The 57,671-nt window shown below is 72.0% G+C and carries 50 protein-coding genes and 1 other RNA gene (1 of these 51 only partly in view); 35 read left to right on the forward strand and 16 right to left on the reverse strand.

Annotated features, from left to right (window positions below; translation table 11 throughout):
* Positions 1-62 precede the first annotated feature (62 nt).
* The 3 genes from AB0N03_RS23960 (at position 63) to AB0N03_RS23970 (ending at position 5,216) form a co-directional block, all read left to right on the forward strand.
* On the forward strand, positions 63-3,305 hold the full coding sequence (locus AB0N03_RS23960) for an ATP-dependent DNA helicase (RefSeq protein WP_364375663.1): 3,243 nt from the start codon (positions 63-65) through the stop codon (positions 3,303-3,305).
* A 298-nt stretch (positions 3,306-3,603) separates the two neighbouring features.
* Positions 3,604-4,683 (forward strand): potassium channel family protein, encoded by a 1,080-nt coding sequence (locus AB0N03_RS23965; RefSeq protein ID WP_364375666.1) that lies wholly within the window; start codon positions 3,604-3,606, stop codon positions 4,681-4,683.
* Between the two features lie 104 nt (positions 4,684-4,787).
* Complete coding sequence (locus AB0N03_RS23970; RefSeq protein ID WP_364375834.1) at positions 4,788-5,216, forward strand: hypothetical protein; 429 nt, start codon at positions 4,788-4,790, stop codon at positions 5,214-5,216.
* On the opposite strand, the gene AB0N03_RS23975 is transcribed toward AB0N03_RS23970, so the two are convergent.
* Positions 5,209-6,231 (reverse strand): neutral zinc metallopeptidase, encoded by a 1,023-nt coding sequence (locus AB0N03_RS23975; protein WP_364375669.1) that lies wholly within the window; start codon positions 6,229-6,231, stop codon positions 5,209-5,211. The genes AB0N03_RS23970 and AB0N03_RS23975 overlap by 8 nt on opposite strands.
* Positions 6,232-6,481: 250 nt before the next feature.
* Here AB0N03_RS23975 and AB0N03_RS23980 point away from each other — a divergent pair, with 250 nt between their 5' ends.
* The 5 genes from AB0N03_RS23980 to AB0N03_RS24000 are packed head-to-tail and all read left to right on the forward strand — an operon-like array spanning position 6,482 to position 11,708.
* Positions 6,482-7,681 carry a glycerophosphoryl diester phosphodiesterase membrane domain-containing protein gene (locus AB0N03_RS23980; protein ID WP_364375672.1) on the forward strand — a complete coding sequence of 400 codons (1,200 nt, stop codon included), beginning with the start codon at positions 6,482-6,484 and terminating at the stop codon, positions 7,679-7,681.
* Positions 7,675-8,316, forward strand: a complete 642-nt coding sequence (locus AB0N03_RS23985; protein WP_364375674.1) for a DUF4129 domain-containing protein — start codon at positions 7,675-7,677, stop codon at positions 8,314-8,316. The genes AB0N03_RS23980 and AB0N03_RS23985 overlap by 7 nt, the downstream gene beginning before the upstream one ends.
* Positions 8,313-9,452 carry a DUF4350 domain-containing protein gene (locus AB0N03_RS23990; RefSeq protein ID WP_364375676.1) on the forward strand — a complete coding sequence of 380 codons (1,140 nt, stop codon included), beginning with the start codon at positions 8,313-8,315 and terminating at the stop codon, positions 9,450-9,452. The genes AB0N03_RS23985 and AB0N03_RS23990 overlap by 4 nt, the downstream gene beginning before the upstream one ends.
* On the forward strand, positions 9,449-10,414 hold the full coding sequence (locus AB0N03_RS23995) for a MoxR family ATPase (RefSeq protein WP_364375678.1): 966 nt from the start codon (positions 9,449-9,451) through the stop codon (positions 10,412-10,414). Before AB0N03_RS23990 ends, AB0N03_RS23995 begins: the two co-directional genes overlap by 4 nt.
* A 1-nt stretch (position 10,415) precedes the next feature.
* On the forward strand, positions 10,416-11,708 hold the full coding sequence (locus AB0N03_RS24000; RefSeq protein WP_364375680.1) for a DUF58 domain-containing protein: 1,293 nt from the start codon (positions 10,416-10,418) through the stop codon (positions 11,706-11,708).
* Here the strand turns inward: AB0N03_RS24000 and AB0N03_RS24005 are convergent.
* Positions 11,705-12,712 carry a stage II sporulation protein M gene (locus tag AB0N03_RS24005; RefSeq protein ID WP_364375682.1) on the reverse strand — a complete coding sequence of 336 codons (1,008 nt, stop codon included), beginning with the start codon at positions 12,710-12,712 and terminating at the stop codon, positions 11,705-11,707. The genes AB0N03_RS24000 and AB0N03_RS24005 overlap by 4 nt on opposite strands.
* Positions 12,713-12,745: 33 nt before the next feature.
* Between AB0N03_RS24005 and AB0N03_RS24010 the strand changes: the two genes are divergently transcribed.
* Positions 12,746-13,789: an RDD family protein gene (locus AB0N03_RS24010; protein ID WP_364375683.1), complete on the forward strand. Its 1,044-nt coding sequence runs from the start codon at positions 12,746-12,748 to the stop codon at positions 13,787-13,789.
* Between the two features lie 97 nt (positions 13,790-13,886).
* On the opposite strand, the gene AB0N03_RS24015 is transcribed toward AB0N03_RS24010, so the two are convergent.
* Together AB0N03_RS24015 and AB0N03_RS24020 are read right to left on the reverse strand one after the other, a co-directional pair.
* Entirely contained in the window at positions 13,887-14,588 is a 702-nt protein-coding gene (locus AB0N03_RS24015; RefSeq protein ID WP_364375685.1) for a neutral zinc metallopeptidase, read from the reverse strand.
* A 66-nt stretch (positions 14,589-14,654) separates the two neighbouring features.
* The gene (locus tag AB0N03_RS24020) at positions 14,655-15,344 is read right to left on the reverse strand and encodes a hypothetical protein (RefSeq protein ID WP_364375688.1); all 690 of its coding nucleotides are present in this window, start codon (positions 15,342-15,344) and stop codon (positions 14,655-14,657) included.
* 105 nt (positions 15,345-15,449) lie between these two features.
* On the opposite strand from AB0N03_RS24020, the gene AB0N03_RS24025 reads away from it, so the two are divergent.
* The 11 genes from AB0N03_RS24025 (at position 15,450) to AB0N03_RS24075 (ending at position 29,549) form a co-directional block, all read left to right on the forward strand.
* The gene (locus AB0N03_RS24025) at positions 15,450-17,171 is read left to right on the forward strand and encodes a DUF2207 domain-containing protein (protein WP_364375691.1); all 1,722 of its coding nucleotides are present in this window, start codon (positions 15,450-15,452) and stop codon (positions 17,169-17,171) included.
* Positions 17,172-17,188: 17 nt separating this feature from the next.
* On the forward strand, positions 17,189-18,769 hold the full coding sequence (locus AB0N03_RS24030; RefSeq protein ID WP_364375694.1) for a DUF2207 domain-containing protein: 1,581 nt from the start codon (positions 17,189-17,191) through the stop codon (positions 18,767-18,769).
* Between the two features lie 9 nt (positions 18,770-18,778).
* Positions 18,779-20,071, forward strand: a complete 1,293-nt coding sequence (locus AB0N03_RS24035) for a pitrilysin family protein (protein ID WP_364375697.1) — start codon at positions 18,779-18,781, stop codon at positions 20,069-20,071.
* Positions 20,068-21,447, forward strand: coding sequence for a pitrilysin family protein (locus tag AB0N03_RS24040; RefSeq protein ID WP_364375700.1), 1,380 nt, complete (start codon positions 20,068-20,070; stop codon positions 21,445-21,447). Before AB0N03_RS24035 ends, AB0N03_RS24040 begins: the two co-directional genes overlap by 4 nt.
* Positions 21,447-22,466: an NAD(+) diphosphatase gene (nudC, locus tag AB0N03_RS24045; RefSeq protein ID WP_364375703.1), complete on the forward strand. Its 1,020-nt coding sequence runs from the start codon at positions 21,447-21,449 to the stop codon at positions 22,464-22,466. The genes AB0N03_RS24040 and nudC overlap by 1 nt, the downstream gene beginning before the upstream one ends.
* Before the next feature lie 352 nt (positions 22,467-22,818).
* Complete coding sequence (locus AB0N03_RS24050) at positions 22,819-24,060, forward strand: ROK family transcriptional regulator (RefSeq protein ID WP_364375837.1); 1,242 nt, start codon at positions 22,819-22,821, stop codon at positions 24,058-24,060.
* Positions 24,061-24,084: 24 nt separating this feature from the next.
* Positions 24,085-25,446, forward strand: a complete 1,362-nt coding sequence (locus AB0N03_RS24055) for an extracellular solute-binding protein (RefSeq protein ID WP_364375706.1) — start codon at positions 24,085-24,087, stop codon at positions 25,444-25,446.
* Positions 25,443-26,435: a sugar ABC transporter permease gene (locus AB0N03_RS24060; RefSeq protein ID WP_364375709.1), complete on the forward strand. Its 993-nt coding sequence runs from the start codon at positions 25,443-25,445 to the stop codon at positions 26,433-26,435. Before AB0N03_RS24055 ends, AB0N03_RS24060 begins: the two co-directional genes overlap by 4 nt.
* Entirely contained in the window at positions 26,432-27,322 is an 891-nt protein-coding gene (locus tag AB0N03_RS24065) for a carbohydrate ABC transporter permease (protein ID WP_364375712.1), read from the forward strand. Before AB0N03_RS24060 ends, AB0N03_RS24065 begins: the two co-directional genes overlap by 4 nt.
* A complete protein-coding gene (locus AB0N03_RS24070; RefSeq protein ID WP_364375715.1) occupies positions 27,319-28,584 on the forward strand; it encodes a 6-phospho-beta-glucosidase in 1,266 nt (421 codons plus the stop codon). The genes AB0N03_RS24065 and AB0N03_RS24070 overlap by 4 nt, the downstream gene beginning before the upstream one ends.
* Positions 28,581-29,549 (forward strand): BadF/BadG/BcrA/BcrD ATPase family protein, encoded by a 969-nt coding sequence (locus AB0N03_RS24075; protein WP_364375717.1) that lies wholly within the window; start codon positions 28,581-28,583, stop codon positions 29,547-29,549. The genes AB0N03_RS24070 and AB0N03_RS24075 overlap by 4 nt, the downstream gene beginning before the upstream one ends.
* 49 nt (positions 29,550-29,598) lie before the next feature.
* Here the strand turns inward: AB0N03_RS24075 and AB0N03_RS24080 are convergent, their stop codons facing one another.
* The 4 genes from AB0N03_RS24080 to AB0N03_RS24095 all read right to left on the reverse strand — a co-directional run bounded on the left by AB0N03_RS24080 (position 29,599) and on the right by AB0N03_RS24095 (position 32,396).
* Entirely contained in the window at positions 29,599-30,111 is a 513-nt protein-coding gene (locus AB0N03_RS24080; RefSeq protein WP_364375720.1) for an SRPBCC domain-containing protein, read from the reverse strand.
* On the reverse strand, positions 30,108-30,431 hold the full coding sequence (locus AB0N03_RS24085) for a metalloregulator ArsR/SmtB family transcription factor (RefSeq protein WP_285482766.1): 324 nt from the start codon (positions 30,429-30,431) through the stop codon (positions 30,108-30,110). The genes AB0N03_RS24080 and AB0N03_RS24085 overlap by 4 nt, the downstream gene beginning before the upstream one ends.
* A 106-nt stretch (positions 30,432-30,537) precedes the next feature.
* Complete coding sequence (locus tag AB0N03_RS24090) at positions 30,538-31,905, reverse strand: gluconate:H+ symporter (protein WP_364375723.1); 1,368 nt, start codon at positions 31,903-31,905, stop codon at positions 30,538-30,540.
* Positions 31,902-32,396, reverse strand: a complete 495-nt coding sequence (locus AB0N03_RS24095; protein ID WP_364375726.1) for a gluconokinase — start codon at positions 32,394-32,396, stop codon at positions 31,902-31,904. The genes AB0N03_RS24090 and AB0N03_RS24095 overlap by 4 nt, the downstream gene beginning before the upstream one ends.
* Positions 32,397-32,490: 94 nt before the next feature.
* Between AB0N03_RS24095 and AB0N03_RS24100 the strand changes: the two genes are divergently transcribed.
* Positions 32,491-33,183, forward strand: a complete 693-nt coding sequence (locus AB0N03_RS24100) for an FCD domain-containing protein (protein ID WP_364375729.1) — start codon at positions 32,491-32,493, stop codon at positions 33,181-33,183.
* Between the two features lie 63 nt (positions 33,184-33,246).
* Positions 33,247-34,137, forward strand: a complete 891-nt coding sequence (locus AB0N03_RS24105) for a cobalamin biosynthesis protein (protein WP_364375732.1) — start codon at positions 33,247-33,249, stop codon at positions 34,135-34,137.
* Positions 34,138-34,333: 196 nt separating this feature from the next.
* Here AB0N03_RS24105 and AB0N03_RS24110 read toward each other — a convergent pair whose 3' ends face one another.
* The 4 genes from AB0N03_RS24110 to AB0N03_RS24125 all read right to left on the reverse strand — a co-directional run bounded on the left by AB0N03_RS24110 (position 34,334) and on the right by AB0N03_RS24125 (position 37,123).
* Positions 34,334-35,173 (reverse strand): SURF1 family cytochrome oxidase biogenesis protein, encoded by an 840-nt coding sequence (locus AB0N03_RS24110; protein ID WP_364375735.1) that lies wholly within the window; start codon positions 35,171-35,173, stop codon positions 34,334-34,336.
* Between the two features lie 97 nt (positions 35,174-35,270).
* Entirely contained in the window at positions 35,271-35,789 is a 519-nt protein-coding gene (locus AB0N03_RS24115) for a ricin-type beta-trefoil lectin domain protein (RefSeq protein ID WP_364375738.1), read from the reverse strand.
* A gap of 82 nt (positions 35,790-35,871) precedes the next feature.
* Complete coding sequence (locus tag AB0N03_RS24120) at positions 35,872-36,333, reverse strand: low molecular weight protein-tyrosine-phosphatase (RefSeq protein WP_364375741.1); 462 nt, start codon at positions 36,331-36,333, stop codon at positions 35,872-35,874.
* 232 nt (positions 36,334-36,565) lie between these two features.
* Positions 36,566-37,123, reverse strand: coding sequence for a chorismate mutase (locus AB0N03_RS24125; protein ID WP_364375744.1), 558 nt, complete (start codon positions 37,121-37,123; stop codon positions 36,566-36,568).
* 31 nt (positions 37,124-37,154) lie between these two features.
* Here AB0N03_RS24125 and AB0N03_RS24130 point away from each other — a divergent pair, with 31 nt between their 5' ends.
* The 4 genes from AB0N03_RS24130 (at position 37,155) to AB0N03_RS24145 (ending at position 41,834) form a co-directional block, all read left to right on the forward strand.
* Positions 37,155-37,976 carry a Nif3-like dinuclear metal center hexameric protein gene (locus AB0N03_RS24130; protein ID WP_364375747.1) on the forward strand — a complete coding sequence of 274 codons (822 nt, stop codon included), beginning with the start codon at positions 37,155-37,157 and terminating at the stop codon, positions 37,974-37,976.
* 9 nt (positions 37,977-37,985) lie between these two features.
* Positions 37,986-38,723 (forward strand): C4-type zinc ribbon domain-containing protein, encoded by a 738-nt coding sequence (locus AB0N03_RS24135; RefSeq protein WP_364375750.1) that lies wholly within the window; start codon positions 37,986-37,988, stop codon positions 38,721-38,723.
* Positions 38,720-39,907 carry a bifunctional RNase H/acid phosphatase gene (locus AB0N03_RS24140; RefSeq protein ID WP_364375753.1) on the forward strand — a complete coding sequence of 396 codons (1,188 nt, stop codon included), beginning with the start codon at positions 38,720-38,722 and terminating at the stop codon, positions 39,905-39,907. Before AB0N03_RS24135 ends, AB0N03_RS24140 begins: the two co-directional genes overlap by 4 nt.
* Positions 39,908-40,091: 184 nt before the next feature.
* Entirely contained in the window at positions 40,092-41,834 is a 1,743-nt protein-coding gene (locus AB0N03_RS24145) for a hypothetical protein (RefSeq protein ID WP_364375756.1), read from the forward strand.
* A 46-nt stretch (positions 41,835-41,880) separates the two neighbouring features.
* Here AB0N03_RS24145 and AB0N03_RS24150 read toward each other — a convergent pair whose 3' ends face one another.
* The 4 genes from AB0N03_RS24150 to AB0N03_RS24165 all read right to left on the reverse strand — a co-directional run bounded on the left by AB0N03_RS24150 (position 41,881) and on the right by AB0N03_RS24165 (position 47,355).
* On the reverse strand, positions 41,881-43,125 hold the full coding sequence (locus tag AB0N03_RS24150) for an SLC13 family permease (RefSeq protein WP_364375757.1): 1,245 nt from the start codon (positions 43,123-43,125) through the stop codon (positions 41,881-41,883).
* A 120-nt stretch (positions 43,126-43,245) separates the two neighbouring features.
* Positions 43,246-46,062 carry an AAA family ATPase gene (locus AB0N03_RS24155; protein ID WP_364375759.1) on the reverse strand — a complete coding sequence of 939 codons (2,817 nt, stop codon included), beginning with the start codon at positions 46,060-46,062 and terminating at the stop codon, positions 43,246-43,248.
* Between the two features lie 31 nt (positions 46,063-46,093).
* The gene (locus AB0N03_RS24160) at positions 46,094-46,780 is read right to left on the reverse strand and encodes a hypothetical protein (RefSeq protein WP_364375761.1); all 687 of its coding nucleotides are present in this window, start codon (positions 46,778-46,780) and stop codon (positions 46,094-46,096) included.
* On the reverse strand, positions 46,777-47,355 hold the full coding sequence (locus AB0N03_RS24165; RefSeq protein ID WP_364375764.1) for a sigma-70 family RNA polymerase sigma factor: 579 nt from the start codon (positions 47,353-47,355) through the stop codon (positions 46,777-46,779). Before AB0N03_RS24165 ends, AB0N03_RS24160 begins: the two co-directional genes overlap by 4 nt.
* A 237-nt stretch (positions 47,356-47,592) precedes the next feature.
* Here AB0N03_RS24165 and AB0N03_RS24170 point away from each other — a divergent pair, with 237 nt between their 5' ends.
* From AB0N03_RS24170 to AB0N03_RS24210, 9 genes are all read left to right on the forward strand, one after another.
* Positions 47,593-48,261 carry a DUF4142 domain-containing protein gene (locus AB0N03_RS24170; protein WP_364375767.1) on the forward strand — a complete coding sequence of 223 codons (669 nt, stop codon included), beginning with the start codon at positions 47,593-47,595 and terminating at the stop codon, positions 48,259-48,261.
* A gap of 8 nt (positions 48,262-48,269) precedes the next feature.
* Positions 48,270-49,076 (forward strand): ferredoxin, encoded by an 807-nt coding sequence (locus tag AB0N03_RS24175; protein ID WP_364375770.1) that lies wholly within the window; start codon positions 48,270-48,272, stop codon positions 49,074-49,076.
* Positions 49,073-50,323 carry an FAD-dependent oxidoreductase gene (locus AB0N03_RS24180; protein ID WP_364375773.1) on the forward strand — a complete coding sequence of 417 codons (1,251 nt, stop codon included), beginning with the start codon at positions 49,073-49,075 and terminating at the stop codon, positions 50,321-50,323. Before AB0N03_RS24175 ends, AB0N03_RS24180 begins: the two co-directional genes overlap by 4 nt.
* Positions 50,324-50,519: 196 nt before the next feature.
* Positions 50,520-50,915, forward strand: an RNA gene (gene rnpB, locus AB0N03_RS24185) — RNase P RNA component class A.
* A 182-nt stretch (positions 50,916-51,097) separates the two neighbouring features.
* Complete coding sequence (locus AB0N03_RS24190) at positions 51,098-51,955, forward strand: hypothetical protein (protein ID WP_364375776.1); 858 nt, start codon at positions 51,098-51,100, stop codon at positions 51,953-51,955.
* 452 nt (positions 51,956-52,407) lie between these two features.
* The gene (locus AB0N03_RS24195) at positions 52,408-52,674 is read left to right on the forward strand and encodes a hypothetical protein (RefSeq protein ID WP_004562703.1); all 267 of its coding nucleotides are present in this window, start codon (positions 52,408-52,410) and stop codon (positions 52,672-52,674) included.
* Between the two features lie 13 nt (positions 52,675-52,687).
* Positions 52,688-53,221, forward strand: a complete 534-nt coding sequence (locus AB0N03_RS24200) for a hypothetical protein (RefSeq protein WP_364375779.1) — start codon at positions 52,688-52,690, stop codon at positions 53,219-53,221.
* 3 nt (positions 53,222-53,224) lie between these two features.
* Entirely contained in the window at positions 53,225-56,212 is a 2,988-nt protein-coding gene (locus tag AB0N03_RS24205) for an ATP-binding protein (RefSeq protein WP_364375782.1), read from the forward strand.
* Positions 56,209-57,671: the 5' portion of a magnesium transporter gene (locus AB0N03_RS24210; RefSeq protein WP_364375785.1), read on the forward strand. 616 nt of this gene lie beyond the right edge of the window; 1,463 of the gene's 2,079 nt are visible here — the first part of the coding sequence; it begins with the start codon at positions 56,209-56,211; its stop codon lies beyond the right edge, outside the window. Before AB0N03_RS24205 ends, AB0N03_RS24210 begins: the two co-directional genes overlap by 4 nt.

Consider the following 57,671-nt stretch of genomic DNA (forward strand, 5'->3'; position numbering starts at 1 on the left):
GTGATCAGAGAAACATACACCCCCCCCCGGCCCCCCCCCCCCCCCCCGGCCGGGAGGCATCGGTGAGCCCGCTCGTCGTCGCCAACCCCGTCGAGCCCGCGGAACTCGCCGACGCGCTCGGCCTGCACCGGCCGACCCCCGAACAGGCCACCGTCATCGCCGCGCCGGTCGAACCTTCCCTCGTCGTCGCCGGCGCCGGCGCCGGCAAGACCGAAACCATGGCCGCGCGCGTGGTTTGGCTCGTCGCCAACGGGATCGTCAGCCCCGACCGCGTCCTCGGCCTCACCTTCACCCGCAAGGCCGCGCGCCAGCTCGGCGAACGCGTCCGCGCGCGGCTGCGCCGGCTCGCGGGGTCCGGGCTCCTCGACCGGCTCGACCCCTCCGGCGGCCTGCGGTCCACTGTGGTCGCCGGCGAACCGACCGTCCTCACCTACCACGCCTACGCCGGGCGCCTGCTCTCCGAACACGGCCTGCGCCTGCCGGTCCAGCCCGGCGTCCGCCTGCTCTCCGAGACGTCGTCGTGGCAGATCGCGCACCGCGTGGTGTCCACGTGGGACAACGAGCTGGACACCGACCGCGTCCCGCCGACCGTCACCGCGGACGTCCTGCAGCTGGCCGGTGAGCTGGGCGAGCACCTGATCTCGGTCGAGGAGCTCGCCGAGTACACGACATGGATGTGCCGCGTCATCGAGAACGCGCCGCGTGCCAAGGGACAGCGGGCCGCGCTGCCGCAGAAGCTCACCGAAATCATGGCGGCGCAGCACTTCCGGCTCGCGTTGCTGCCGCTGGTCGAGGAGTACCACCGGCGCAAGCGCAACGAAGGCGCCCTCGACTTCGCCGACCAGATGTCGCTGGCCGCGCAGCTGGCGAGCAACTACCCGTCGGTCGTCCGCGGTGAGCGCGAGCGCTTCGGTGCCGTGCTGCTCGACGAGTACCAGGACACCGGGCACGCCCAGCGCGTCCTGCTGCGCGCGTTGTTCGGCGGCGTCGAGAACCAGCCGATGCCGGTCACCGCGGTCGGCGACCCGGCCCAGGCGATCTACGGCTGGCGCGGCGCCAGCGCGGCCAACCTGCCCCGCTTCACCACGGACTTCCCCCGACATGACGGCGAAAATCTCGTCCCCGCGCACGACTTCGGCCTGCTGACGAGCTTCCGCAACCCGCCGGAGATCCTCGACCTCGCCAACGCCATCGCCGAACCGCTGCGGGCACGCGGCCTCGGCGTCGAACGGCTGCGGGCGCGCGAAGGTGCCGGGCCCGCGGACATCGCGTGCGCGCTGCTGCCGGACATCCGCGCCGAACGCGACTGGGTGGCCGACGCCCTCGCCCGGCGCTGGCACGCCACCCAGGAACAGACCGGCAAGCCGCCGACCGCCGCCGTGCTCGTCCGGCGCCGCGCCGACATGGCCCCGATCGCCGCCGAACTGCGGGCGCGCGGGCTGCCGGTCGAGGTCGTCGGGCTCGGCGGGCTCCTGGACGAACCCGAGGTCGCGGACCTCGTCTCGACGCTGAAGGTGCTCGCCGATCCGCTCTCGGGCAGCGCGGCGGCCCGGCTCCTGACCGGCGCGCGCTGGCGGCTCGCGGCCGCCGACGTCGCCGCGTTGTGGCGGCGCGCGGGCGAGCTGTCGAGCCCCGAGAAGCCGGACGCGCCCGAACTGGTCGTGGAGCGCGTCGAGCAGGCCGGGCTGATCGACGCCATCGACGAGCCGGGCTCGCCGGAGCGGTATTCCGAAGAGGGTTACAAGCGCATCCGCCGGGTCGGCTGGGAGCTGGCCGCGTTGCGGCGGCGGCTCGACCAGTCGCTGCCGGAGCTGGTCGCCGACGTCGAACGCACGATGCTCCTGGACGTGGAGTCGTTGGCACGACCGGGATCCGCGGGGCGCGCGCACCTGGACGCGTTCGCCGAAGTCGTCACCGACTACGCCGAGACAGCGCCGACGGCGACCCTATTGTCTTTTGTGGACTACCTGAACACCGCCGCGCATGCGGAGGACGGGCTCACCCCCGGCGAGGTCGAGGTGGTGCCGGACCGCGTGCAGGTGCTCACCGTGCACTCGGCGAAGGGCCTCGAATGGGAGGTCGTCGCCGTCCCGCACCTGGTGCAGGACGTCTTCCCGGGCCGGCGGCGCTCGTCGTCGTGGCTGCGGACCGCGACGTCGCTGCCCGCCGCGTTGCGCGGTGACTCGCAGGACCTGCCGGAGCTGCGGATCGCCGACGGCTACGACCGCAAGGAAGTCCAAGAAGGACTGGAACTGCACGAAGCCGGGTTCGTCGAGCGGGAGCAGTCGGAAGAACGGCGGCTCTGCTACGTCGCGCTGACGCGGTCCGAGCACGCGCTGATCGTCTCCGGGCACTGGTGGAACGAGAGCAGCAGCCGGTACAAGGGGCCGTCGGAGTTCCTGACCGAGATCGGCGACGTCGTGCGCGAGACCGGCGCCGGGCGGCTCGCCGAGTGGGCGCCGGAGCCGTCCGAGGACGACGAGAACCCGCTGGTGTCGGACTCGCGGAAGGGGCGCTGGCCGGTCGATCCCCTGGCTGATCGCCGCACCGGCGTGCAGACCGGGGTGGAGCTGGTGTCCGAGGCACTGTCCGCTGTGGACTCGACGGAGTCGCCGGACGAAGAAGACGACCCGGACGGCTGGCTGACCGACACCGACGTCCTGCTCGAAGAGTGGGCGCGCAAGGACGACCGGGTCCGGCGAGTCCCGCTGCCGGCACGGCTTTCGGTGAGCCAGCTGGTCGCACTGGCCGACGACGCCGGCAAGCTGGCCGCGGACCTGAGCCGTCCGCTTCCGATGGAGCCCAACAGCTTCGCCCGCCGCGGCACGGAGTTCCACGGCTGGCTGGAGCGCCGGTTCGGGGGTGACCAGCTCATCGAGATCGACGACCTCCCGGGCGCGGCCGACTTCGACGAAGCGCCGGACGCGGACTTCGAAGAGCTGCGAACGGAGTTCGAGAAGAGCGAGTGGGCCTCGCGCGTGCCGCACGCGGTGGAGGTCTCGTTCACGGCCGACGTCGAAGGCATCACGTTGCGCGGCCGCATGGACGCGGTCTTCCGGCACCCCGACGGTTATTGGGAGGTCGTGGACTGGAAGACGGGCGCGGTCCCGCCGGAATCCCGGCAGCCGACGCTGGCGGTCCAGCTGGCGGCGTACCGGATGGCGTGGGCGGCGCTGAAGAACGTCCCGGTGGAGGAGGTCCGCGCGGCGTTCCACTACGTCCGCGCGAACCGCACGATCCGCCCGGTGGACCTCCTGGACCCGGAAGGCCTGCGCCGCCTCCTCCGCGACATCCCCGAGGCGTGATCGAAGGGTCGACACGCGTGATTGGGGAGTCGACACGCGTGATTAGAGGGTCAACACGGCCTCGGCTCACAAACCCGCCGTGTCGGCCCTTCAATCACACGAGTCGACCCTTCAATCACGCGTGATGCCGGGTCAGGCGCGGTCGCGGACCTTCAGGGCCCAGGCGATCAACGGCCACTGCAGCGGCAGCCCTCCCCAGGCGATCGCGTCGAACGGCGTCGGCGCGGCGGCCCCGCACCCGGTTCGGCTATCCTCCGGGCGTGAGTGACGCTCGACACCTGCCGCTGGGAGCCGGTGCATGAAGGCCCTGAGGCGGTTGCCACTGGGCAGTCTCACCGATCGGCCGGACCACGAGCTCGTCGGCGTCCTGCGGATGCCCGAGCTGACGGTCAGTCCCCTCCGCTCCATCATGAAGCGGGTCATCGGCGCGGCCCTCGCGCTGCTGCTGACCGTGATCATCGTGTACCTCGACCGCGACGGCTACCGCGACGCCAACGGTGACGGCCTGTCCCTGCTCGACAGCCTCTACTACGCGACCGTCTCGCTCTCGACCACCGGCTACGGCGACATCGCGCCGGCCACCTCGTCCGCCCGGCTGGTGAACGTGCTGGTGATCACCCCGCTGCGGGTGCTCTTCCTCATCGTCCTGGTCGGGACCACCCTGGAGGTGCTCACCGAGCGCTCCCGGCAGGCGTTCAAGATCCAGAAGTGGAGGACGAAGGTGCGCGACCACACGGTCGTCGTCGGGTTCGGCACCAAGGGCCGGTCCGCCGTCAACGCGCTGCTCGGCGACGAGAACATCGCGCCGGGGCAGATCGTCGTCGTGGACACCGACCAGCAGGCCCTCGACGCGGCCAGCGCGCTCGGCCTCGTCGCCGTGCACGGCTCGGCCACCCGCTCCGACGTCCTGCGCGTCGCCGCGGTGCAGCACGCGCGCGCGGTCGTCGTCGCCCCGAACCGCGACGACACGGCCGTGCTCGTCACGCTCACCGCCCGCGAGCTGGCGCCCAAGGCGCATATCGTCGCGTCGGTGCGGGAGGCGGAAAACGTCCACCTGCTCAAGCAGTCGGGCGCCAACCAGGTCGTCGTCTCCAGCGAGACGGCCGGGCGGCTGCTCGGCATGGCGACGTCGACGCCGCTGGTCGTGGACATCATGGAGGACCTGCTCACCCCGGAATCCGGTCTGGCGATCGCCGAGCGGCCGGTCGAGCCGGCCGAGGAGGGCGGGTCGCCGCGGCACCTGTCCGACCTCGTCCTCGGCCTGGTCCGCGACGGCGTCCTGTACCGCGTGGACGCTCCGCAGGCCGACGCCATCGAGCCCGGCGACAAGCTGCTCTACGTCAAGAAGGTGACGCAGGCGGAGAAGATCGAGCGGTAGGTCCGGTTCGCCGGTGAGCGGGACCGGGCCGCCTGGGTTTTGCCCGCCGGATCTGGAACCATGGCGAAGTGCCCCCGCGATCCCTCGATCCGAAGTGGCCCACGGTGGCGATCCCCGTCGCGGCGGGCGTGCTCGTGGTGCTGCTGGTGTGGCTCGCCGGGCCGGGGCTGCTGGGCATCTCCAACGACGACCTCGGCGCCCCGGTGACGGCCGAGATCACCAAGCCCGCGCCGTGCGACCGGCCGGACGCCGTCGAGACCGTGAAGTTCACCGTCGCCGGGAAAACCCACGTGGGCACGCTCAATGGCTGCGGGCACGGCCAGGGCGAGCGCGTCGACGTCGGTGTGCCGGCGGAGTTGCCCGATCAGGGCACGGTCACCGTCCGGGCCGCGGACACGTCGGCGGGGGCGTCGGACGCGCGGCGGCCGCTGGGCCTCGCGCTGCTCGTGTTCGCGTGCTTCTCCGGCGGGATGTACGTCCGCCTCGTGCTGCGGACCCCGGCCCGGCCGAAGCCGGCCGCGAACGTCAGCTGACCTCGGACGACGGCGCCGCGAAGGTGTTGCAGTCGGCGATCCGGTTGCTCGTCGCGCCCGCCCGCCACCAGGACGCGTAGTGCGCGTTGGTCCCGTGGTCGTGGCTGCGGGACGTGTTGTCGCCGCGGGTCTCCTGGTCGTTCCAGGCTTTGTTGTACATGTCCCGGCTGATCGTGCCGCCCTGGTCGACGTGCGCGCCGAGGAACATGCCCGAGAAGCACTGGGCCTGCAGTTCCTTGCGCCGCGACATCTCGAGCCCGGCCGGGCTGTTCTGGCCAGCCTCGTAGATCTTCTGCCAGGCCGCGTCCATCAGCCCGGCGACCTCCTGGACGTGGTGGCCGTACTCGTGGGCGAACAGGGCCAGGTAGACGCCGGGGTTGGTGCCGTACTGGTCGGTCTGCAGCCCGCGGAACGGGACGTACAGGTTGTTTTCGCAGTAGTACGCGGCGGTCGCGATGCCGACCTGGATGGTGCCGCACTCGGTCTCGAAGCTCGCCCCGGTCGGGAAGTGCAGGGCCGGCGGCGTGAACGGCAGGCCGTAGGCGGTGAGGAACGGGCCCCACGCCGCGTCCAGGCACTTGCTGGCCGCGGTGAAGAACGCTTCCGCGCCCGCCTGCGTGCTCTGCCACGTCGGCAGCGTGCAGACGCGGTTCTGCAGGCCGGCGTTCGGGTCCTGCAGGATCGGGTGGTCGGCGAGCTTGAGGATCTTCTGCGGGCCGGTCGCGCTGGGCGCCGACGACTCGGTCGGGGGACCGGGCGACACCGAGGCCGGGGCGCCCGCGCCGCCGGGCTGCAGCTGCGAGGGGAGGTCCTGGGACGACGGCGTGTCGCGGAAGTTCGCGTTGGCCAGCGGCGTCTCGTCGCGGTTGAGGGCGACGATCGCGACCAGCCCGAGCACCAGCACGGCCACCGCTCCGAGGCAGACCCCGATCACCGCCGCCGGCGACCGTCGTCGCGGCGCGGACACGGTGTGCGGGCGGCCCAGCCAGGGAAGATCCGGTTGCGCATCCGGCACCGGCGGCGGCTGGACGGTTCCGCGAGGCGGTACCCGGCCGTGGGGCGGTTGCGTCACTGGGCAGTCCCGAAGGGTCTCGGTACGGACCGGGGGTACCCGATCCCGCCGTTCAGCATATCGGGGGAACGGGGCCTCTCGCACCCGTCCGTGCGCACGGCGTCACCGCGCACGGACGTCACCCCAGGTCTGGCCGGGTGCGACCGGCTCTGAAAGAGTGTCGGCAAGCAGGCACTGCAGGCGAGGGGCTTCGATGACAGACACCGGTGGCGCGCCCGGCGGCCAGGGCGACGACACGCCGACACCCAGCCAGGGCATCCCCCAGATTCCGGCCCCCGGAACGGGTGATTCGAAGCCGGCTCAAGACCACTCCGCGTCACCGGCGACGCCGCCGCGCGGGTGGCAGCCGCCGGACGCCCAGGCGACCCCGGGACCGGCGACACCGCCCCCGGGCTGGCAGCACGCGCCCGGCTCGCAGCCGGGCCCGCTCCCGCCGTACTCCGGGCAGCAGCCGTACCAGCAGCCGTACCAGCAGCCACGGGGCTGGAGCCCGCACGGGCTCGGCAAGCCCGGCGTGATCGCGCTGCGGCCGCTCAACATCGGCGACATCCTCGACGGCGCGATCACCACGATCCGCCGGCACCCGCTGCTGATCCTCGGCATCGGCGCCGTTCTCGCGGTGATCACCGCCGCCGTGACCTTCCTCGTGCAGAAGTTCGTCTTCGACGACCTGCAGAACCTGGCCACGACCGCCGAGCTCGGTCCCGGCGCGACGGAGGAAGAGCTGCGCGGCGTCGTGTTCGGCGCGTTCGGCGACGTGCTGATCGCGATCCTGCCGACGGCACTGCTCACGACGTTGCTGACGACGGTGGCGAACGGGCTGCTGGCCGCGGTCATGGGCCGCGCCGCGCTGGGGCGCGAGGTCACCTTCGGCGTCGCGTGGCGCGAGGTGCAGCCCCGGCTGCTGCCGCTGCTGGGCGTCGGGTTCGCCTACTCGATCCTGACGACCATCGGCGTGCTGCTGTGCATCATCCCCGGCATCGTCGCCTACGTGTTCTGGGCGCTGGCCAGCCCGGCGCTCGTCCTGGAGCGCGGCACGTTCCGGCAGGCGTTCTCGCGGTCGGTGAAGCTGGTCAAGGGCGCGTTCTGGCGGGTGCTCGGCATCCTGCTGCTGGCCGGGCTGATCGCGTACCTGTTCAACAGCATCATCCAGCTGCCGTTCAGCCTCGGCGGCGGCGTGTTCCAGGGGATCCTGAACCCGTCGAAGGTGTTCGTGCCCAGCACCGGTGACCTGCTGCTGCAGTCGGCGGGCCAGATCATCTCCGAAACCATCGCCACGCCGTTCGTCGCGCTGGTCACCGTGATCGTCTACCTCGACCAGCGGATGCGCCGCGAGGGCATGGACATCGAGCTGGCCCGCGCGGCCGGCGTGCAGCCGCCGCAGGCATGGTGACGCTGGTCCTCATCGACGTCCCGGTCGACATCGACCGGGACGCTGCCCGCCGCGCCGCCGCGGAGGAGCTGACCGACCCGAAGTACCAGGCCGCCCGGCCGAACTTCCTGCAGCAGGCCGGGCAGTGGCTCGGCGAGCAGCTCGAAAAGCTGCTGAACGGCGTGTCGTCGGTGGTCCCGGGCGGGATCTGGGGCGTCCTGCTGGTCCTCGTGCTGCTGATCGTGCTCGTCGTCGTGGTCCGGCTGCGCACCGGCAAGATCGCCCGCACCTCCCGGGCCGATCGGACGGTCTTCGGCGGGAAGCGCCGAAGCGCCGACGACTACCGCCGCTCGGCCGCCGAAGCCGCCGCGGGCGGGCGGTACGACGACGCCGTCCGCGACCGCTTCCGGGCCGTCGTGCGGGCCCTGGAGGAACGCGCGCTGCTCGACGCCAGCTCCGGCCGGACGGCCGACGAGGCCGCCGCCGAGGCCGGGGTGCTGCTGCCGAACGTCGCCGCGGAGCTGCGGGAAGGCGCGCGGCTCTTCGACGACGTCCACTACGGCGGCCGCGAAGGCACCGAAGCGGCCTACCGCACGCTGACCGAGCTGGACGAACGCTGCCGCCGTGAACGCCCGGTCGCCATGGCGGGCACGTGAGCACCTCGGTCTCGCCGGACGTGCGCCGGATCTGGCGCGGGGTGCGGATCCCGCTCGCCCTGGTGGCCCTGATCTTCGCCGCCGGCGCCTTGCTCCTGCTCGGCCGCGGCGAGCAGACCCACGGCGCGCTCGAACCCGGCTCGTACGAACCCGGCGGCGCGCACGCGCTCTCGCAGCTCCTGCAGGACCAAGGCGTCGACGTCCGGACGGCGCACACCGCCGCCGAAGCGGACGATGCGATCAGCGAAGACGCGACGCTGCTGGTCACCCAGCCGGACCTCGTCCCGGCGAAGCGGCTCGACGCGCTGCGGCAGCACGCCGCGGACGTCGTCCTGTTGACGCCGGGAGCGCCGACGCTGCGCGACTCGCTGACGCTGGTACGCCCGGTCGGCCAGAGCGACGTCGGCACCCTGAGCCCGCAGTGCACGGTCGCCGCGGCGGTCGCGGCCGGCGACGTCACGCTCGGCGGCATCGGGTACGCCTCACCCGGCGCGCGCTCGTGCTACCCCGGCGAAGACGGCGGCGGCACGCTGCTGCAGCTCGCCGACTCGGGCGGCACGACGACGTTGCTCGGCTCGTCGGCGCCGCTGACCAACGCGCGGCTCGCCGACGACGGCAACGCGGCGCTGGGGCTGCACCTGCTCGGCGGGCACCCGACGCTCGTCTGGTACCTGCCGTCCACCACGGACCCGGCACTGGACGACACCCGCAAGTCGATCTTCGACCTGATCCCGGACGGCTGGTACTACGGTGCCGCGCAGGCGTTCATCGCCGTGGCGCTGCTGGCGCTGTGGCGGGCGCGCCGGCTCGGCCCGGTCGTCACCGAGCCGCTGCCGATCGTCGTGCGCGCGGCCGAAACCGCGGAAGGACGCGCCCGGCTGTACCGGCGGGCGAAGGCCGCGGGACACGCGGGCGAGACGCTGCGGGAAGCGGCGCGGAGCCGGCTGCGGACCGTGCTGGGCTTGCCGCGCGACGCCGACGCGGCGGCGTTGGTGAACTCGGTGAGCGCGCGGACCGGACGGCAGGCGAACGACGTCGGGGCGGTGCTCTACGGGCCGCCGGTGCCCGACGACCCCGCGCTGGTCCGGCTGGCCGGCGAACTGGACAGGGTGGAACGAGAGGTGGGGCGAACTTGACCAGCGAGAACGCGACTGGGGCCCGGGACGCGCTGATCGCGCTGCGCGCGGAGGTCGGCAAGGCCGTCGTCGGCAACGACGCCGCGGTCACCGGGCTGATCCTGGCGCTGCTCTGCCGGGGCCACGTGCTGCTCGAAGGCGTTCCGGGCGTGGCGAAGACGCTGCTCGTGCGGGCGCTCGCGGCGTCGTTGAGCCTGGAGACCACGCGCGTGCAGTTCACGCCGGACCTGATGCCCGGCGACGTCACGGGCTCGATCGTCTACGACGCGCACAGCGGCGAGTTCTCCTTCCGCGAGGGGCCGGTGTTCACGAACCTGCTGCTCGCCGACGAGATCAACCGGACGCCGCCGAAGACGCAGTCGTCGCTGCTGGAAGCCATGGAGGAGCGCCAGGTCTCGCTCGACGGCAAGTCGCGGCCGCTGCCCGACCCCTTCATCGTGATCGCCACGCAGAACCCGGTCGAGTACGAGGGCACCTACCCGCTGCCGGAGGCGCAGCTGGACCGCTTCCTGCTGAAGCTGACCATGCCGACGCCGTCCCGCGAGGACGAGATCGGCATCCTCTGGCGGCACGCGCAGGGCTTCGACCCGCGCAACCTCGCCGCGGCCGGCCTCAAGTCGGTCGCCGGAGCGGCGGAGCTGGCGGCGGCACGCGAAGCCGTCGCGAAGGTGACGATCGGGCCCGAGGTGATCGGGTACGTCGTCGACCTGTGCCGGGCGACGCGATCCTTGCCGTCGGTGCGGATCGGCGTTTCTCCCCGCGGTGCCACGGCGTTGCTCGCGGTCACCCGGGCCTGGGCGTGGCTCGCCGGCCGCGACTACGCGACCCCCGACGACGTCAAGGCCCTCGCCCGGCCCGCGCTGCGGCACCGCCTCGACGTGCGGCCGGAGGCCGAGCTGGAGGGCGTCACCGCGGACGGCGTGCTCGACCGCGTGCTCGCGTCCGTGCCCGTGCCGCGCTGACATGGCCGTCACCGGAAGGCTCGGGCTGCTGGCGCTGTTCGGCGCGCTGGTGGTCGGGCTGGCGTGGCCGTCGACGACCGGGATCCTGGCCGTCGCCGGCGTGCTCGTGCTGCTGGTGATCGTCGACCTCGTGCTGGCCGGAAGCGTGCGCGCGCTGGCTTTCCAGAGGTCGGGGGACACGTCCGTGCGGCTCGGCGAGCCGTGCGAGGTGACGCTGGTGGTCGCGAACCCCGGTGGCCGGGCGGTCCGCGGGCAGCTGCGCGACGCGTGGCCGCCGAGCGCGGGCGCATCCGACCGGCACACTCTGCGCGTCCCCGCGGGGGAGCGGCGCGCCCTGGTGACGGCGTTGCGTCCGTCGCGGCGGGGTGACCGGACGGCGGCGCGCGTGACGGTCCGGTCGGTCGGGCCGCTGGGCCTGGCGGCGCGGCAGGGCTCGCACGCGGTGCCGTGGACGGTCCGCGTGCTGCCGCCGTTCCACAGCCGCAAGCACCTGCCGTCGCGGCTGGCGCGGCTGCAGCAGCTCGACGGCCGCAGCGCGGTGCTGATCCGCGGGCAGGGCACGGAGTTCGACTCGCTGCGCGAGTACGTGATCGGCGACGACGTCCGCTCGATTGACTGGCGCGCGACGGCGCGGGCGGCGGACGTGATGGTCCGGACGTGGCGCCCGGAGCGCGACCGGCACGTGGTGCTGGTGCTGGACACCGGCCGCGTGTCGGCGGGCCGGGTCGGCGACGCCCCGCGCCTCGACGCGGCGATGGACGCGGCGTTGTTGCTGGCGGTGCTGGCTTCCCGGGCCGGCGACCGCGTCGACCTGCTGGCGTACGACCGTCGGCTGCGGGCCGCGGTGCAGGGGTCTTCGGGGGCTTCCCTGTTGACGTCCTTGGTGAACGCGATGGCGCCGATCGAGCCTTCGCTCGTCGAGACGGACGCGCGGGGGATGGTCGCGCAAGTGCTGCAGCGCACTCGCCGTCGTTCGCTGGTGGTGTTGCTGACCGGTCTGGACGCGGCGCCGCTGGAGGAGGGGCTGTTCCCGGTGCTGAGCTCGCTGACCGCGCGGCACGAGCTGATCGTGGCGTCGGTGGCGGACCCGCGGGTCGCGGAGATGCTGACCGGGCGGGGCGACGCGGAGGCCGTGTACGACGCGGCGGCGGCGTCGCGGACGACGGCGGAGCGGCAGCGGGTGACCGAACGCCTGGCCCGGCACGGGATCAGTGTGGTCGACGCGGTGCCGGAGGAACTGCCGCCGGCGTTGGCGGATCGCTATCTGGCGCTGAAGGCGGCCGGGCGGCTCTAAGCCGCTTCGGGCAGGGCGTCCCCGGCGTCACGCGCGTCCAGGTCGCCGACTTCGCCGTCCTTCGCCGCCCGGCGCCCGAGCGTGAAGACGTACACCAGGAAAGCCACTTCGACGAAAACGCCGATGCCCACCCGGACCCACGTCGGCCAGCCCGACGGCGTCACGAACGCCTCGATCAGCCCGGACACGAACAGCACGCACGCCAGCCCGAGCGCCATCACGACGACCGAGCGGCCCTGTTCGGCCAGCGCTTTCGTGCGGGAGCGGCGGCCGGGGTCGACCACCGTCCAGCCGAGTTTCAGCCCGGTGCCCGCCGCGACGAACACCGCCGTCAGCTCCAGGAGACCGTGGGGGAGCAGGAGCCCGATCATCACGTCGCCGCGGCTGGCCGCGCTCATCGCGCCGATGATCAGCCCCGCGTTGAGCGAGTTCATCCACAGCGCGCCGATCACCGGCAGGCCCAGCGCGATGCCGAGGAACAGGCACGTCGCCGCCACCCATGCGTTGTTCGTCCACACGCGCGCCGCGAACGACGTCGCCGGGCCCGTCGAGTAGTAGCTCTCGGCTTCGCCGCCGGGCTTGGTCAGCTGGTTCAGCTCGTCCGGCGACGCGATCGACGCGCGGACGTGCGGGTCGCCCGCCACCCAGACGGCGATCACCGCCATCACCGCGATCGACACCAGCGCCGCCGGGATCCACCAGCGCCGTGAGAGGTACACGGCGGCGGGGAAGCGGCGCGTGAAGAACAGCGCGACCTCGCGCCACGCGGGGCTGTGCGACCCGGAGATCGCGCTCCGGCCGCGGGCGACGAGCCCGGACAGCCGGCTCACCAGGGCCGGGTCGGGCGCGACCGAGCGGACGATCGACAGGTGGGTCGCGGTCCGCTGGTAGAGCGTCACCAGCTCGTCGGCCTCCGCCCCCGTCAGCTTGCCGCCGCGGTGGGTCAGCTCGCCGAGCCGGGTCCACTCCGCCGAGTGCGTCGCGACGAAGACGTCCACATCCACGGGGCCACCCTATCCGTCGCTACGCTGGGCCGTGTGCACGAGGAATCCGAGCTGGTCACCGGCGAAGCCGTCGTCCTGGACCTGCGCGTCGCCAAGCTCGCCAGCCGGGCGCTGGCGATGGTGCTGGACGTCCTCGTGCAGTTCGCGCTGCTGCTGGGCGCGTTCTTCGTGCTCACGCTCACCGTGCCGGGCGAGGACGCATCGCTCGCGCTGACCCTCATCCTGGTGTTCGTGGTGCTGATCCTGGTCGGCTACCCGGTGCTGTTCGAGACGCTCTCGCGCGGCCGTTCGCTGGGCAAGATGGCGGTGGGGCTGCGCGTGGTGCGCGTCGACGGCGGGCCGATCCGCTTCCGCCACGCCCTCACGCGCGGGCTCGCCGGGTTCGTCATCGACTTCTGGGCCCTCGGCGTGTTCGGGGCGGTCGCGGTGATCGTGTCGCTGTGTTCGTCCGACGGCCGCCGCGTCGGCGACTTCCTCGCCGGGACCCTGGTGGTCCGCGAGCGCGCGCCGGAAAGCGCGGGCTACCCGGTGATCGGCATGCCGCCGGGTCTCGAGGGCTGGGCGGCCCAGCTCGACCTGACGCGGCTCCCGGACGACCTCGCGCTGGCGAGCCGCCAGTTCCTGGGGCGGTTCGGCCAGCTGGCGCCGGAAGCGTCGCACGCGCTCGGCTGGAAGCTGGCGCAGCAGGTGGGCAACGCGCTGGGCACGCCGGTGCCGAACGGGGTGCCGCCGTGGGCGTTCCTGGCGGCGGTGCTGGCGGAACGCCGCAACCGCGACCACGCCCGGGCGGTCCGGGCTTATTCGGCGCAGGTGGCGGCGGCGCGGGGGCGCCTGCCCGCCGGGCCCTCGCCGTGGTCGGACCAGCCGGCGAGTGCTCAGCTCGGGTCCATGGCGACGGGCGGGCAGCCGTTTGTCGCCGGGCCCTCGCCGTGGTCGGCCGCCGCAGCCGGGCCGGGATCGGCGCCTGCGCCAGGATCGGCGCCTGCGCCGGGAACCGCGGCCGAGGGGGATGCGCCGACCCCGCCGTCCGGAACTCCGGTTCCTCCCGCCGAAAACCCGTTCACCCCACCCAGCTGACCCGGTTCCTCCAACGCCCCAATGTGGCCTTGGGTGCGTTCAACGCACCGAAGGGCCCCTTGGGTGCGTTCAACGCACCGAAGGCCACATTGGGGCGCTAGGAGACGTCTCCCGACGCGGACAGCCACGTGTTGCACTGCTGGTTGCGGTTCTTGGTCGCGCCGTGCTGCCACCAGGAGATGTTGTGCTTGGCGCTGCCGTGGTCGCGCTTGCCGTTGCGGGCGTAGTCGTCGCCGCGGTCCTGGGCGTTCCAGGCCTCGTTGTAGATGTTCTTGTCGACCGATCCGCCGGAGACCGACGCCGAGCCGAGGAACATGCCCGAGAAGCACTGCGCCTCCAGTTCCATCCGCCGCGACAGCTCCAGGCCGACCGCCGAGTCGGCGCCCGCGTCGTAGCGCTGGGCGCCGTACGCCTCGGTGATGCCGGCCAGGTTCTGCACGTGGTGGCCGTATTCGTGGGCCAGGATCGACAGGTACGGGCCGGGGTGGTTGCCCCAGGCGTCGATCTCGATGCGGTCCATCGGCATGTAGATCGTGTCGTTCGACGAGCAGTAGAACGGCGTGACGCCGGTCGTCGTGCCCCCGCTGCCGCACGGCGTCGACGACTCCGACAGCGACCGCGGCACCGACAGGTTCGGTGACCTGAACGGCAGGTTCACGGAGCCGAGCATGCGCGACCACATCGCGTCGAGGCAGGCGATCCCGGACTGGAAGAAGCGGGTGGCGCTGTCCTGGTCGGTCGCCCAGCGGCTCAACGAGCAGGAGACGTTCTGCAGGCCGTAGTCCGCGCCGGCGAACATCGGGTTGTCGCCGGTCGCGACGACCGAGCGGGGGCCGCGCGGCGTCTCGGACGTGCGGGTCGTGCGCTAGGTGGTTTCGCTGGTGGTCGTTTCTTCGGTGGACGACGTGGTTTCGGTGGTCTCGTCGGCGGAGGTGGTTGCGTAGGTGTCCGAGGGGTAGGTGCTGGAGTAGCCGGCGTCGGCGACGTGCCGGGTGCTGCCCCCGATCAGCGCGACGGCGGCGACGAGCCCCCCGACGACGGCGACGATCCCGAGGATCGCGACGGCGACGATGACCCCGGTGTTCGACTTCTTGGCGACGTAGGGGCGGTAACCGGGCGCGAACCGCGGGCCGAAGGGTGCGCCGGGAGGTGGGCCGGCGTAGGCGGGGGTGAAGACGGGTGGCGCGGCGGCGGCCGGCGGTGGGAGCGGGGCGCCGAAGCCGGGACGGGGGTACGGGCCGTGGGTGGGGAAGCCCTGGGTGCCTTGCGGACCTCGGGGTGGCCGGCCGGGGAATTGCGGCGGCCGGCCGGCGTGCGGTGGCCGCCCGGCCGACCCTTGCGGCGGCTGCCCGGGTGCGCCGCCGGGCCCCGGGCCCGGACCGCCTGCGGGTGCCTGGCTCGGCTGACCGTGCGGTGCGCCGCCCTGCCCCGGGCGGCCCGGCGGCAGCGGCCGAACTCCAGGCGGCGGCAACGGCCGGGCCCCCGGTGGCGGCACCGGCCGCCGCGGGTCGTGCGGACCGGGATCTGGGCCAGGACCCTGCGGGCCTTGCGTCATGAAAGCGGAACCCCCCGTGCGATTTCCCCGTCGGAACCGGCGTACCTGCGCAGATGTCGCCGTTCCGGGCGTCAGCATAGATCGGGTGCTCTAGGGTGTGGTGCTGTGTTGAGCAAATGGGGGACAGCGGCCGCGGTCGCCGCCGCGGCGACCGTGCTGACCGCCGGACCGGCCGCCGCGCAAGGGCCGTCCGCCGGGCCCGTCCTGCCGAACGCGCCCTCCGAGCAAGTCAAGAAGCCTCAGCAGCTGAACGGCCAAGACGTCCAGCCGCCCGAAGGCGCCACCGCCGACGTCGCCCTCAAGGTCCTCCGCGACGGTACCCTCCAGGTCACCGAGAAGGTCACCGTCCCCGGCGGCAGGCAGCTCACCTCGCGCGTCCCCCTGAAGGTCTCGGCCGGTGACGACCAAGACCGCGTCTTCACCGCCAGGGACATCAAGACCGAGGGCACCGCCACCAGCCGGCTGACCGGCGACCAGCTCGTCCTCACCTTCACCGGCGGCACCGGCACCGCCACGTTCACCGTCGACGGCGCCATCGCCGACCAGAGCGGCCGCCAGCAGGCCCGCTGGCAGGTCGCGAGCGGTTTCGACGCGCCCGTCGCCAAGCTCACCGCCTCCTTCCTCGCGCCGTCGCCGCGACTGTCCCCTGTGGACTGCTTCGCCGGCCCGATCGGCTCGAACCAGCGCTGCACCCTCGCCGAACTCGACCACACCGGTGTCGTCCGCCTCGAACAGAACGACGTCGCCCCCGGCGACCGCGTCGACCTGCTCGTCGGCCTGCCCGCGAACACCGTGCCGGCCAACGCGAAGTTCGCCGACGTCGGCCTCTTCGCCACCGCCTTCGCCTTCACCCCGCTGACCGGCATCGTCTTCGCGCTCCTGCTCGTCTTCCTCATCGCCGGCGGGATCTTCGTCCAGCGCCGCCGCAAGGAAGACGCCGGCGCGCTCACCACCGCCACCGGCCCGGTCGAGGTCCTGCTCCGCGACGGCGACCGCGTCTTCTTCGCGAGCCCCGACGGCGTGCTGCCCGGCCAGGTCGGCACGGTCGTCGACGAGACCGTCGACGTCGTCGACATCAGCGCCACCGTCGTCGACCTCGCCGTCCGCAACTACCTCTGGCTCGCCGAAGTCCCGGGGCCCGACTGGCAGATCGCCCGCCGCAACCCGCCGGACGAGCACCTGCACGACTTCGAGCGCGCCGTCTACGAGACGCTGCTGCCGGCCGGCACCGACGCCGTGCTGGTATCGCAGCTGCGCGCCCGCGGCCACCTCGACCTGCGCAAGATCAGCGATGCGATGTACGCCGACGTCGTCACCAAGCGCTGGTTCTCCCGCCGCCCGGACACCGCCCAGGGCCGGCTGACCTGGCTCGGCGCCGGGATCTTCGCGCTCGGCGCGGTCGCCACCGCGGTCCTGACCTTCACCCTCGGCGAAGCGCTGCTCGGCGTCGCGGTCGCGCTGGCCGGGCTGGCCGTCGCCGCGGCGGCCGCGCTGCTGCCCTCGCGCACCGCGCGCGGCCGGGTGCTCGTCGGCCAGGTCCGCGGCCTGCTCGACTACCTGCACACCGCCAAGGCCGAGGACATCCCGCCGGCCGACCGCGAGATGGTGTTCTCGCGCTCGCTGCCGTACGCGGTGGTCCTGGGCGACACCGAACGCTGGCTCGGCGCCTTCGCCGCGCTCAACCCGGCGTCGGACGGCGCGGCCGGGCTCTACTGGTACGGCGGCATGGAGTCCGACAGCGACCTGCGCCGCTTCGGCACGCACTTCCCGTCGTTCCTGACGGCGCTCGACGGGCTGCTCACCGCGTCCGCTCGCGCGTCCCGCTGACCGTGCTCGCGGGAGTGGTGCTGGCGCTCTTCCTGGCCGCGGCACCGGACCAGCCGCCGCTGCCCACCGTGCCGCAGAGCGCCGAGATCCAGCTCAAGGTCGAGCGCGACGGCTCCCTCTCGGTCGCGGAAGCGATCGCGGTGCCCGACGGCGTCACGATGGATCGCCGCGTCCCGCTGCGGGTCGCGGCGCCGCACCACCGCGACCGCGTCTACGGCGTTCGCGACGTCGTCCTGGAAGGCAGCGGGACCGCCCGAGTGGACGCGGACGCGTTCATCGTCCACCTCACCTCGGGCACCTCGATCGTCCGGTACACAGTGGACGGTGCGGTCGCCGGCGACCGGGTCACCTGGGAGCCGGCCGGCGGCTGGAGCACCGACCTGAAGTTCCTCCGCGGCTCCTTCGCGGCGCCCAAGATCCCCACCGCCGTCGACTGCCTCGCCGGGCCGCCGGACTCCGACTTCCCGTGCGCCGCCGCGCAGATCGACCACGCCGGGCTGACGAGGTTCAGCCAGCAGAACCTCGCCGCGGGCGAGCGGATGACGCTGACCGTCGAGCTGCCCGCGGGCACCGTCCCGGCGAACGAAGTCCTGGTGCCCGCGAAGACGATCGCCGGCGCGTTCGTGCTCACCGCCCCGGTCGGCTGGGCCTGGGCGGGCTTCGGCGCGCTGCTGCCGGCCGCGGCCGCGTGGGTGCTCCTCGCCCGCCGGCGCCACTTTCGCGTGAAGGTGGCGCCCCCAGGTGGGAGCCTTCACGTGAAAGCGACGGGGGAGTTCACGTCGCCGGCCGGGGTGCTGCCGGGGCACGTCGGCCTGCTGCTGCACGGCCGGGCCGGGCCCGCCGACCTGGCCGCCACCGTGCTCGACCTCGCCGTCCGCAACTACCTCTGGGTGAGCGACGGCTCCCGGCTGACCCGCCGCAACCCCGCCGACGAGCACTTGACGCCCTTCGAGCGTGCGGTCTTCGAAGCCGTCCTGCCGGAGGACGGGGAAGACACGGTGACGCTCGCCGAACTGCGGCGGCACCACGTCGAAGTCCCACGGGCCGAATTGGACGCCGATGTCGTCCGGCGCGGCTGGTTCACGACGCGGCGGCTCGGGCGCGCCGGGACCCGGGTCGTCTTCTACGGCGTGTTCCTCACCGTGCTCCTGGCGCTGACCGCCGGGTACGCCCAGCTCGGCGTCATCGTCGTCCTGGCCGGGGTCGCGGCGGTCGTGGTGTCGGCGGCGCTGCCCGGGCGACGGCGGGCCGGCGCGGACGTCGCGCGCCGCCTCCGCGGTGTCGCGGAAGAACTCGCCTCGGTGCGGGCGAAGGACTTCGACGAGCCGCAGCGTGAGCTGGTGTTCTCGCGCGGCTTGCCCTATGCGTCAGCTCTGGGCGAACTGGGTCCGTGGGTGACCGCGTTCGACGGCCTCGCGCACCCTCCGCCGGTGTACTGGCACGACGGCGACATCACCCCTGACCAGGCCGGATCCTTCGCCACGGCGCTCGCGGGCACCTTCGCCGGCGCCCACCGCGGGCGCCTGCTCGCGGCCGTGGCCGCGGACACCGGTTCTCACCCGCCAGCCGGGAAGCCAGGAGGCGCCGAGCCGTCGTAGGGTGGGGCCATGGCCGATCCCGAGCTCGTCCGATACACCCTCGACAACGGTCTGCGCGTGGTCCTCGCACCCGACGCGACCGCGCCGGTGGTCGGCGTCAGCGTGCACTACGACGTGGGTTTCCGCTCCGAGCCGGAGGGGCGCACCGGTTTCGCGCACCTCTTCGAGCACCTGATGTTCCAGGGCAGCGAGAGCTTGGAGAAACTCGCCCACTTCCGGCACGTGCAGTCCAGCGGTGGCACCTTCAACGGGTCCACCCACCCGGACTACACCGACTACTTCGAGGTGCTGCCGAGCGCCGCGCTGGAGCGCGCGTTGTTCCTCGAAGCCGACCGGATGCGCGCGCCGAAACTGACCGCCGAGAACCTGGCGAACCAGATCGACGTCGTCAAGGAGGAGATCCGGCTCAACGTGCTGAACCGGCCCTACGGCGGGTTCCCGTGGATCACGCTGCCGCCGGTCCTGTACTCGACGTTCCCCAACGCGCACAACGGTTACGGCGGCTTCGAGGACCTCGAGAGCGCCACGGTCGAAGACTGCGCGGCGTTCTTCGACACCTTCTACTCGCCGGCGAACGCCGTGCTCACCGTGGCGGGCGACTTCGAGGTGGACAACGCCAAGAAGCTGATCGAGACGCACTTCGGGGACGTCCCGCACCGGCCCGCGCCGCAGCGGCCGTCCTTCGCCGAGCCGCTGCCGACCGCCGAGCTGCGCGGCGACGTCGAAGACCCGCACGCCCCGCTGCCCGCGCTGGGCATCGGCTACCGGATGCCGGACCCGATCAACGACGTCGACGGCTACCTGGCCTACCTCGTGCTCGCCGGCGTCCTGACCGACGGCGACGGCTCCCGCCTGCAGCAGCGGCTGGTGCACAAGGAGCCCCTGGTCGTCGACATCGGCGCCGGCGCCGGCCTGTTCGGCCCGTTCGAGGCGCGTGACCCGGACACGTTCACCATCACCCTGATCCACCCGCACGAAGTGCCGCGCGAACGCGTGCTCGCCGCACTGGACGACGAGCTGCAGAAACTCGCCGACAGCCCGCCGAGCGAGGAGGAGCTGCGCAAGGTCACCGCCCGCTGGTCGGCGAGCCTGCACTCCGAGCACGACCGCCTGGTCTCCCGGACCCTCGCGCTCGGTTCGTTTGAACTGCTCTACGGCGACGCGTCGCTGGTGTACAAGCTTGCGGACCGGATGTCCGCCGTCACCTCGGAAGCCGTTTCGGCGGCGGCGAAGGCGCTGCGCCCCGACGCGCGCGCCGTCCTGGTGGTCAAGCCCGCTTCGGAAGGGACCAACGAGCAGTGACTACAGCAACGCACCGCAGCGCGGAGGAGATCGGCCGCACCGCGCGGGGGCCGCGCCCGCTGCCGCCGCTCGGCGAGCAGCGCGCCGCCGGCGACCTGTCCCATGTGGACACCGAGCTCTCGAACGGCCTGCGCGTGCTGGCCGTGCGCAAGGCGACCGTGCCGATGGTCGAGGCGCGGCTGTGGATCCCGTTCGCGGGTGACGACGCCCTGCACCCGGCCACGGCCGAGGTCCTCGCCGAGACGATCCTGACCGGCACCGCGCGCCGCAACCGCATCGAGATCGACGCCGAGCTGGCGCTGATCGGCGGCGACATCGGCTGCGGCGTCGACCCGGAACGCTTGGTGCTGACCGGATCCGCGCTCGCCGAGAAGCTGCCGACGTTCCTCGACGTGCTGGGCGACGTCCTCACCGGAGCGACGTACGCCGACGAGGAGATCGCGCGCGAGAAGGAACGGCTGGTCGAGCGGATCGCCGTCTCGCGCACGCAGCCGCGCACGATCGCGCGGGAGGCGCTGCAGAAGCACCGCTACGGCGACCACCCCGCCACGCGCGAGGTGCCCAAGGCCGAGGACGTCGCCGTCGTGACGCCCGAGCAGGTCCGGGCGCTGCACCAGGCGTCCGTGCTGCCGCGCGGCGCAGTGCTGGTGCTGGTGGGCGACATCGACCCGGCCGCGGTGCTCGGTGACCTCGAAAAGGTGCTGGGTGCCTGGGCGTCCGACCGCTCCGCCGTCCGGCTGCCGCCGTTGCCGGAGCTGGCCGGCCCGAACGTGCTGCTGGTGCCGCGCGCCGGGGCCGTGCAGTCGCAGATCCGGCTTTCGGCGCAGACCCTCCCGCGCACCGACCCGGGTTACGCGGCGCTGCAGCTGGCGAACCTGGCCTACGGCGGGTACTTCTCGTCGCGGCTGGTGGAGAACATCCGCGAGAACAAGGGGTACACCTACTCCGCGCACTCCGGGTTCGAGTTCACCGACGGCACCGCGGTGGTCAACGTCGACGCGGACACCGCGACCGAGGCGACCGCGCCGGCGCTGCTGGAGACCCGCTACGAGCTGGGCCGCCTCGGCCAGGTCCCGCCGGTGGGCGACGAGCTGGAGTCGGTGCGGCAGTACGCGATCGGCTCCCTGCTGACGTCGACGTCGTCGCAGTCCGGGCTGGCCGGCCAGGTGCTGGCGCTGGCGTCGACCGGGCTGGGGCTGGAGTGGCTCAACGAGCACCCGGCGCGGGTGGCGGCGGTGACCGCCGAGGAGGTGGCCGAAGCGGCGCTGAAGTTCTTCGCCCCCAAGCGGTTCACCGGCGTGGTGGTCGGTGACGCGGGTGTCCTGGAACGCAAGCTCCGGTCCCTCGGCGACGTCGTCGTGGGCGAGCCGGCCTGATGTCCGTCCCGTTCTCCCTCGGTGACTTGCCCACCCTGTCGCGATCCACAGTGGACCGTCAGGAAGGCTTGCGCACCAACCCTTCGCGACTGGTGTCGCGCTGGGCCGACGCCCGGGTCGTCCTGCTGGACGACGCCGGGCGCACGCCGGTGGCCGAAGGCGCGTCGGTCTTGGCGTTTCGCAAGGCCGTCGATTTCGGCGCTTCGCCGCCGGCGGACGCGGTGTTCCTCGGCGAGTGGCAGGACACGGATTACTGGTCACTGCCGGGCGGCCCGTCGGGTGACGCCGGCACGGTGAAGATGGCGGGCAGCTGGGGCTTCGTCGAGGAGGTCCCGACCGCCGACGGCGAGATCTGGGTCGAGCTGCGCGGGTACGGCGACCTGCTGGACGACACGTCGGCGGGCCTGTTCACGACGGCGCAGGCGCTGCGGAACTGGCGTCGCCAGGCGAAGTTCTGCACGCGCTGCGGCCATCCGACGGAGCTGATCCAGTTCGGCTGGGCGAGCAAGTGCACGAACGACGGCCGCGAGGAGTACCCCCGCACGGACCCGGCGGTGATCTGCCTGGTCCACTCTTCCGAGGGCACCAACGGTTCCCACGTGCTCTTGGCGCGCCAGCCGATCTGGCCGGCGGGGCGGTATTCGGTGCTGGCCGGGTTCGTGGAGGCGGGCGAGTCGCTGGAGGCGTGCGTCCTGCGCGAGATCCGCGAAGAGGTGGGCGCTTCGGTTTCCGACGTCCGCTACCTCGGGAGCCAGCCGTGGCCGTTCCCGCGGTCGATCATGCTGGGGTTCACGGCCCGGGCGGACCGGTCGTTGCCGTTGGTCCCTGCCGACGGGGAGATCGAAGAAGCGCTGTGGGTGTCGCGTGCCGAGGTGCGCGCGGCGTTCGAGAACAGTTCGTTGCGGAACGAGGGCGCGCGGCCGACGCCCATCGCGGGTGGTGCGGCGGAGATCATCCTGCCGGGCAACTCGTCCATCGCCCGCGTGATGCTCAAGGCTTGGGCGGACGCGGAGGAGTAACCACCTGCCACAGAGCGCGACCAAAACGGCCCCGGCTAACCGCCGGGGCCGTTTTCGTCGGGCCCTCCGCCACCCCCCAAGCGCCCCAATGTGGCCTTGGTTGCGTTCAACGCACCGAAGGGCCCCTTGGGTGCGTTCAACGCACCGAAGGCCACATTGGGGCGCATTGGCGGGCACGGCGCAACTCGTTCACCGGTGTTTCCGCCACGTGGCCCAGCGCGGCCCCAAGCGTTACCTCCCCGTTTCCGGAGCCCGTTGACGGCTGTGCCCCGGCTCACTACAGTCCTGCGAAACCGTCTGTAAAGTATCCTAATTAAGTCCGGAGGGACGAGTGCGAGCCGGTAGCCCGCGGATGCTGCGCGAGATCAACGATCGCGCCGCCATCGAGGTCCTCCTGCGTGAGGGCCCGTTGACGCGCGCCGAGCTCGAGCTCGCCATCGGGCTCTCCAAGCCCGCCACCGCGCAGCTCATCACCCGGCTCGAACAGGACACCCTCGTCGTCAAGGCCGGTGTCCGCGGTGGTGGCCGCGGGCCGCGCGCCCAGCTCTGGGCGGCCAACGGCAGCCTCGCCTTCGTCGCCGCCGTGGACCTCACCCCGCACATCGCCGACTTCGTCGTCGCCGACGTCGCCGGGATCGTGCTCGCCGAGTACCGGATCCCGCTGCCCGTCCACGAAGGCGCCGACGTCGTCGGGACCTTCGGCGAGGCCCTCAGCCACGTCGCCGGGGAAGCCGGGATCACCCGGGAGCAGCTCGCCCACGTCGTGATCGGCGCGCAGGGGGCGTTCGACCCGCGGACCGGCCTGCTCTCCTCCGCCCCGCACATCCCCGGCTGGCTCGGCTTCGACGTCCCGCAGAAGCTCAGCGACGACCTCGGCGTCGACGTCCTCATCGAGAACGACGTCAACCTCGTCGCCGTCGAGGAGATGAGCGTCGGACAGGCCCAGGACGTCGACGACTTCGTCATGGTGTGGCTGTCCGAAGGCGTCGGTGGCGCGGTCGTCATCGGACGCCGGTTGCTGCGCGGCGCCACCGGCGGGGGCGGCGAGATCGACTGGATGCGCGTGCCCGACCCGGCCACCGTGGACACCGGCGACGTCTGGCCCGAGGCCGGCGCCCGCTTCGGGAACCTGGTCGACTCGCCCGCCCTCTGCCGCTTGGCCGCCGCCCACGGCATCACCGCCGAGACCGCCTGGGACGCCGTCACCCAAGCCGGAGAACGCCACCCCTTCCTCGACGACCTCGCGCGACGCGTCGCCGGGGGCATCGCCAACCTCGTCGCGGTCGCCGACCCGCAGCTCGTGCTCCTCTGCGGCGACACCAGCCGCGCCGGCGGCGAGAACTTCGCCGCGCTGGTGCAGGAAAAGCTGCACGAACTGGTCCTGCCGCGCACGCCCGTCGGCTGCGCTTCGGTGCAGGGCAACGCGGTCCGCGCCGGCGCGTTGCAGTCCGCGCTGGCCACCGCCCGTGAGGACGTCTTCGGCGTCGTCACCCCCACGCTCCTCGGGTCGCGCAGGCCCGCGGTCGGAGAGCCACTCGGCAAGACCCCGGAGGCCCTCCCGAACACCCGTTCCGCCCCGTCCCCAACCGAGTAGCCCCAACCGATGAGGAGGAGGGCCATGCCCCCTACCACCCGGACCCGTCGCGGTGCAGCGTTAATCGCCGTGGCCGCGGCGTCCGTCCTGTTGACCAGCGCGTGTTCCGGCGCCGCCGCACCCAGTGGGGGTGGTGACGCGGCCGCCGCGCCCGGCAAGGACGACAAGATCACGATCACGGTCTACAGCAAGTTCACCGACCGCGAGTACGGCGTGGTGACCGCGGGCCTGAACAAGCTCAAGGCGAAGTACCCGAACATCGAGATCAAGCACGAGGGCAACCAGGACGACGACAAGCTCACGCAGTCGATCCGCGGCGGCAACCCGCCCGACGTCGCGATCTCGTTCTACACCGACAACCTCGGCGCCTGGTGCTCCAACGGCAGCTTCCAGGACCTGAAGCCCTACATCGACCGCGACAAGATCGACCTCAACCAGATCCCGGAGGCGGTCCGCAACTACACCGAGTACCAGGGCAAGCGGTGCGCGATGCCGATGCTCGCCGACGTCTACGGCTTCTACTACAACAAGGACATGTTCGCGGCGAAGGGCGTCACCTCGCCGCCGAAGAACACGGACGAGTTGCTCGAGGACGCCAAGAAGCTGACCGAGTACAACGCGGACGGCTCGATCAAGGTCGCCGGCTTCCTGCCGTCGATGCCGTTCTACGCCAACCAGGCCCAGTACTGGGCGCCGAACTTCGGCGCGCCGTTCATCGGCCCGGACGGCAAGTCGGACCTCGCCACCAACCCCGGCTGGAAGGCGATGTTCGAGTTCCAGAAGAAGCTGATCGACGCGCTCGGCGGCCACGACAAGGTCGAGAAGTTCAAGGCCGGTCTCGGTGACGAGTACTCCGCCGACAACGGCTTCCAGAAGGGCAAGCTGGCGATGATCTACGACGGTGAGTTCCGCACCGCGTTCATCAAGGACCAGGCGCCGACCCTGAACTACGCCACCGCGCCCGCCCCGGTGCTCACCACCATGGCGGACAAGTACGGCAGTGCCTTCACCACCGGCACGATCATCGCGATCCCCAAGGGCGCCAAGAACCCCGGCGCCGCGTGGGAGCTGATCAAGCAGGTCACCCTGGACACCGACACCCTGGTGGACATGGCCAACGGCCTGAAGAACGTGCCCAGCACGAAGGCCTCGCTGACGTCGCCGCGCCTCGACCTGCAGCCGCAGTTCAAGACGTTCCTCGACATGTACGACAGCGGCAAGCTCGTGTCCAACCAGACCACGCCGATCGGTGACGCGCACCTCAAGGCGGTCAACGACTTCGCCGAGAAGTGGCAAGCCGGCTCGATCCCCGACCTGACCGAAGGCCTGAAGAAGGTGGACGCGCAGATCGACGACGAACTGAAGCAAAAGGGCGCGGGCGGATGACCTCCACTCTCGCCACGAAGACCGACGGCTCCCCGTCCGCACCTGCCAAGGTGCGGGCGGGGGCCCGCCGGGCCAAGCGCCGCCGGACCGTCTTCTTCTTCATGGCCCCGGCGCTCATCGGGTTCCTGGTCTTCTTCGGCTACCCGCTGATCGCCACGGTCTACTACTCCTTCACCAAGTACGACCTGATCAACCCGCCGCAGTTCATCGGGTTCGACAACTACGTGCGGATGTTCACCAGCGAGCCGCTCGTCGCCACCGCGGCGTACAACACGCTGTGGCTGGTGGTCATCCTGACGACGTGCCGGGTGCTGTTTTCGCTCGGCATCGCGTCGGTGATCTCCCGGCTGAAGTCGGGCGTCGGCCTGGTCCGGACGCTGTGCTACCTGCCGACGCTGGCCCCGCCGGCGGCGGCAACGCTGGCGTTCGTCTTCGTGTTCAACCCCGAATTCGGCCCGGTGAACCGGTTCCTGCGGCTCATCGGCATCGACGGCGGCCTGTGGTTCAACAGCCCGGCCATGTCGAAGCCCGCGCTGACGCTGCTCGCGCTGTGGGGCTCCGGCGAGCTGATGATCATCATCCTGGCCGCGCTGCTGGACGTCCCGACCGAGCAGTACGAGGCCGCCGAGCTCGACGGCGCCGGCCCGATCCGCCGGTTCTGGCACGTCACGCTGCCCTCGATCTCGCCGGTGCTGCTCTTCGGCGTGGTCAACTCGATCATCTACGCGCTGCAGTTCTTCACACAGGCGATCGTGGCCGCGTCCGCCTCGGCGGGCACCGCCGACGTCGCCGGCAACTCGAAACTCATCGGCGCACCGCAGAACTCGACGTTGACGTACCCGATCTGGCTGTACGTCCAGGGTTTCCGCTACTTCAACATGGGTTACGCGGCCGCGATGGCGGTGCTGCTGTTCATCGTCTCGGCCGGCTTCACGTGGATTCTCGTGCGGCAGCTGCGCAAGTCCCAGCACCAGGAGGAGGGGGCATGACCGCGTTGGCGGAAGCGCCGCAGAAGCCGGCGGGCGTGCCGCCGCGGGTGCGGTTCAAGCGGACGTGGGACAAGCGGCTGTCCTGGATCGCGTTGCACGCGACCGGGATCGCGCTCGGCGTGATCTTCGTGCTGCCGCTGCTGTTCGTGTTCCTCACCGCGGTGATGAAGAGCGACCAGGCGATGACGGCGAGCCTGTGGCCGACCGAATGGCACTTCGAGAACTTCGTGACGGTGTTCAAGAAGGCGCCGCTGCTCGAGTACTTCGGCAACAGCCTGCTGTATTCGGCGCTGGCGACGGTGGGCGCGCTGCTTTCGGCGATCCCGGCGGCCTACGCGCTGGCGAAACTGCGGTGGCGCGGGCAGAACCTGTTCTTCATGCTCACGGTGGCCGCGATGATGCTGCCGCCGCAGGTCACGATCGTGCCGCTGTACGACCTGTGGGTGCGGATGGGGCTCACCGGCACGCTGGTGCCGCTGATCGTCCCGTACTTCTTCTTCGACGCGTTCTCGATCTTCCTGCTCCGGCAGTTCTTCCTGACCATTCCGAAGGACTATCTCGAAGCCGCGAAGATCGACGGCTGCAACGAGTTCCAGGCGATGTACCGGGTGCTGATCCCGATGGCCAAGCCGGGGATCGCCGCCACCGCGATGTTCTGCTTCCTGTTCACCTGGAACGACTACTTCGGGCCGTTGCTCTACACCGGTGAGAACCAGGACCACTGGCCGCTGTCGCTGGCGATCGCGTCCTTCCGCGGCATGCACCACGTCGAGTGGAACATGACGATGGCCGCCACCGCGCTGATCATGGCGCCGGTGATCGTGCTGTTCATCTTCGCCCAGAAGTCGTTCGTCAAGGGCATCACATTCACGGGAGTCAAGGGATGAAGCTGGCAGTCGTCGGTGGCGGGTCCACCTACACGCCGGAGCTGATCGACGGGATCGCCGGTCGCCGGTCCACTTTGGACGTCGATGAGATCGTGCTGGTCGACCCGGACGCCTACCGCGTCGAAGCCGTCGGCGGGTTCAGCCAGCGGATCCTTTCGCACGCCGGCCACCCCGCGCAGGTGCGGACCACGCAGTCGCTGGAAGAGGGCGTCGACGGCGCGTCGGCGGTACTGATCCAGCTGCGCGTCGGCGGCCAACGGGCACGGCGTTCCGACGAGACGTTCCCGCACGCCTGCGGCTGCGTCGGGCAGGAGACGACCGGTGCCGGCGGCCTCGCGAAGGCGCTGCGCACGGTGCCGGTGGTGCTCGACATCGCCGAGCGCGTCCGCAAGATCGCCGGCGACGACACGTGGATCGTCAACTTCACCAACCCGGTCGGCATCGTCACCCGCGCCCTGCTCAACGAGGGCCACCGCGCGGTCGGGCTGTGCAACGTCGCGATCAACCTGCAGCGCCAGTTCGGAAAGCTGCTCGGCGTCGGCGCGAACGACGTCAAGCTGGTGCACACCGGACTCAACCACCTGAGCTGGGAGCGCGGCGCGCTCGTCGACGGCGTCGACCGGCTGCCGGAGCTGCTGGAGGAGCACCTGGACTACCTGTCCAACGAGGTCAGCGTGCCGGAGAAGTGGTTGCGGCGGATGAACGTCGTGCCGTCGTACTACCTGAAGTACTTCTACGCGCACGACGAGCAGGTCACCAAGCAGCGCACCGAGCGTCCGCGCGCCGACGTCGTGTCCGACGTCGAGGAAGAGCTGCTGAAGATCTACCTCGACCCGGAGCAGAACACCAAGCCGGAGTCGCTGGAGAAGCGCGGCGGCGCGTACTACTCGGAAGCGGCGGTGCAGCTGGTGCACGCGCTGACCGCGGGCGGTCCGGCCGAGGAGCACGTGGTGAACGTCCGCAACGGCGGCACTTTCCCGTTCCTGCCGGACGACGCCGTCATCGAGGCACGGTCCACTGTGGACTCGTCTGGTGCCGTGCCCATCCCGCAGTCGCCGGTGGAGCCTCAGTTCTCGGGGCTGATCGCGGCCACCACGGCGTATGAGTTCCTCGCGCTGGAGGCGGCGATCAAGGGCGGCCGTGACCGCGTGGCGGACGCGCTGCTGGCGCACCCGCTGGTCGGCCAGTACACGAAGGCCGACACCCTGGCCGATTCGCTGGTGCAGATCAACCGCGAGTACTTGCCCTGGGCGCGCGGATGAGGCCTGCGGTTATCGCGATCGACGGCGGCAACAGCAAGACCGAGGTCCTGGTGATCTCGGAAGACGGCGTCGTGCTGGGCAAGTCGCGCGGGCCCGGCGCGTCGCCGCAGAACATCGGCGTCGCGGCCTGCGTCACGGCGCTGGAAGGCCTGGTCCTGGAGGCGTTCCCGGATTTCGGGGAGAAGCCGTTCGCGGTGCACACGTCGGCGTACCTCGCGGGCCTCGACTTCCCGCGTGAGGAAGAGGCGCTGCACGCGGCGCTGGCGGCCCGGGGCTGGAGCGACACCCTGACCGTCGGCAACGACACCCTCGCGCTGCTCCGGGCGGGCAGCGCGGGGGTGGGCGTCGCGGTCGTGTGCGGCGCCGGGATCAACGGCGCCGGCGTCGGCCCGGACGGCCGCGTGCACCGCTTTCCCGCACTGGGCAAGATCTCCGGCGACTGGGGCGGCGGCTACCGGCTCGGCGAGGAGGCCCTGTGGTGGGCGGTGCGCGCCGAGGACGGCCGCGGCCCGCGAACGGCCCTGATGCCGGCTGTGGCCGGTTACTTCGGGAAGCCGACGCTGCTCGACGTCGTGCAGGGCCTGCACTTCGAGGAGATCGACGGGGCGTCGATCCACGGGCTGTGCCCGCTGCTGTTCGAGGTGGCGGCGGCGGGCGACGAGGTCGCGTCGGACATCGTCACCCGGTTCGTCGAAGAGGTCAGCGTGTTCGCGGCGGTCATCCTGCGGAACCTGGACCTGACCGGGGATGCCTCGGAGATCGTCCTCGGCGGTGGGGTGCTGACCGGGATCGGCGCGCCGGTGATCGCGGAGATCGAACGCCGCTGCCTGAAGGTCGCACCGCGCGCGGTGGTTCGCGTCGTCGACGTGAACCCCGTGGTGGGAGCGGCTTTGTTCGGACTGGACACGCTGGGCGCGTCGGACGCCGCGAAGGCGTCGCTGAAGGCGGCGACCCAGCGCGCATAGACCTGGTGGCCTGCCTCGAAGCGGCGCGAGGCAGGCCACCAGACCTCTTTCACGGCGCGGGGACCAGGATCTCGCCGGTCTCCAGCAGGGACTTGAGGTCGGACAGGATCCAGTCCCAGCCGCCGCCCGCGTTCTCGCCGGGGCCGGCGTTGACGTCCTCGTGGATGCCGCTGACCATGTCGCCGGTGAGCGGCGCGCCGGTGACGTCGTGGGTGACGGTGAGTCTGGTGCCGGCCGTCTTCGTCGCTTCGATGTCGTAGGTGAGCGTCGTGTACGGCTCGGCGGACATCTCCTCGGGACCCATGAGCAGCTTCCAGGTGATGACGAGCTTGCGCGGCGGGTCGACTTCCAGGACCTCGCCGTCGACGAGGTCGCCGGTGAGCCCGGCGTCGATGAACTCCTGCGTCGGGCGGGTGCGGTGCTTGCCGCCGACCTTGAGGTCGAAGTCGGCGAGGCCGGTGTAGCCGTACTTCCGCGTCCATTCGGGCTTGGTGATGGCTTCCCAGATGCGCTCCGGAGTGGCCTTGATGTAGACGCGGTGGACCTGCACGGTGGTCGTCATGGTTCTTCGCCTTCCAGTTCGTTCTTGAGGTCGAGCAACGCGGTGACGTGGCGTTCGGTGTACTTGTCGATCCACCGGTCGTGGATCTGCCGGATGGGCACGGGGTTGAGGAAGTGCCGCTTCTCGCGGCCTTCCTTCCGCGCGACAACGAGCCCGGCTTCTTCCAGGAGCTTCAGGTGCTTCATGACGCCGAAGCGGGTCATGTCGACCTGGGTCTCCAGCTCGGTGAGCGTGCGGCCGTCGCGCTCGAAGAGCAGGTCGAGCAGGAACCGGCGGGTCGGATCCGCCAGCGCCTTGAACACCAGGTCGTCGTCGGGCACTCGCTCAAGATAGGTGACCAAAAGGTCACATGTCAACGCCCGGAAAAGCCGTGAAGGCCTCCTTCACGGCCTTTAGAGCCGGTAAGGAGGCCTTCACGGCTTTGGGCTAGACGACCAGGGAGAGGGGGAGGATCAGGGCGATCGCCACCACGGAGATGAGCGTCTCCATCACCGACCAGCTCTTCAGCGTCTGGCCGACCGACAGGCCGAAGTACTCCTTGACCAGCCAGAACCCGGCGTCGTTCACGTGCGAGAAGAACAGCGACCCCGCGCCGATCGCCAGCACCAGCAGGGCGCTGTGCGACGGGTCCATGGTCGCCGCCAGTGGGGCCACGATGCCCGCCGCCGAGACCGTCGCCACCGTGGCCGAGCCCGTCGCCAACCGGATCGCCACCGCGACCAGCCAGCCGAGCAGCAGCGGTGACAGGTTCGCGTCCTTGGCCAGACCCGTGATCACGTCGCCGACGCCCGCGTCGACCAGCGTCTGCTTGAAGCCGCCGCCCGCGCCGACGATCAGGATGATCCCCGCGATCGGGCCCAGCGAGTCCGCGACCACAGTGGACAGTCGCGAGCGGTCGAGGCCGGCCGGGCGGCCGAGCAGGACCATGCCCACCAGGACCGCCGCGAGCAGGGCGATCAGCGGGTCGCCGACGAAGTCGAGGATCTTCCGCGCCTGGTTCTCCTTGCCCAGCAGGATGTCCGACAGCGCCTTCGCCAGCATGAGCACGACCGGCAGCAGCACCGTCGTGAGCGTCGCCGCGAAGCTGGGGCGCGGCTTGTCCGTGTCCGCGCGCTCCGGGATCAGCCGCTCGGGCGGCGTGGCGTCCGGGACGAGCCGGGCGGCGAGCTTGCCGAACAGCGGGCCCGCGATGACCAGCGTCGGGATGCCGACGAGCAGGCCGAACGCCAGCGTGACCCCGACGTTCGCGTTCAGCGCGCCCGCCGCGGCGAGCGGACCGGGGTGCGGCGGGACCAGGCCGTGCAGCACGGAAAGGCCGGCGACGGCCGGGATGCCCAGCAGCATCAACGGTTTTCCGGTGCGCTTGGCCGCGAGCAGCACCACCGGGATCAGCATGACGAGCCCGATTTCAAAGAACATCGGCAGCCCGATCAGCGCGGCGACCAGCGCCATCGCCCACGGCAAGGCGGCACCGCGGGCCTTACCGAGCACCGTGTCGACGATCTGGTCCGCGCCACCGGAGTCGGCCAGCAGCTTGCCCAGCATCGCGCCGAGGGCGATGAGGATGCCGACGGACGCGACCGTGCTGCCGACGCCGCCGCTGAAGCTCTTCAGCAGCTTGTCGACCGGCATTCCGGCGGTCAGGCCGAGCACGAGCGAGCCGAGCACCAGCGCCAGGAACGGGTGCAGCTTCAGCTTCGTGATCAGCACGACGATGACGGCGATCGCGACGACGGTCGCGCTGATCAAGCGGGTGTCGTGGCCGGTCCAGGCGGCCGCGAGGACGGTGGTCATGCGTGCTCCCGGAAGGCGGTGAGGGCCGTGTCGGTGATCTCCGCGGGCGTGTCGCGGATGTCGAAGATCGCGCCGGGCTCGTCCGGCTCGAGGGGTTCCAGGTCGGCGAGCTGGGAGTCCAGCAGCGACACCGGCATGAAGTGGCCCGAGCGGGACTGCATGCGCTCGGCGAGGATGTCGTGGTCGCCGTGCAGGTGGGCGAACCACACGTTCCCGCCGGTCCGCAGCACGTCGCGGTACCGGCGCTTGAGCGCGGACGACGTCACGACGCCGCCGACGGCCTGGTGCGCGCGGATCCACTCGGCGATGGCCTCGAGCCAGGGGGCGCGGTCCTCGTCGGTCAGCGGGTGTCCCGCGGTCATCTTGTCGATGTTGGCCTGCGGGTGGAACGTGTCCGCCTCGGCGTACTCGACGTCCAGCGCGTTCGCGAGCGCCGTGCCGATCGTCGTCTTGCCGGAGCCTGACACCCCCATCACCACGATGACGGTCATCCGCACCTCCCACTTCGTTGTGCCCAGGTGAGTGAAGCTCAAAAGTACTACTTATTCAAGATGAAGTACTACTTAATCGAGTCAGATCGCTAGGTTGGGTTCGGTGAGGCACGAGCAGGTATTGGACTCCCTCGGCGCGGCGATCGCGAACGGAACGCTGACGCCGGGCACCGTTCTGCGCTCCGAAGAGCTGCAAGAGCGCTACGGCGCTTCGCGGACCGTGGCGCGCGAAGTCGTCCGAGTGCTCGAGACGATGCGGCTGACCAGCAGCAAGCGCCGGGTCGGGGTGACCGTCCGGGAGCCGGCGGAGTGGAACCACTACGACCCGCGGCTGATCCGCTGGCAGCTCGACGGCTCCGCCCGCCCGGCGGCCCTGGCGACGCTGAACGAGCTGCGGTCGGCGATCGAGCCGTGCGCGGCGCGCTACGCGGCCCTGCGCGCGACGCCGGAGGAGCGCGGCCGGCTCGGCGCGCTGGGGGAGCGGCTGGCGCGGACGGCCCGGGCGCGCGACCTCTCGACGTTCCTCGAGTTCGACATCGCGTTCCACGACCTGCTGCTCGCCGCGTCGAGGAACCCGATGTTCGCGCAGCTGTCCGAGGTCGTCGCGGAGGTGCTCACCGGGCGGACCGGGCACGGGCTGATGCCGCCGGAGCCGCAGCCCGAGGCCGTGGCGCTGCACCTGGAGGTCGCGGCGGCGGTCGCGGCGGGGGACGCGGACCGGGCGGAGCGGGCGATGCGCGACATCGTCGTCCAGGCGCGGGACGAGATAGCGGCGCTGGTCGAGTGAGGCGGTGCCGCGGGGGCGAGTAGCCTCCTCGGGTACTGGACTTTCTTCTGCCGGGGGGCACGGGTGAGCGCGGCGCGCGCGATCGGACTGGTGTTGGGCGTGGCGGCCGACGGCGCCCTCGGCGACCCGCGCCGCCGGCCCCCGGTGATCGCGTTCCGGCGGCTCGCGCAGGGCCCGGGCGTCGTGGTCGCGGGTGCCGTGGTGGCCGGCGGGTTGCTGCTCGAGCGCGCCGGCCGCGGCCGGCCCCTGGTGCAGGCATCGGCGACGGCGGTGACGACGTGGGCGGTCCTCGGCGCGGCCGGCCTGGCGCTGCAGGGCACGGAACTGGCGCGCGACCTCGAGGAGTCCCGCTTCGACCCGGCGCGGTCCACACTGTCCGAACTGGACCCGCGCGTGGCCGACGGCCTGGACCTGGTGGGGCTTTCGCGGGCGTCGGTGGAAACGTTGGCGGAGAACACTTCGGACGCGGTCGTGGCGCCCCTGGTCTGGGGCGCGGTGGCGGGGGTCCCGGGCCTGGTGGGCGCGCGAGCGGTGAGCCTGCTCCGCCGCGCGCGCGTGGGGCGTCAGGGGCATTGGTCGATCGACCGGCTGGACGAGCTGGTCCACCTCGTCCCGACCCGGCTGGCGGCGGGCCTGACGGTGCTGGCGGCCCCGGTGGTCGGCGGCTCGGCGGGCGGCGCGTGGCGGGCGTGGCGCCGCGACACGATCGCCCACCCGAGCCCGAACGCGGGCCGGGTGGAGGCGGCGTTCGCGGGAGCCCTGGAGGTCCGCGTCGGCGGGCGCACGGTGTACCCGCACGGGGTGGCGGAGCTGCCGGTGCTGGGCGTGGGGCGGAACCCGGACGCCGGGCACGTGACGCGGGCGGTGGAGCTGTCCCGGGTGGTCGGGTGGCTGGCCGGGGTGACTTCGGTGGTGCTCGCGGTGATGGCCGGTTTCTGGCGCCGGTCGCGCTGAAGGGGCTGGGTAGCGGGGCGGTCGGCTCACAGGAGCGCCGACGTCGGCAGAGCCGGCGCAGCTGCGTCAACGCCGCCGCGTCGAGCCGCCCATCGCGGTCTGCCAGCCGGGCGCCGATCCGCTCCGGGTCCGCCGCCGTCTTGTTCCCGCCGAACTTGAACTTCGCCCGGACTCCGGAAGAAGGGCCGATAACGAGCTACTTCTGATGGCCACTTTCGGCCAGCTCGTCCTCCGCCAGGATCTCCGCGACCGACTTCCGGCGAGTCGGGGAAGCCGGCTGACCGGACGTGACGAGCGCCCCACCCGGCTTCAGCTCACGCACCGTGAAGTACAGCCAGCCCAGCAGGGCCATCGCGCCGAACGCGATCCACTGCAGCGCGTACGACAGGAACGGTCCCGAGTCGGTCTGCGGCAGCGGCAGCGCGCCCAGCACGCCGGGCTGGTTCGGGTCGAGCTGGAAGTACCCCGGCCGGATGTCGAGCCTCCCGGCCCGCGCGACCACCCGCGAGTCGACGACGTAGCTCTGCAGCTGCCCGCCGGTCGACGCGTCCGCGAACGCGTCCCGGTTCTTCGGGTCGGTCTCGTCGGCGCGCGCCCGGGCGGTGACCTGCACGATCCCGGCCGGCGGCGGCGCGTACGGCAGCACGCCGGACTTGCTGTCGAGCCGGACGTACCCGCGGTCGACCAGGACGACCGTGCCGTCGGTGGTCCGCATCGGCGTCAGCACCTCGAAGGCGCCCTCGCCCTGGACCGTCCGCAGCCGCGCGACGACTTCCTTGTCCGCGAGGTACTGGCCGGTGATCGAGACGAGATGCCACTCCGTGTGCTGGTCGGGCACGCTCCCCGGCGGCAGCAGCTGCGCCAGCGGCAGGGGCGGCGCGGTGAACGACGCCTCGAGCGCGGAGTTCTGCTGCTCGCGTTCGGTGTTGCGGCCGAACTGCCACGGTGAAAGCAGCGTGAAGCAGCAGATGGCGAAGGTGAACACCACCACCGTCAGCGCCAGCCACCCGGGCTTGAGCAGGAACCGCAACCGCACCCCACCACGGTAGGCCGTGCCCCGCCCGGACCGCCCGCCGACCTCCGTCACCTGTGACGTCGGCCGGGACGAACCGCCCGAGCGGGGCGAACGCGGCTCAGCGGTCCAGCCGCCACCGCTGGCTCGGGTTCCCGGCGACGCAGGCGGCCGTGATCACCCGCGAGCCCGGGTCGTTCGACCCCAGGTCGGCGCACAGGCTGTTGTGGTTGCGCAGCGTGCCGTCGCCCTTGAGGAACCACTGCTGGCTCAGGTTGCCCGCGACGCACCCGACGGTGATCACCGGCGTGCCCGGTGCGTTGCGGCCGATGTCGGCGCAGGCCCCGGCCGCCGTGCGCACGGTGCCGTCACCCGGGAGCGTCCACTGCTGCCCGGCGGCGTCGGCCGGCGACGGCGGCGGTCCGGCCTGTGCCGCACCGAAACACGTCGACGCGGTCAGCACCCACTGCGGCGCGACGAGCGCGCCGGTGCAGTCCCGGCCGGTGGTGTTCACCTTGGCCACGAAGGAATACGTTCCTTCGGCGGCTTGACTTCCGCCGGTGATCGCTTGGGCCGGTGCGACGGCCAGGACCCCCGCCGCCGCCACGAGCGCGAGAACGCCCGAAATTCTTCTGAGCACGCGATTCCCCTCATCGATGTCGATGCCGGAGGGGTTGTCGCCGGGGTCCGCGAATTGGTACGGACCTCGGCGGTGACGCCGCTCACACCCGGGCGCGGACCCAGTCCAGCAGGCCGGGCACCGAACGTTCGATCATGCCGAGGACGTCTTCGAAGCCGTCGTCGCCGCCGTAGTAGGGGTCCGGCACTTCGGCGCCTTCGGGGGCCGACGGGTCGAATGACCGCAGCAGCCGCACTTTCGCGGGATCGCCGACGCGGGAGCGCAGGAACTCGGCGTGCCCTTCATCGGCGGCGAGCAGGAGATCGGCCCCGAGGTCCTCGCCGGAGACCTCGGAAGCGACGTGCCCGGTGGGATAGCCGTGCGCCTCGAGCGTCGCCCGGGCGCGCTTGTCGGCGGGTTCCCCTTCGTGCCAGCCCCCGGTCCCGGCACTGGACACGCGGACGGCGTCGCTCAGGCCGGCGTCGCCGAGCCGGGCGCGGAACACGAGTTCGGCCATCGGGGAGCGGCAGATGTTGCCGGAGCAGACGAAGACGAGGTGCGTCACCTCGCGAGCGTAACCGGCCGGTTCACCCGGTCACCCGCTCGCTCGGCGGTACCCGCCGCCCCGCGTCGCCACTTAGCGTCGTTCCCGCGAGGACGCGAACCGGAAGGAGAGCGATCATGCACGGGTGCTGCTCGAAGTGCACCGGTCAGGGCTGCGGCTGCTGCGGCAACTGCAACTGAAGCTCGACCCCGGCGCTCGCGGCGGCGGCACGAAAACCGCCGCCGGGGCGCCCCTAACGGGTGATGCAGGTCGCCGATGTGGCCTCACCCAACGCCCGCGCGTGCAGGACGTCGAAGCGGTGCACCACGTCCGCCACGCCCGCCGCCACCAGCTGACGAGCCGGGCATGAACGCGCCTTCCGAAGCGACGCAGTCGAAGCCAGCTCCGTCAGCAGCCCGGTGTTCAGCCGGTCGATCACCGGGCGGATCTCGCCCAGGTCGGGCCGGGTCGCCGGGGCCTCCGACGGGTGCGCGTCCCAGCGCGCGTACAGCCCCCGCTGGACCACCTTGTTCGCCTCGATCTGGGCGTGGAAGAACCGCACCGCGTCCGCCGGGTCGAGACCCAGGCCGGGCGCCCGCGCCGCCACCGAGTCGTAGATCTGCTGCTCGCGCACGGGGTCGTCGATCGGGGAAGGCGTGCCGTACTTCGCCGCCGCCACCCGGTCGGCGATCGCGACGCGCTGGGCCGCCAGATCCGTCAGCTGCCACAAGGAAGAGCTCGACGCCGAGGCCGGGACCGAAGCCAGGACCAAGCCGGACACCACCGCGAAGAGCACCGCCAGTACTCGCATGGCCCGCGACCGTACATGCGAAGATCCCCGGGTGCCCGCGCTTTCCGAAATCATCACCGTCCTGGAGCAGGCGTACCCGCCCGCGCTCGCCGAGTCGTGGGACGCCGTCGGCCTCGTCTGCGGCGACCCCGTCGAGCCCGTCACGCGCGTGCTCTTCTGCGTCGACCCGGTCGCCGAGACCGTCGACGAAGCCGCCGACCTCGGCGCGCAGCTGATCGTCGCGCACCACCCGCTGCTGCTGCGCGGCGTGCACGGCGTCGCCGCCGACACCGCCAAGGGCTCGCTGGTGCACCGGATGATCCGCACCGGCATCGCCCTCTACTGCGCGCACACCAACGCCGACTCCGCCGACCCCGGCGTCTCGGACGCCCTCGCGCAGGCGATCGGGCTGCGCGTGACCGGCCCGCTCGAGCCCAACCAAGACGGCGTCACCGGCATCGGCCGCCTCGGCGAGCTGCCCGAACCCGAACCGTTCGCGATGTTCGTCCAGCGCGTCGCCGACGCCCTCCCGGCGACCGTGCCCGGCGTGCTCGGCGCGGGCGACGCCGATCGCCCGATCCGCACCGTCGCCGTGTCCGGCGGCGCAGGGGACTCCTACCTCGAGCAGGCCACCGCGGCGGGGGTCGACGCCTTCGTCACCGCCGACCTGCGGCATCACCCCGCCGGCGAGCACCTCGCGAACCCGGGCGCCGTGCCCGCCCTGGTCGGGCTGACCCACTGGGCCAGCGAATGGCCCTGGTGCGGGCAAGCCTCGGCGGTCGTGGCCGACGCCTTTGCGGGTAACGTCGACATCTGCGTCTCCACGCGGTGCACCGACCCGTGGAACGTCCGCGCCGAGCGCACATCTATTTAGAGGAGCACCGTGAAGGCCGAATCCGCCGTGCAGCGCCAGTTGCTCGAGCTCGCCAAGGTGGACGCCGAGCTCTCGCGCACCGCGCACCGCCGCCGCACCCTGCCCGAGCTGGCCGAGATCGACGCGGGGGAGAAGACCGCCCGCGAGCGCCGCGACGCGCTCGTGTCCGTGGAGACCGCCGCCTCCGACCTCGACCGCGAGGTCGCCCGGCAGGAGAAGGAGATCGAGTCGGTGCGCGCCCGCGAGGACCGCGACCGCAAGCTCCTCGCGTCCGGGTCCGTCAACTCGAAGCAGATGACCGACATCGAGCACGAGCTGCAGACCCTGCAGCGCCGGCAGAGCGCGCTGGAGGACGACCTGCTGGAGCTGATGGAGCAGCGCGAGGCCCTCGGCCTGGACGCGCAGCGCACCGGCGCCGAGGTCGACAAGGCCGAAGCCGAGGTCGCCGCCGCGATCGCCCGCCGCGACGAGGCGTTCAAGGACCTCGACACCACCCGCGCGCGCCGCGACGAAGACCGCGTGAAGCTGCTGCCGCGTTTCCCGGACCCGCTGCTCAAGCTGTACGAGCGCGTCCGCGAGCAGAAGGGCATCGGCGCCGCGCTGCTGCGCGCCCGCCGCTGCGGTGCGTGCCAGCTGGAGCTGGACCGCAACACGATCGCCGAGATCAAGGCCGCGCCGGAGGACGACGTCATCCAGTGCGAGAACTGCGGCGCGGTCCTGGTGCGGACCATGGAGTCGGGTCTGTGACGTCGCACGTCGTCATCGAGGCGGACGGCGGTTCGCGGGGCAACCCGGGGCCGGCCGGCTACGGCGCGGTCGTCAAGGACGCCGCCACCGACGAGGTCTTGGCCGAGCGCAAGGAAAGCCTCGGCGTCGTCACCAACAACGTCGCCGAGTACAACGGCTTGATCGCCGGCCTGGCCGCCGCGGCCGAACTCGGAGCGTCCACTGTGGACGTCCGGATGGACTCGAAGCTCGTCGTGGAGCAGATGTCCGGGCGCTGGAAGATCAAGCACCCGGACATGCAGCCGCTGGCCGAGCGGGCCAAGGAGCTGGCCGCCGGCTTTTCCCGCGTCGAGTACGAGTGGATCCCGCGGGCGCAGAACTCCCACGCGGACCGGCTCGCGAACGAAGCCATGGACGCGGCCACCGGAAAGCCCGCCGCGGGAAAGCCCGCACTGGAACCATCCGGGGCTTCGCCCCGGGCCGGGGGCTCCGCCACCCGGACCCCCGAAAAGCCGCGGAAGCTGCCCACGCGGCGGCCCGACCGCGCGGCCGTGGCATGGACCGGCGCGAAAGGCACCCCGACCCGGCTGCTCCTGCTGCGCCACGGCCAGACGGAGATGTCGGCGCTGCGCCGCTACTCCGGCCGGGGCGACGTCCCGCTGACCGAGCTGGGTCGCTCGCAGGCCGCTGCGGCGGCGAAGCGGCTGGCCGCGACCGAAGGCTTGGTCGTCGACGGCGAGGCCGTCCCGATCATCTCCTCGCCGCTCACCCGCACGAAGCAGACCGCGCAGGCCGTCGCCGACGCGCTCGGCGGCCGCGTCGAGACCCACCCCGGCCTCATCGAGACCGACTTCGGTGACTGGGAAGGCCTGACGTTCGCCGAGGCCGCCGAGCGAGACCCCGAACTGCACGGTTCGTGGCTGGGCGACAGCTCGGTGCCGCCACCCGGCGGGGAAAGCTTCGACGTCGTCCACCGGCGCGTCCGCAAGGCCCGCGACGAGTTCATCGCCGAGCACGGCGGCCGGACGTTGGTGCTGGTCAGCCACGTGACGCCGATCAAGACGCTGCTCCGGATGGGCCTCGACGCGGGGCCGCAGCTGCTGTTCCGGCTGCACCTGGATCTGGCCTCGCTGTCGATCGTCGAGTTCTACCCGGACGGGAACGCTTCGGTCCGGCTGGTCAACGACACCTCACACCTGGCCTGACCGGGCGAAATGTGGGGTGGATCACGCTCAATGCCGACGCGTGGCGGACCCCGGATGGGGTATTGGCTACAGTGTCTCGACCGCGACGCCGCGGCGGTGGGCCCGGCCTCGGGTCCACTTCATGGGGCGCCAGCTCGTGCGCATCCCACCGGCAGAGGCCTGCGGGCGGAACAGTGACGAGGACATGACGGCTAGCGCACTCACCGAGACTTCCCCGAGCGACGTCCCCGAGGAGCCCACACCCGCGACGACCACGCGGAGCTGGGGCGCGCGGCTGGCGCCGGTGCTGGCCGTGCTCGCCGGCGTCGCGGCGGTGGCCGTGCACGCCGTCCGCTACGGCCACTGGATCGTCGACGACGCCGCCATCACCTTCTCCTACGCCCGCAGCTTCGCCGACGGCCTCGGCCCGGTGCTGCAGCCGGGCGCCCCGCCGGTCGAGGGCTTCTCCGACCCGACGTGGATGGTGCTGCTCGGCGTCGGCAAGCTCGTCGGCCTCTTCGACCACGGCCAGCTGTTCGGCCTGCCGGACTACGTGCTGTTCCCGAAGCTGCTGGGCCTGCTCTTCACCGGCGGCATCCTGACGGCGTGCTACATCGCCGCGAAGCAGATCTTCATCCGCTTCGCCTGGCTGGTCACGCTGGTCGCCGGCCTGACGCTGGCGACGATCCCGTCGTTCGTCATCTGGGTCGTGTCCGGCCTGGAGAACTCGCTGTTCGCGTTCGTGGTCGTCACGCTGGCCGTGACGCTGTTCGTCTCGGTCAAGCGCGACAAGCTGCTGACCCCGAAGGTCGCGCTGTGGGCGGGCGTCATGGTCGCGTTCGCCGCGCTGACCCGCCCGGAAGGCCTGATCTACGCGGGCGCGTACCCGCTGGCCGCGCTGTTGCTGCTGCGCGGCGGCCTGTTCTGGAAGAGCTTCCGCCTGGCGCTGCTGTCGGTGGCGGCGTTCGCCGTGCCGTTCGGCGCCTACGTCGCCTGGCGGTACTCGGAGTTCGGGCGGCTGCTGGCCAACCCGTCGGTGGCCAAGCAGCAGGGCCTGCCCGGTTTCGACGCCCTGAAGCGGCCGTTCGAGCTGGCGGGCTACGCGGGCTGGTCGGGCGTCGTCCTACTGCTGCTCGTGATCGTGTTCGCGCTGGTCAAGGCGCCGTGGCGGCGTCCGCTGATCGCGCTGCTGGTGCCGCTGGCGCTGGGGATCATCGCGTACGGCGTGATGGTCGCCGACTGGATGTACCAGCACCGGTTCGCCAGCCCGATCTGGCCGCTGGCCGTCATCGCGGGCACGCTTTCGGCGGGCGAGCTGCTCAAGCATCGCCGGGCGTTGCTGCGGATCGGGATCGTCGTGGTGCTGGTGGGGGCGTTCGTCCCGTCGGCGATCGGGTTCGCGCAGGCCGCGGACAAGTTCGCGAAGAACCCGAACATCACGGCGTGCCTGGTGGCGGACCGCTTCGGCCGCGGGTTCAACACGTACGCGGACATCCTGGGCATCCAGAAGGCGTCCCTGCTGCTGCCGGACCTCGGCGGCTCGTCGATGACCAGCCGGCTCGAGCTGGTCGACATGGCGGGCCTGGTCAACAAGCCGATCGCCGACCTGGTGCACGACGATGACCTGGCGGGCCTGCGGAACTACGTGTTCGACACGGTCAAGCCGACCTTCGTTCACTCCTGGGGCCCGTGGGCCGCGGGCAACGGGATCGCGCTGGACCCGCGCCTGGACCGCGACTACGTGCTGATCTACAGCTCCCCGATCGAGGGCCTGCGCAACGGCGACTGGGTGCGCAAGGACGCGGTGACGGACCCGGCGAAGCTGAAGGCGGCGCAGGACTACGCGGCGAAGACGATCCCGGCGGTGGCGGCGGACCGCTTCGGCGGCCCGCTGGACGACTGCGGGGCGACGATGAAGCCGGGCCAGACGATCACGATGCCCAGCTGAGACTGAGTCATTTCAAAGACTGAGTCATTTCTGAGACTGAGCCATATCAAAGACTGAGCCATTTCGAACCCAGCCACAACGCCCCTGTCGCCGCGGCCAGGCACAGGGGCGTGGTGATGGCCCCCAGCGCGTGGAACGTCTTCGCCGACGGGTGTTCCGGCAGCGTCCGGCGCCACAACAGCGTGGCCAGCGACCCGAGGTAGCTCGCGTTCGGGCCGATGTTGACCCCCAGCAGCACCGCCAGCAGCACCCCCGGCGCCGGGTGCGGGCCCAGGACCGACAGCAGGATCAGCGTCGCCGGGAGGTTGTTCACCAGGTTGGCCAGCAGGGCCGCCACGCCCGCCGCCAGCAGCAGGTCCACCAGGCCCGTGGAGGTCGGGAGGACGTCGCGCAGCAAGCCGCCGAGCAGGTGCTCCGAGACCGCCTCGACCACCACGGCCAGGCCCAGCACGAACAGGACCAGCTGCGGCGCGGCCTCCGTCACCAGCTGCCACGGCTTGATCTTGCCCTGCGCCAACGCCCGGACACCGAGGATCAGGGCCGCCAGCGCCGCGATCCACACCGGCTCGACGTGGCCGAGCGGGCCCAGCGCGAAGCCGGCCAGGGTCAGCGCCAGGATCACCAGCGCGAAGGTCGGCGTCTCCAGGTGCCGGGCCGGCTCCGCGGTCGGGCGCGGGCGGAGGTCCGCGGCGAAGAACCGCAGGAACACCAGCAGTTCGATGCCGATGGTGACCAGCCACGGCAACGCCATCGCCGCCGTGAACCCGGCGAACGTCAGCCCCGAGGCGCCGAACGCCAGCAAGTTGGTCAGGTTGGACACCGGCAGCAGCGTGGACGCCGAGTTCGCCAGGTGCGCGCAGGCGTAGACGTGCGGCCGGGCCGGGAGACGGAGGCTCGTCGCCGTCGCGAGCACGACCGGGGTGAGTAGCACGACGGTGGCGTCCAGGCTGAGGACCGCGGTCACCCCGGCCGCCGCGGCGAAGGTGAGCACGAGCAGCCGGCGCGGCTTGCCGTGGCAGGCCTCGGCCAAGCGGTTGCCGAGCCAAGTGAAGACGCCGTCCACACTGGCCAAAAAGGACAGCAGCAGGATGGCGGCCAGGAAGCCCAGGGTCGGCACGATCTCGACGGCTCGCGCCCCGGCCGCGGCCGGCCGCACGAGCCCCAGCAGGAGCGCGAGGCCGGCCGCCGGCACCGCGGCGACCGCTTCGGGCCAGCCCCGTGGCCGCACGATCGCGAAGACCAGCACGGCGGCCAGCAGCGCGAGGCTCCCCGCCCCTGCCCAGAAGTTCACCGGCTCACGCTAACCGACGACCTCGACCAGTCCGAGACGCCGCCCGCGAGCTTGCGCACAGCGGTGGAGTTGCCGCGTTCGGGACCCAGTAAGCGAAGCGCGCGCCGTCGCGGTGGGAACTCAGCCGCCGCGTTGCGACTTCGCCAGTGCGCCACCGAGTTCCGCGCGGCCGGGGATGCCGAGCTTGCGGTACGCGCCGGACAGGTGCAGCTCCACCGTCCGCCGCGTGAGGTGCAGAGCCGTCGCGATCTCCCGGTTCGTCAGCCCCTGCGCGGCCATGACGGCGATCCGGTTCTCCTGCCGCGTCAAGCCGTGCTCGTTGTCCTTGGCCGGCGTCAGCGCCCGGCGCGCCGAACGCAGTTCCTCCGCCGCCCGCCGGGCCAGGGGACGCGCGCCGCAGTGCTCGCTCAGCTCCACCGCCTGCCGCAGCGTCTCGATCGCCTTCTCGGACTGTCCGTGCCGCGCGTGCAGCGTGCCCAGCTCGGTCAGCGCCGTCGCCAGCTGGAGCCGCGCCGGAGACGAGCGAAGCGTTGTGATCGCCTTGTTCAGCGCCCGCTCGGCTTCGTCGTCCTCGCGGACGAGCCCGAGCGTCGTCAGCGCCGTGCCCAGCGGCCGGTCCGCGCCCCAGCGCGCGGAGGCGTTCATGTCCTCTTCGGCCAGCCGGGCCGCGTCGTCGGCCTGGCCGAGCGCCAGCGCCGCCCGCGCCGCGTGCGCGCGCCACGGCACGAAACCCGGGAACCGCATGCCGTGGTGCGCGAGCCGGCGCCCGCAGCTGAGCAGGTCCTCGAACCCGAAACGCGTGTACCCGGTCGCGACGCGCAGGCGGCCGCGCGCGTACAGGAGGTAGGTGTGGGTGAACAGCCCCTGGCTCGCGACGAAGTCCATCCGGTCCAGCAGCGACGTCGCCGCCTCGAACCGGCCCAGGTCCACCCAGCATTCGACGAGCTTCGCCGCGCACAGCACGCCGACCGGGCACGTCGTCGTCCCGCCGCGCTCGTCGAAGCGGCGCAACAGCGACTCGAAGTGCACGCTCGCCCGCTGCAGGTCGCCGCTGGCCTGCAACGCGATCCCGCGGGCCAGGGTCGGCAGCGCGCCGTGCGGCACGTGCACGTCCCACGGCTCGCGCTCGACGTCGAGGACGCGGCACAGCCGGTCGACGTGCGCCGGCTCGTCCGCGAGCACCGCGGTGGCCAGCGTGAAGAAGTAGTGCTGCTCGAACAGCTCGCCGTGGTCGGCGGCCGGCTCCCGGGGGGTGGCGGAGTCTCCGGCGTGGGACAGAGCGTCGGCGAAGTGCCCGACGGCCTCCTGCGCCGACTCGCCGCTGCGGACGGCGTCCAGGGCCAGCAGCGCCGACCGGCTGCGCTGCGCCGCCGGGTCGGTCAGCGGCGTCCACTGCTCCTCGAAGTCGCGGAACTCCGGCGGCGGGCCGAGCCGGCTGCCGGCCTCGGCGAGGTAGGTCATGCACAGCAGCGGCCACACGGCGTCCGGGCCGCCCGCGTCGAGCCGCGCGGCGATCTGGCCGGCCGCGCTGATCGCGAGCCGCGCGTCCTGGCCGCCGCACAGCGACAGCAGCATCGCCGACGCGATGAACGCGGCCGTGTCGCGGTTGCCGACGGTGTCGACGGCCTCCCGCACCCGCTGCGCCGCGGCGGGCGGGTCGACCTGGAACTCCGCGTGGGCCAGCTGCAGCAGCACAGCCACCCGGCGCCCCGACGTCAGCCGCTCCTCCAGCGCGCGCCGCAGGTGCCGCGCGGCCAGCTCGGGACGGCCGGAGAACACGGCGTTGCGCGCGCTCAGCCGCAGCACGTCCACGCCCCACGGGATCCGGATCGACGTCGCTTCGAACAGGTGCGCGGCGACGCGCTCGGCCGGCGCGCCGGTCTCGGACAGCAGCTTCGCCGCCCGCGCGTGGTTGACCGCCCGCGTCGTCTTCGGCATGTCCCGCAGTACGGAGTTGCGGACGAACGGGTAGGTCAGCGCCGGTGCGTTGCTGTTGCTCAGCACGTGCAGCCGGACCATCGTGTCGATCGCCTGCAGCGCGTCGAGCTCGTCGACGCCGGCGAGCTGGGCCAGCAGGTCGAAGCCGGCGTCTTCGCCGAGGATCGCGGCCGCGTGCAGGATCGCCGGCGCGTGCGGGAACTCCTGCATCCGCGTGTGGAGCACCTGCCCGATCAGCGACGAGCCCAGCTCGTGCGGGTCCGCGCCGGGCAGCAGCCGCGGCCGCAGCGCCTGCAGCAGGTACGGGTTGCCGCCGGTCGCCTCGCGGCAGGCGGTGGCGAGCTCGCCCGGCGCCAGGCCGAGGATCTCCGCCGCGCCCGCGTCGCCGAGACCGTTGAGGGTGATCGTCGCCGGCGTGCAGCCCGCCATCTCCAGCAGCGCCACCTCGCTGTGCGGCGGGTGGCCGATCAGGGAGGTGAGTATGATCAACACCGGCAGGTCGAGCACGCGGTGCCGGATGTAGGCGAGGCACCGCATCGACCAGGCGTCGGCGAGGTGCACGTTGTCGATGCCGAGGAACAGCGGACCCCGCTCGGTCGCGTCCCGGATGATGCGGAAGAACAGGTCGAGGGCTTCGCTCTCGCCGGCCGGCCCGCACAGGTCGGCGACGGGCGGGCGCGGGGCACCGGGATCGTCCAGCGCGTCGGCCAGCTGGCGGGCGAGCCCGCCGGACAGGTGGCTCTCGAGCCGCGACCCGGTGGCGATCGCGACGGTGAAGCCGGCGTCCGCGGCCAGCGCCGCGGCGGTGTGCAGCGTGGCGCTCTTGCCCATGCCGAACTCGCCGACCAGCACCGCGCTCGCGGCCGTGCCGCCCAGCGTGACGGGGAACAGGCTGGTCAGGCGGCTGAGCTCGGGTTCGCGGCCGGGGAGCCGCGGGGCGGGGCGCTTCGGTACCGAAGCCCCGCTGACGGGATGCTCGGGATTTACTTCGGTATCCACCGTAAGGACTTTCATGTTGGGTTGGGGCAGACTACTGGAAACCGGCTGACCACGGGAGATCCCGCAGGTCATGGCCGGTACCGGCCACAACTTGAGCAGGGGAGACGATGGACGCAGCGGATGCGAACCAGGTCCTCGCGGAGGCGGGCCGGGCAGCGCAGACGACCGTCACGGCCACGCCCAGCAGGAGCGCCCCGATGACCGGCCCCCGCCGGTCGGAGAACACGCACGGCTTCCGGCGCCGGGCCGCACCGTCACTCGGCGGCGGGTAGCTGCCGCCGGCGTCGGCGGTGCTCCCGGAGACGGGAGGACGGCCGAGGGTGGGGGAGCCGTGCTCGGCGGCGCCGGCGGAAGTCGGGGAACCGGCACCGGCCGAGCCACCGAAGGCGGGCGAGCCGGCACCGGCGGAGCCACCGGAGACCGGGAGCCCGGCACCGGCCAGGCCCCCGGAGGCGGGCGAACCGTGATCGGCGGAACCACCGAGAGCCGGGGAGCCGGCACCGGCGGAACCACCGGAGACCGGCGGACCACCGCGAGGGGAACCGCCGCCCGGCAGGTAACCGAGCCGGGCCGCCTCCTCGAGGGCCGCGGTCACCGGGCCCAGCCCGGTGAGCAGGTCGCGGCACCGGGGACAACCGTCCAGGTGCGTTTCGAACTCTTCCGGATCGTCGAGGACGCCGAGTTCGTAGGCCGCGGCGTCGCGGTGCTTCCCCCTCATCCCACGGCCACTTCCCCGAGTGCCTTCCGCAATTGCCGCATCGCCGTGTACAACCGCGATTTCACGGTTCCCTCGGGAATTCCCAGAATTGTCGCCGCCTGCCGGACGGTGTTTCCGGCGAGGTAAGTCTCGGCGATGACGGATTGATATTTCACATCCAGTTCCGACAATGCGCGGCTAATCGTTAGTGCGGCTAACGAACTGTCCGCACGGTCGGTGGACTCGGTGTTTTCCGGGATCTCCAGAGCGACCTCCTGCGGGCGAACCCGACGATTTCGCCAGCCGTCGATGACGATCCGGCGCGCCACCGTGAGCAGCCAGCCGCGCAGCATTCCGGGCTCGCGTTCGAGCGTGCCGGAGTGCTGCCACGCGCGGATCATGGTCTCCTGCACGACGTCTTCGGTCCACTGGCGGTCGTGGTTGGTCAGGGCCAGGACCTGCGAAAACAGGGTGGCGCGGAAGTCCTTGTACAGCAGCGGGACGAGGTCGTCGGCCGCGTCGGGGTGCGCCTTGACCGCGGTCGCGGACGAGGGGTAGCCGACGTGGCCGCGAATTTCTGTGCCCAGTGCTTCCATAAAGCTCGCAACCTCACCTGACTGGCGGACCGTGGGGCCATCGGAGCGTAGCGCAAAAACACTTAATAGGCCATATGCATTAGTTTTGGTGGCCCATTAGCCGCGCGGCCCGACCGGCTCGGTTCAAATTGTGTCTTGTGATGCACGTCACAGTCACTAAAAGGTGACGGCGAGAACCGGATGACACCTTCTCCCCGTAACTCCCGATAAGACCTGCTTCGCGAAGGGACAACGGGGATGCCGTTCCGATTCGTGGCCTTGTTCGCCGCCACGACCGCGCTCGTGCTCGGCTGCGCCCTGCCCGCGTCCGCCGGCGAGCTGCAGCAGACCGACCGCACTCTGCTGGCGCGCCTCAAGCAGCACACGCTGTGGGCGACGCCGGCGAGCAGGCTCGCCGCCGAGCGCGCCACCAACCGGCGCGTGCGCGCGGTCGCCGTCCGCATCGCCGACGACCAGGCCCGGCTCGACGTCGCCCTGCGCGCGGTCGCCGACCGGCTCGCCCTCACGCTCCCCGCTGCGCCCACCGAGCAGGAGCGTGGCTGGGCCGCCGAGATCTCCGCGGATTCCGGCGACGCGTTCGACCAGACCTACGTCAACCGCCTGCGCGCCGAGTACGGCTCCCTCTTCGGGCTCGCTTCCGACGTCCGGGCGGGCACCCGCGACGACGACGTCCGCGCGTTCGCCCAGACCGCCGTCGACACCTCGCTCGGTCACCTGACGCTCCTCGAGAGCACCGGGCTCGCCCAGACCACGTCCCTGCTCGTCTCCGCCACCGAGGGCGACACCCTCGGCGGCGGGGACGTCGCACTCGGAGCCGGCTTCGTGGCGTTCGCCGCCGTCGCCACGTTCGGCCTGCTCCGCCTGCTCGGAACCCCCGGCAGGACCCAGCCGCGCACCCGGAGGTAAGCCCGCCCATGTCCCCGTCCGCCGCGCTGTTCCCGGTGTCGCCGCACGACACCGGGGTCGCCGAGGCCGCCGCGCTGTCCGGCCGTCTCACCTACCTCTGCATGTGCCTCACGCTGTGCTGGGGCGTGCTGTCCGCCGCCGGCTGGGTCCGCCGGTTCAGCGGGCAGGACGCGCTGCGCACCGGTCACGTCCTGCTCGCCGCGTTCACCCTCGCCACCGGCACCCTGCACGGGCTGACGTTCCTCTTCCTCGAGGACGACCCGTTCGGCGTCGCCGACCTGCTGCTCCCGTTCTACGACGGCACACCGCGGCACGCGCTCGGCATCGTGGGCCTCGAGCTCGTCATCGCCGTGTCGATCACGGCCGGCCTCCGCCGCGGCGCGCGTGAAGGGCGCTGGCTCCGGTTCCATCAGCTCGGCTACCTCGCGATCGGGCTGCTCGCCGGGCACGCCTGGCTCGGCGCGATCTCCAGCGGGCACCTGTCGGTCGTCTGGCTCGCCGGGATCACGCTGCTGGTGCCGCCCGCCGTGCTGTCCGTCCTGCGGGTGCTGCCCGCCTCCGCGCTCGTCCGGGCCGGGCTGATCGAACCCGCGCCCGAAGAACCCGAGATCGCCGCGCTGCGGGTCGACGTCGACGGCGACCGCTGCCACTCCTACGGCGTCTGCCAGTCCGAGGCCCCCGGGGTCTTCCGGCTCGGCCACGACGGGCTGCTGGCGTACGAGAAACAGCCCGAGGCGGCGGAAACGCCGAACGTCCGCGCGGCCGCGCGCGCCTGTCCCACGCGAGCCATCCACCTGTTGGGAGCCACCCGATGAGCGAACGCATCGTCATCGCCGGAGCCGGCCTCGCCGGCCTGCGCGCCGCCGAACGGCTGCGCGAGCTCGGGTTCGACGGCGAAGTCGTCGTCCTCGGCGCCGAGCCCGACATCGCCTACCACCGCCCGGCGCTGTCCAAGAGCCTGCTGACCGGCGCGGTCAGCCGGGCCCAGACCCTGCTCGCCGATCCCCTCGAAGTCGACGCCGAGTGGTACTTCGACAGCCCGGTCACGGCGTTGTCGCCGCACCGGCAGGTCGTCCACCTCCGCGACGAGGAGGTCCGCTACGACGGCCTGATCATCGCCACCGGCGTCGAGCCCCGCCGGATGCCCGGTGCACCGCACGGCCACCCGCGGGTCGTCGTCGTCCGGACCCTGTCCGACACCACGGCGCTGCAGCGCGCCCTGGCCACCGGCTCCGGCCCGGTCGCCGTGATCGGCGACGGCTTCATCGGCTGCGAAGTCGCTTCGAGCCTGCGCGAGATGAACCGCGACGTCGTCCTCTTCGGCCGGTCGCGCGCGCTGCTGGCCGACGTCCTCGGCCCCGACATCGGCGACTGGCTCACGGCGCTGCACACCGCCCGCGGCGTCCGGCTGGAGCTCGGGACGACCATCCGCCGGTGGCGCCCGGGGACCACGTCGGTCGGCCTGGAGTTCGCCGACGGGCGGGCCCTCGACGTCGCGTGCGTCGTGGTCGCCGTCGGCAGCGTCCCGGCCGTGTCCTGGCTGCGCGGCGCGAAGCTGCCCCTCGACGACGGCGTCGTCTGCGGGCCCACCTGCCACGTCCTCGGTTACGACACGATCGTCGCCGCCGGCGACGTCGCCCGCTGGCCCAACCTCCGCTACGACGCCACGCCCCGGCGCGACGAACACTGGCTCAACGCCGTCGAGATGAGCCGCGCGGCGGCCGAGAACCTGCTGGCGGGACCGGCGGGTTCGCCGGCGTACACACCGGTGCCGAGGTACTGGTCCGAACAGCACGGCGTCCGGATCCAGGTCGCCGGCCGGCCCATGCTCGGGACCGACACGGTGCTGCTGGAGTCACCGGTGCCCGGGACCCGCCCGATCACCGGCTTCGTCTCGGGCGGCCGGCTCGTCGGGCTCATCGGCCTCGACAGCCCCGCCGCGGTGCTGCACTGGACGGCCGAGCTGGCCCGCCGGCACCCGGCGCCGTCGATCGTGCCGCCGCAGCGGCCGCCGGAACCCGAGCGGCCCCGCCACCACAGCCGGGCGGCGGCCGGGTACTGAACCGCCATGAAAGGGTCGTTCATGACGTTGGACGGCAGGAAAGAGTCGTTCATGACGTCGCCACCCCCCCGCCGAACGTCGCGAATGACTCATTCGGGACCTCCGGCGTCTCCAATGACTCATTCGCGACACCCGGCTCCGCACACGGCCACAGCCGGGCGGCGGCCGGGTACTGAGCTACCATCTGCTGCGCGGACGAGCTGGCAGGGCGGTCGCGGGCCGGGGAGACCCGGCCCGAGGAAAGTCCGGACTCCACAGGGCAGGGTGGTTGCTAACGGCAACCCGGGGTGACCCGCGGGAAAGTGCCACAGAAAACAGACCGCCACGGCCCGCGAGGGCCGGGGTAAGGGTGAAACGGTGGTGTAAGAGACCACCAGCGTCCCGGGTGACCGGGACGGCTCGGTAAACCCCACCCGGAGCAAGGCCAAGAGGGAGCGCGAGCTCCTGCGCAGGCGTTCGAGGACGGCCCGTCCGAGCCTGCGGGTAGGCCGCTGGAGCCTGCCGGCGACGGCAGGCCGAGATGGATGGCCGCCGCCCGGCGAGCCGCGAGGCGACCCGGGAACAGGATCCGGCTTACATGCCGGCTCGTCCGCCTCCAGCCACGTACCCGGAGGGTCGGCTGGCGTGCCCAGACAGTCGGGTCACGCACCCGGACAGTCGGCTCACCGGCCGACCCTCCAGGTACGCGACCCGACTCTTCCGGTACGCGAGCCGACCCTCCGGGTACGCCCCGAGCGGTTCCGCCGAGTGGTTACTCGGTAGTAGGGTGCCGCTATGGCGGGTGACGAGAAGCGGTTCAAGTCGGCCTTCGATTCCTTGCACGCTCTGGCGTACTTCGCACCCGAAGTGGACCAGGCGCTCACTGGCATCGGGCTGCGGCCGGGGCGGATGCCCTACTTCGCCGGCCGCTCGGCCGCCATGGGACCGGTCGGGCCCGAGGTCGTCGCCGCCACCTTCTACAACTTCAACCCCGAGGTCGTCGCCCGCGTGATCCCGCGCGCCTGGACCCTCGCGACGCCGGAGCAGGTCCTCCGAGCCCGGCTCGAAGGCGTCGACGGCGCCCTGACCCGGCTCCTCGGCGAAGACGAGCTCAAGAGCGACCAGGTCGTCGAGGCCGCCGAGCTCGCCCGCGAGGCCACCGCCGGGTGCACCACCGCCGGCCGTCCCCTCTACGCCGCGCACGCCGGGCTGGACTGGCCCGAGCCGCCGCACCTCGCGCTCTGGCACGCCATCACGCTGCTGCGCGAGCACCGCGGCGACGGCCACGTCGCCGCCCTCCTCCTCAACGGCCTGAGCGGCGTCGAAGCCCTCGTCACCCACGTCGCCACCGGCGCCGGGTTCACCGTCGACGCGGCCAAGCTGACCCGCGGCTGGAGCGACGAGCAGTGGACCGCCGCCGAGCAGGGTCTGCGCGACCGCGGGCTCCTCGACGGCGAAGGGGCGCTCACTGGCGAAGGTGTCGCGGTGCGTGACCGCGTCGAGGCGGCCACCGAAGCCGCCGCGCGCGGCCCGTGGGACCACCTCGGGCCGGAGAAGCTGGCCCGGCTGGAGGAGCTCGGCCGGGACCTCACCCGCCGCGTGGTTGCTGCCGGCGCGTTCCCGAAGGGCGTTTTCGCCCAGCGCCGCTCCTGAGTGCCAAGATCACGCTATGTAGTGAAACTCGTGTGAAGTTTTGAGCCCCCCGTGACGGACAGCGCGGGCCGTCAAGATCGACATGTGTCCCGACCGGCCGGAGGGTGGTCACAGAGCGGACTCGGGCGACGCTTCCGTTCGGGTCATGTCACACTGTCTCAGGCCGCACAACGGCCACGGTTCAAGTACCCACAGTGAGCAAATCCCGGGCAATGGGGTGAGTTCGTCAGCACACTGAGAAGTATGGGTGCCCGGGCTTTAACCCGAGGGCCCTTGCCGCGATGATGGTGGCGTGGAGTTTTCGTGCGCCGTGCGCGCCGCGGCGGTTGACAAGGCAGCCGTCATACACGCAGCGCGCTTTGACCACTACCCCTCGTAGCCCCCATGATGTTGTTCGAAGCACCGCCTGAGCCAGAACCGCGCGGCCCCCACCGCGCACCGGGAGTAACGCGATGATGACCTTGACCACCCTCGACACGCTGGCCGCCGGCGAACTGGGCACGGGAAACGTGCGCCAGTGGCTGCTCGACAACGTCATCCCCCTGGTGCTGCTGGCCGTTGCCCTCCTGCTTCTGTGGCTGGGCGGCGGCAAGGGCGACAACGCCGGTGTCATGCGCCGGCTCGCCGGCGTGGTCATCGCGCTCGCCATCATCGGTCTCGCGGTCAGCGGCGCGGGCGTGAACGTGGGCCAGTGGATCGCCGGCCTGTTCACCGGCTGAGAGGCGGGCCCGCGTGCGCATCAGGACCGATGACGAGGTCTACCGGGTCGACGCCGTGTGGCTCGGCCCGCCGAAAGCGACTTTTCCCTGGAGAGCCCGCTACGTGGCGTGGCTCATCGGCATCCCGGCGTTCTTCGTCGTTCTCGGCGTCGAACGCTGGGCGGGGTGGAGCTTCGGGTTCTTCTCGACGGCGTGGGCGTTCATCGCCACGATCGTGATCACCCGGCTGCTCACGGCCAAGATCAGCCACGAGCGCCCGCTGGGCACCGTGGTCTCGATGGCCGGGCGCGAGCTCAACACCCCCCGAGAGGTGACCACGGGCACCGGCGGCGCGGTCAGCGCCAGCCGCGTCCGGGTACGGGCCGAGCGCCCGCTGCCGAAGCACCGCCGAAAACGGCAGTACCAGCACCACGGCGGGCCGCCGGGTGCTGCTCCATCCATGCCCCCGCCACCACCCTCAACGGAGGCGCTCCGCGCCGCTGTGTCGATCCAGGGAGCACCACGAGCGCGCCGGAGCCGCGGCAACACGGCTCGGGCCGGGAGGTAGTCGTTGTTCGGTCGCGGCGGTAGCCGAGGAAAACGGGGTCGGGACGCACACTCGGGCGCGTGGCAGCCGCCCGAGCAGGTCCGCGCGGCGCGGAACGGCTCGGGCGGCGGCAACGGCCGTCGGCTGACCGGCGAGCAGGCGATCCCCGCGTACACCCCGTCGATCGCGGTGCGCAGCATCGACGGGCACCTGGTGCGCACCGGCGTCGAGGTCTACGCCTGGTACCGGCTGGCGCCGCAGCGGTGGTCGTTCCGCTCGGACTCGCAGCGGCGCGACCTTGTCGCCGCCATCGCCGGCCAGTACGCCGAGCTGCAGGGCCGCTGGCTGCACCTGCGCGTGACGAACCGGCCGTACCCGATCCGGATGTGGGCCGAGGCGCACGTCTACAACGCCCACGGCCGCCCCGGCGACGTCCCGGGCGCCCTGTCCTTCGACGACTACCTGATCGGCGAGCAGCAGCAGCTCATGGGCCGCTCGATGGCCGAAAAAGAGGTCTACCTGGGCGTCCAGGTGCAGACCCGGCGGATGGTCGACCGCGCGGTCGAGCGGGCCGCGCCGGTGCTGCGCAAGATCCTGCCCGAGGCCGTCGACGCCGAGCTGAGCGCGCTCGACTCCGAGGTCGAGCACCTCGACCAGGTCATCGGCAGCGCCGGGCTGGAAGGCCGTCCGGTGCACGCCGAGGAGATGTCCTGGCTGATGCACCGCTCGTGCTCGCTGGGCCTGCCCGCGCCGCGGAACATGCCCGCGGTGCCCGGCGCGGCCTGGGAGCCCGAAGACCTGGCCAGCTTCACCGACGCGGCCGACTACTACGCCGACCCGTACGCGCCGACGGTGACCGTCCGCGGCCGCACCGGCTCCAACGCCGGGGTGTCACGCCACCTGGCCGTGCTCACCGTCGGGCAGATGCACGGCCTGCAGATCCCCGAGGTCGACGACCCGTGGATCCAGCACGCCGACCGGCTGCCGGCGGCGGTCGAGGTGTCCGCGCGGATCTACGTGCGGCGGCCCGAGGAGGTCGCCAGCGAGCTGCAGCGCCAGATGAACAAGGTGCGCTCCCAGGTCAAGCACTACACCGACGAACACGAGCTGGAGCCGCCGCAGTCGCTGTCGCGCCAGGCCGGGCGCGTGCTGGAGATCGACGACGAGATGACGTCGGGCTTCACCGCGCTCGCCACCCGCGTGCGCTCGTGGTGGCGGCTGGCGGTGTCCGGCCCGACCGAGCGCGACGCGCTGCGCCTGGCCCAGCAGCTGCTGGACCTCTACAAGCCGAAGATCGCCATCGAGCACCCCGAGGCCCAGTACGCGCTGGCCCGGGAGTTCATCCCGGGCGAGCCCCTGGCCTCGGCGGCGTACATGCGCCGCGGGTCGGTGGTCTGGGCGTCCTCGGCGGTCCCGACGGCGACCGCGGAGGTCGGCGACCGCCGCGGCATCCTGCTCGGCGAGACGTGCACGGCGACCCGGCGCCCGGTGGCCTGGGACCCGTGGATGGCCCAGGAGATCCGCGACGGCTCGGGGCTGACGGCGATGGTCGCCGGCCTGGGTGCCGGCAAGTCGTTCCTCGGCGGCGGCATCGTCTACAAGACGCTGCGTGCCGGGGCGAGCTGGACGATCCTCGACCCGTCCGGCCCGCTGTCGCGGCTGTGCGACCTGCCGGAGCTGCGGCCGTACGCGCGCCCGATCAACCTCCTCAACGCCCAGCCCGGCATCTTGAACCCGTACCGGGTGGTCGCCGAGCCGCTGATCGAGCACTTCATGGACGAGGACGACCCCGAGCGTTCCTGGCGCCGGGAGAAGGCCCTCGCGGGCGCGACGCGACGACGTCTCGTGCTGGACGTCCTGACCGGTGTCCTGCCGTACGAGGTCTCGCGCATGGCGCAGACCCGGATCGTGCTGCTGCGCGCGGTCCGCACGGTCGGCGGCCGCTTCGACGCCGATCCCGGCCAGGTAATCGATGCCCTGCGGCGGGATTCGAGCGAGCACCACGAGCACGCGGGCGTCGTCGCGGACTTCCTCGACGAGATGCGCGAGCGGATGGCGCTGCTCATCCCGGAGACGGACGCGGACCCGTACGCGGAGACCCGCGACGACCGCCTCACGGTCTTGACGATGGCGGGCCTGACCCTGCCGAAGGACGGCGTCCCGCGCGAGTACTGGACGGACGCGGAATCCCTCGGCGTCGAGATGCTGAACCTCGCGGCGTGGCTGACCCAGCGGTCGGTGTACGAGAAGCCCAAGGAGATGCGCAAGGGCGTCTGGATCGACGAGGCGTTCTTCCTGTCCGAGGTCCCGACCGGCCGCGTGCTGATGAACCGCTTCGCGCGTGACTCGCGCAAGTGGAACGTCCGCGTGCTGCTGTCGTCCCAGATCCCGGCGGACTTCCTGAAGATCCAGGGTTTCGTGACGCTGCTGGACTCGGTGTTCGTCGGGCGCCTCGACGACGACGACGCCCAGGCGGACGCGTTGCGGCTGCTGAAGGTCCCGGTGGGGGTCGGTTACGAGCAGGTTGTCGCGGCCCTGGGCCGCCGCCCGGGCGCGCAGCAGCGGGGCCTGGAGCGGGACATCGAGCCCCGCCAGTTCATCTTCGGCGACGGCGCGGGCGGGGTGGAGCGCATCCGCGTCGACTTCTCCGGGCCGCACCTCGACCACCTGCGGGCGGTCATGGACACGACACCGGGGTCGAAGGACGCGGCGCCTTCCCGGCGGCCGGGGAACGAGCTGGCATTGCCGCCCAACGCGTCTCCGGAGAAGCCATTCGTGGCGTCCCCACCCGAGGACGACATCGAGGTGGAGCAGGACTTCGAGCTGGCGGCTGAGCTGGAGGTCGGTTTGGCCGACGAGAACCTGCTCGGAGCCCCGGACCCGCTGGCGTCCGAGACGGGCGAGGTGGAGGGCGGGGTTTCCCCGAACGGCGGGGTTTCGCCGAACGGCGATGGTGGGCAGCAGCACGCCCGCACGGGTGGAAAGGGCGGCACCGGCCGGGACGCCGCATGAACACCGTGCTGACGCTGGCGGTCCTGCTGACGTTGGCCGCCGGGTGGCACTCGCTCAAGCGGCGGATCAAGGACGGCCCGCGATCCGCTCGGCGCACGCCGTCACGCAAGGCGACGATGTTCGCCGTCATGCTCGTGCTCGGCCTGCAGGCGATCGCGACCGCCCCGGCGGCGAGCGCGGCGGCCTGTGGTGAGGCGCCGAACCCGGAACGCCCCGGCGCGGGCATGGTCGGGGCGATCGACCCCGCCGAAGGCCACGGTGAAGCCGGCAGCGCGTACGTCGACTACAGCTACGCCGGGTTCGTCTGGAACACGTTCGAGACGAACTGCTCCTCGCTGAGCCTCACCCCGGCTGGGTCCACTTTGGACACCTGGGGCGGCAACCAGCTGTTCAACCTGGGCAAGAACATCGTCGGCGCGACGAACTCGCTGCACTACACGGTGCTCGAAGGCGGGCTGCTCAACCCGCTGTACAGCGCGGTGAAGTCCGGCGCGGAAAAGGTCTACAACAACATCTACGCCCAGCTGTTCGGGCTGGTCGCGCTGATCCTCTCGATCATGATGTTCCGCAACATCTGGCGCGGCGACCTCGCCGCGGTCAGCAAACGGGCGCTGTACGCGATGGCCGGCATCTGGCTGGCCGCGTCGTCGCTGGCGATGCTGCGGTACTTCGACCCGATCGACAAGGCGATCGTCCAGACCACGACGAACATCCAAGCCGGGTTCGTCGACGACTCCGACGACCGCGTCATCCGCCACGTGCTGCCGACGAACCTGCACAACGAGATCGTCTACAAGAACTGGGTGCGCGGGGAGTTCGGCTCGCCGACCGCACCGCAGGCCGAGCAGTTCGGCCGGCCGCTGCTGGACGCGCAGGCGTTCACGTGGGCGCAGCTGCGCAACGGCGACGACGGCAACCAGTCCGTCATCGACGGCAAGAAGAACGCCTTCAAGGACATCTCCACCAAGCTCGGCCCGGCCACCGGCTACTTCACCGGCGAAGCCGGCGGCCGCACGGGCGCCGGCTTCCTCTCCCTCGGCCAAGCCCTCGTCTACTCCCTCTTCCAGCTCCTGGCCAAGGCGAGTGTCCTCCTGGCCCAGGTCCTCATCCGCCTCTTCGCGCTCACTGCGCCGCTGATCGGGCTCGTCGCCCTGCTGCACCCGGAGATCCTGCGCCGCGTGCTCAAGGTCGCCGGCGGGGTCGCGTTCAACCTGGTCGTGCTCTCGGTGCTCGCCGGGGTGCACGCGCTGCTGCTGCAGGCCATCTTCGACGCCGGCAACTCGCTGAACATGCTCACGCAGATGGTCCTCGCCGGGCTCATCACCGTGCTGCTGTTCATGGTCGGCCGGCCCGTCCGGCGGCTGTGGCAGATGGTCGAGATGTCGGTCAGCATGGTCGGCGCCGCCGTGCCGTCGCCCGGGGGCGGGATCTTCTCCCGGTTCCGGCGCAACCGCAGCGG

The organism is Amycolatopsis sp. NPDC051061 (assembly GCF_040682935.1).
GTDB lineage: Bacteria > Actinomycetota > Actinomycetes > Mycobacteriales > Pseudonocardiaceae > Amycolatopsis.

Excerpts from the sequence above, each read along its gene's own strand:
- AB0N03_RS23965 (WP_364375666.1), top strand. The coding sequence starts at position 3,604 with ATGAAGGCCCTGAGGCGGTTGCCACTGGGCAGTCTCACCGATCGGCCG.
- AB0N03_RS23980 (WP_364375672.1), top strand. The coding sequence starts at position 6,482 with ATGACAGACACCGGTGGCGCGCCCGGCGGCCAGGGCGACGACACGCCG.
- AB0N03_RS23985 (WP_364375674.1), top strand. The coding sequence starts at position 7,675 with ATGGTGACGCTGGTCCTCATCGACGTCCCGGTCGACATCGACCGGGAC.
- AB0N03_RS24000 (WP_364375680.1), top strand. The coding sequence starts at position 10,416 with ATGGCCGTCACCGGAAGGCTCGGGCTGCTGGCGCTGTTCGGCGCGCTG.
- AB0N03_RS24015 (WP_364375685.1), bottom strand. The coding sequence starts at position 14,588 with ATGTTCGCCGGCGCGGACTACGGCCTGCAGAACGTCTCCTGCTCGTTG.
- AB0N03_RS24020 (WP_364375688.1), bottom strand. The coding sequence starts at position 15,344 with ATGACGCAAGGCCCGCAGGGTCCTGGCCCAGATCCCGGTCCGCACGAC.
- AB0N03_RS24035 (WP_364375697.1), top strand. The coding sequence starts at position 18,779 with ATGGCCGATCCCGAGCTCGTCCGATACACCCTCGACAACGGTCTGCGC.
- nudC (WP_364375703.1), top strand. The coding sequence starts at position 21,447 with ATGTCCGTCCCGTTCTCCCTCGGTGACTTGCCCACCCTGTCGCGATCC.
- AB0N03_RS24050 (WP_364375837.1), top strand. The coding sequence starts at position 22,819 with ATGCTGCGCGAGATCAACGATCGCGCCGCCATCGAGGTCCTCCTGCGT.
- AB0N03_RS24055 (WP_364375706.1), top strand. The coding sequence starts at position 24,085 with ATGCCCCCTACCACCCGGACCCGTCGCGGTGCAGCGTTAATCGCCGTG.
- AB0N03_RS24060 (WP_364375709.1), top strand. The coding sequence starts at position 25,443 with ATGACCTCCACTCTCGCCACGAAGACCGACGGCTCCCCGTCCGCACCT.
- AB0N03_RS24065 (WP_364375712.1), top strand. The coding sequence starts at position 26,432 with ATGACCGCGTTGGCGGAAGCGCCGCAGAAGCCGGCGGGCGTGCCGCCG.
- AB0N03_RS24070 (WP_364375715.1), top strand. The coding sequence starts at position 27,319 with ATGAAGCTGGCAGTCGTCGGTGGCGGGTCCACCTACACGCCGGAGCTG.
- AB0N03_RS24075 (WP_364375717.1), top strand. The coding sequence starts at position 28,581 with ATGAGGCCTGCGGTTATCGCGATCGACGGCGGCAACAGCAAGACCGAG.
- AB0N03_RS24080 (WP_364375720.1), bottom strand. The coding sequence starts at position 30,111 with ATGACGACCACCGTGCAGGTCCACCGCGTCTACATCAAGGCCACTCCG.
- AB0N03_RS24090 (WP_364375723.1), bottom strand. The coding sequence starts at position 31,905 with ATGACCACCGTCCTCGCGGCCGCCTGGACCGGCCACGACACCCGCTTG.
- AB0N03_RS24095 (WP_364375726.1), bottom strand. The coding sequence starts at position 32,396 with ATGACCGTCATCGTGGTGATGGGGGTGTCAGGCTCCGGCAAGACGACG.
- AB0N03_RS24125 (WP_364375744.1), bottom strand. The coding sequence starts at position 37,123 with ATGCGAGTACTGGCGGTGCTCTTCGCGGTGGTGTCCGGCTTGGTCCTG.
- AB0N03_RS24145 (WP_364375756.1), top strand. The coding sequence starts at position 40,092 with ATGACGGCTAGCGCACTCACCGAGACTTCCCCGAGCGACGTCCCCGAG.
- AB0N03_RS24160 (WP_364375761.1), bottom strand. The coding sequence starts at position 46,780 with ATGAGGGGGAAGCACCGCGACGCCGCGGCCTACGAACTCGGCGTCCTC.
- AB0N03_RS24165 (WP_364375764.1), bottom strand. The coding sequence starts at position 47,355 with ATGGAAGCACTGGGCACAGAAATTCGCGGCCACGTCGGCTACCCCTCG.
- AB0N03_RS24170 (WP_364375767.1), top strand. The coding sequence starts at position 47,593 with ATGCCGTTCCGATTCGTGGCCTTGTTCGCCGCCACGACCGCGCTCGTG.
- AB0N03_RS24175 (WP_364375770.1), top strand. The coding sequence starts at position 48,270 with ATGTCCCCGTCCGCCGCGCTGTTCCCGGTGTCGCCGCACGACACCGGG.
- AB0N03_RS24180 (WP_364375773.1), top strand. The coding sequence starts at position 49,073 with ATGAGCGAACGCATCGTCATCGCCGGAGCCGGCCTCGCCGGCCTGCGC.
- AB0N03_RS24190 (WP_364375776.1), top strand. The coding sequence starts at position 51,098 with ATGGCGGGTGACGAGAAGCGGTTCAAGTCGGCCTTCGATTCCTTGCAC.
- AB0N03_RS24195 (WP_004562703.1), top strand. The coding sequence starts at position 52,408 with ATGATGACCTTGACCACCCTCGACACGCTGGCCGCCGGCGAACTGGGC.